The 55,748-nt window shown below is 49.7% G+C and carries 65 protein-coding genes, 1 tRNA gene and 2 pseudogenes (1 of these 68 running past the window's edge); 57 read left to right on the forward strand and 11 right to left on the reverse strand.

Translation table 11 applies throughout. The features are described from left to right. From HNQ81_RS10020 to HNQ81_RS10245, 46 genes and pseudogenes are all read left to right on the forward strand, one after another. Window positions 1-795 (forward strand): elongation factor Tu (locus tag HNQ81_RS10020; protein WP_183350939.1); only part of this gene is annotated, 795 nt, incomplete at its 5' end. Window positions 796-810: 15 nt separating this feature from the next. Next, on the forward strand, window positions 811-1,122 hold the full coding sequence (gene rpsJ, locus HNQ81_RS10025; RefSeq protein ID WP_183351164.1) for a 30S ribosomal protein S10: 312 nt from the start codon (window positions 811-813) through the stop codon (window positions 1,120-1,122). A gap of 39 nt (window positions 1,123-1,161) precedes the next feature. Beyond that, window positions 1,162-1,791: a 50S ribosomal protein L3 gene (rplC, locus tag HNQ81_RS10030; RefSeq protein ID WP_183350941.1), complete on the forward strand. Its 630-nt coding sequence runs from the start codon at window positions 1,162-1,164 to the stop codon at window positions 1,789-1,791. Window positions 1,792-1,826: 35 nt separating this feature from the next. Continuing rightward, window positions 1,827-2,450 carry a 50S ribosomal protein L4 gene (gene rplD, locus HNQ81_RS10035; protein ID WP_183350943.1) on the forward strand — a complete coding sequence of 208 codons (624 nt, stop codon included), beginning with the start codon at window positions 1,827-1,829 and terminating at the stop codon, window positions 2,448-2,450. After that, window positions 2,447-2,734, forward strand: a complete 288-nt coding sequence (rplW, locus tag HNQ81_RS10040) for a 50S ribosomal protein L23 (RefSeq protein ID WP_183350945.1) — start codon at window positions 2,447-2,449, stop codon at window positions 2,732-2,734. Before rplD ends, rplW begins: the two co-directional genes overlap by 4 nt. Before the next feature lie 79 nt (window positions 2,735-2,813). Next, the gene (gene rplB, locus HNQ81_RS10045; RefSeq protein WP_183350947.1) at window positions 2,814-3,635 is read left to right on the forward strand and encodes a 50S ribosomal protein L2; all 822 of its coding nucleotides are present in this window, start codon (window positions 2,814-2,816) and stop codon (window positions 3,633-3,635) included. A 17-nt stretch (window positions 3,636-3,652) separates the two neighbouring features. Continuing rightward, window positions 3,653-3,928, forward strand: coding sequence for a 30S ribosomal protein S19 (gene rpsS / locus HNQ81_RS10050; protein WP_183350949.1), 276 nt, complete (start codon window positions 3,653-3,655; stop codon window positions 3,926-3,928). Between the two features lie 45 nt (window positions 3,929-3,973). Beyond that, window positions 3,974-4,306 carry a 50S ribosomal protein L22 gene (gene rplV, locus HNQ81_RS10055; RefSeq protein WP_035234791.1) on the forward strand — a complete coding sequence of 111 codons (333 nt, stop codon included), beginning with the start codon at window positions 3,974-3,976 and terminating at the stop codon, window positions 4,304-4,306. A gap of 71 nt (window positions 4,307-4,377) precedes the next feature. Then, window positions 4,378-5,031 (forward strand): 30S ribosomal protein S3, encoded by a 654-nt coding sequence (gene rpsC / locus HNQ81_RS10060; protein ID WP_183350952.1) that lies wholly within the window; start codon window positions 4,378-4,380, stop codon window positions 5,029-5,031. 48 nt (window positions 5,032-5,079) lie between these two features. Beyond that, window positions 5,080-5,496, forward strand: a complete 417-nt coding sequence (gene rplP / locus HNQ81_RS10065) for a 50S ribosomal protein L16 (RefSeq protein WP_183350954.1) — start codon at window positions 5,080-5,082, stop codon at window positions 5,494-5,496. Beyond that, window positions 5,493-5,687 carry a 50S ribosomal protein L29 gene (rpmC, locus tag HNQ81_RS10070; protein WP_183350956.1) on the forward strand — a complete coding sequence of 65 codons (195 nt, stop codon included), beginning with the start codon at window positions 5,493-5,495 and terminating at the stop codon, window positions 5,685-5,687. Before rplP ends, rpmC begins: the two co-directional genes overlap by 4 nt. A gap of 67 nt (window positions 5,688-5,754) precedes the next feature. Continuing rightward, window positions 5,755-6,015 carry a 30S ribosomal protein S17 gene (gene rpsQ, locus HNQ81_RS10075; protein WP_183350958.1) on the forward strand — a complete coding sequence of 87 codons (261 nt, stop codon included), beginning with the start codon at window positions 5,755-5,757 and terminating at the stop codon, window positions 6,013-6,015. Between the two features lie 64 nt (window positions 6,016-6,079). Next, window positions 6,080-6,448 (forward strand): 50S ribosomal protein L14, encoded by a 369-nt coding sequence (rplN, locus tag HNQ81_RS10080; RefSeq protein WP_035234781.1) that lies wholly within the window; start codon window positions 6,080-6,082, stop codon window positions 6,446-6,448. Window positions 6,449-6,498: 50 nt separating this feature from the next. Continuing rightward, window positions 6,499-6,834, forward strand: a complete 336-nt coding sequence (gene rplX, locus HNQ81_RS10085) for a 50S ribosomal protein L24 (RefSeq protein ID WP_183350960.1) — start codon at window positions 6,499-6,501, stop codon at window positions 6,832-6,834. A 32-nt stretch (window positions 6,835-6,866) separates the two neighbouring features. Next, entirely contained in the window at window positions 6,867-7,406 is a 540-nt protein-coding gene (rplE, locus tag HNQ81_RS10090) for a 50S ribosomal protein L5 (protein WP_183350962.1), read from the forward strand. A gap of 46 nt (window positions 7,407-7,452) precedes the next feature. Next, window positions 7,453-7,638 carry a type Z 30S ribosomal protein S14 gene (locus HNQ81_RS10095; protein WP_183350964.1) on the forward strand — a complete coding sequence of 62 codons (186 nt, stop codon included), beginning with the start codon at window positions 7,453-7,455 and terminating at the stop codon, window positions 7,636-7,638. Window positions 7,639-7,693: 55 nt separating this feature from the next. Continuing rightward, complete coding sequence (gene rpsH, locus HNQ81_RS10100; RefSeq protein WP_183350966.1) at window positions 7,694-8,092, forward strand: 30S ribosomal protein S8; 399 nt, start codon at window positions 7,694-7,696, stop codon at window positions 8,090-8,092. A 28-nt stretch (window positions 8,093-8,120) separates the two neighbouring features. Next, on the forward strand, window positions 8,121-8,663 hold the full coding sequence (rplF, locus tag HNQ81_RS10105) for a 50S ribosomal protein L6 (RefSeq protein WP_183350968.1): 543 nt from the start codon (window positions 8,121-8,123) through the stop codon (window positions 8,661-8,663). Between the two features lie 43 nt (window positions 8,664-8,706). Then, the gene (gene rplR / locus HNQ81_RS10110) at window positions 8,707-9,075 is read left to right on the forward strand and encodes a 50S ribosomal protein L18 (protein WP_183350970.1); all 369 of its coding nucleotides are present in this window, start codon (window positions 8,707-8,709) and stop codon (window positions 9,073-9,075) included. Between the two features lie 27 nt (window positions 9,076-9,102). Then, entirely contained in the window at window positions 9,103-9,615 is a 513-nt protein-coding gene (gene rpsE, locus HNQ81_RS10115) for a 30S ribosomal protein S5 (protein WP_183350972.1), read from the forward strand. 79 nt (window positions 9,616-9,694) lie between these two features. Next, entirely contained in the window at window positions 9,695-9,877 is a 183-nt protein-coding gene (gene rpmD, locus HNQ81_RS10120; protein WP_183350974.1) for a 50S ribosomal protein L30, read from the forward strand. 1 nt (window position 9,878) lies between these two features. Further along, complete coding sequence (gene rplO / locus HNQ81_RS10125; protein WP_221270857.1) at window positions 9,879-10,325, forward strand: 50S ribosomal protein L15; 447 nt, start codon at window positions 9,879-9,881, stop codon at window positions 10,323-10,325. A gap of 92 nt (window positions 10,326-10,417) precedes the next feature. Further along, window positions 10,418-11,722, forward strand: a complete 1,305-nt coding sequence (secY, locus tag HNQ81_RS10130; RefSeq protein WP_183350976.1) for a preprotein translocase subunit SecY — start codon at window positions 10,418-10,420, stop codon at window positions 11,720-11,722. Window positions 11,723-11,730: 8 nt separating this feature from the next. Beyond that, window positions 11,731-12,510 carry a type I methionyl aminopeptidase gene (gene map / locus HNQ81_RS10135; protein WP_183350977.1) on the forward strand — a complete coding sequence of 260 codons (780 nt, stop codon included), beginning with the start codon at window positions 11,731-11,733 and terminating at the stop codon, window positions 12,508-12,510. Window positions 12,511-12,590: 80 nt separating this feature from the next. After that, window positions 12,591-12,827: a translation initiation factor IF-1 gene (gene infA, locus HNQ81_RS10140; protein WP_035234762.1), complete on the forward strand. Its 237-nt coding sequence runs from the start codon at window positions 12,591-12,593 to the stop codon at window positions 12,825-12,827. A gap of 14 nt (window positions 12,828-12,841) precedes the next feature. After that, window positions 12,842-12,955, forward strand: a complete 114-nt coding sequence (rpmJ, locus tag HNQ81_RS10145) for a 50S ribosomal protein L36 (RefSeq protein WP_183350979.1) — start codon at window positions 12,842-12,844, stop codon at window positions 12,953-12,955. Between the two features lie 47 nt (window positions 12,956-13,002). Continuing rightward, window positions 13,003-13,371, forward strand: a complete 369-nt coding sequence (gene rpsM, locus HNQ81_RS10150) for a 30S ribosomal protein S13 (RefSeq protein ID WP_183350981.1) — start codon at window positions 13,003-13,005, stop codon at window positions 13,369-13,371. Between the two features lie 21 nt (window positions 13,372-13,392). Further along, window positions 13,393-13,791 carry a 30S ribosomal protein S11 gene (gene rpsK, locus HNQ81_RS10155; RefSeq protein ID WP_183350983.1) on the forward strand — a complete coding sequence of 133 codons (399 nt, stop codon included), beginning with the start codon at window positions 13,393-13,395 and terminating at the stop codon, window positions 13,789-13,791. 45 nt (window positions 13,792-13,836) lie between these two features. Continuing rightward, entirely contained in the window at window positions 13,837-14,466 is a 630-nt protein-coding gene (gene rpsD / locus HNQ81_RS10160; RefSeq protein ID WP_183350985.1) for a 30S ribosomal protein S4, read from the forward strand. A 140-nt stretch (window positions 14,467-14,606) separates the two neighbouring features. After that, window positions 14,607-15,650: a DNA-directed RNA polymerase subunit alpha gene (locus HNQ81_RS10165; protein ID WP_183351167.1), complete on the forward strand. Its 1,044-nt coding sequence runs from the start codon at window positions 14,607-14,609 to the stop codon at window positions 15,648-15,650. Window positions 15,651-15,729: 79 nt separating this feature from the next. Beyond that, a pseudogene (gene rplQ / locus HNQ81_RS10170) lies at window positions 15,730-16,116 on the forward strand (50S ribosomal protein L17); the annotation flags it as partial. Window positions 16,117-16,208: 92 nt separating this feature from the next. After that, complete coding sequence (locus HNQ81_RS10175) at window positions 16,209-16,973, forward strand: YkgJ family cysteine cluster protein (RefSeq protein ID WP_183350989.1); 765 nt, start codon at window positions 16,209-16,211, stop codon at window positions 16,971-16,973. A 217-nt stretch (window positions 16,974-17,190) separates the two neighbouring features. After that, on the forward strand, window positions 17,191-17,970 hold the full coding sequence (rpsB, locus tag HNQ81_RS10180; protein ID WP_183350991.1) for a 30S ribosomal protein S2: 780 nt from the start codon (window positions 17,191-17,193) through the stop codon (window positions 17,968-17,970). Between the two features lie 180 nt (window positions 17,971-18,150). Further along, the gene (gene tsf, locus HNQ81_RS10185) at window positions 18,151-18,747 is read left to right on the forward strand and encodes a translation elongation factor Ts (protein ID WP_183350993.1); all 597 of its coding nucleotides are present in this window, start codon (window positions 18,151-18,153) and stop codon (window positions 18,745-18,747) included. A gap of 87 nt (window positions 18,748-18,834) precedes the next feature. Then, on the forward strand, window positions 18,835-19,572 hold the full coding sequence (pyrH, locus tag HNQ81_RS10190; protein WP_183350995.1) for a UMP kinase: 738 nt from the start codon (window positions 18,835-18,837) through the stop codon (window positions 19,570-19,572). Between the two features lie 12 nt (window positions 19,573-19,584). Beyond that, complete coding sequence (frr, locus tag HNQ81_RS10195) at window positions 19,585-20,139, forward strand: ribosome recycling factor (protein WP_183350997.1); 555 nt, start codon at window positions 19,585-19,587, stop codon at window positions 20,137-20,139. A gap of 67 nt (window positions 20,140-20,206) precedes the next feature. Then, complete coding sequence (gene uppS / locus HNQ81_RS10200; RefSeq protein WP_183351000.1) at window positions 20,207-20,956, forward strand: undecaprenyl pyrophosphate synthase; 750 nt, start codon at window positions 20,207-20,209, stop codon at window positions 20,954-20,956. Further along, window positions 20,956-21,756 carry a phosphatidate cytidylyltransferase gene (locus HNQ81_RS10205; protein WP_183351002.1) on the forward strand — a complete coding sequence of 267 codons (801 nt, stop codon included), beginning with the start codon at window positions 20,956-20,958 and terminating at the stop codon, window positions 21,754-21,756. The genes uppS and HNQ81_RS10205 overlap by 1 nt, the downstream gene beginning before the upstream one ends. Then, window positions 21,753-22,922 carry a 1-deoxy-D-xylulose-5-phosphate reductoisomerase gene (locus tag HNQ81_RS10210; RefSeq protein WP_183351004.1) on the forward strand — a complete coding sequence of 390 codons (1,170 nt, stop codon included), beginning with the start codon at window positions 21,753-21,755 and terminating at the stop codon, window positions 22,920-22,922. Before HNQ81_RS10205 ends, HNQ81_RS10210 begins: the two co-directional genes overlap by 4 nt. Before the next feature lie 60 nt (window positions 22,923-22,982). Beyond that, complete coding sequence (rseP, locus tag HNQ81_RS10215; RefSeq protein WP_183351006.1) at window positions 22,983-24,056, forward strand: RIP metalloprotease RseP; 1,074 nt, start codon at window positions 22,983-22,985, stop codon at window positions 24,054-24,056. Then, window positions 24,053-24,808: a tRNA (adenosine(37)-N6)-threonylcarbamoyltransferase complex dimerization subunit type 1 TsaB gene (tsaB, locus tag HNQ81_RS10220; protein WP_183351008.1), complete on the forward strand. Its 756-nt coding sequence runs from the start codon at window positions 24,053-24,055 to the stop codon at window positions 24,806-24,808. Before rseP ends, tsaB begins: the two co-directional genes overlap by 4 nt. Continuing rightward, window positions 24,805-25,887 carry a flavodoxin-dependent (E)-4-hydroxy-3-methylbut-2-enyl-diphosphate synthase gene (gene ispG, locus HNQ81_RS10225; RefSeq protein ID WP_183351010.1) on the forward strand — a complete coding sequence of 361 codons (1,083 nt, stop codon included), beginning with the start codon at window positions 24,805-24,807 and terminating at the stop codon, window positions 25,885-25,887. The genes tsaB and ispG overlap by 4 nt, the downstream gene beginning before the upstream one ends. A gap of 90 nt (window positions 25,888-25,977) precedes the next feature. Beyond that, a complete protein-coding gene (locus HNQ81_RS10230; RefSeq protein ID WP_183351012.1) occupies window positions 25,978-27,690 on the forward strand; it encodes a proline--tRNA ligase in 1,713 nt (570 codons plus the stop codon). A 20-nt stretch (window positions 27,691-27,710) separates the two neighbouring features. Then, entirely contained in the window at window positions 27,711-29,891 is a 2,181-nt protein-coding gene (locus tag HNQ81_RS10235) for a RelA/SpoT family protein (RefSeq protein ID WP_183351014.1), read from the forward strand. A 115-nt stretch (window positions 29,892-30,006) separates the two neighbouring features. Then, window positions 30,007-30,342 carry a Smr/MutS family protein gene (locus tag HNQ81_RS10240; protein ID WP_183351016.1) on the forward strand — a complete coding sequence of 112 codons (336 nt, stop codon included), beginning with the start codon at window positions 30,007-30,009 and terminating at the stop codon, window positions 30,340-30,342. Between the two features lie 232 nt (window positions 30,343-30,574). Next, window positions 30,575-31,300 (forward strand): FKBP-type peptidyl-prolyl cis-trans isomerase, encoded by a 726-nt coding sequence (locus HNQ81_RS10245; protein WP_183351018.1) that lies wholly within the window; start codon window positions 30,575-30,577, stop codon window positions 31,298-31,300. Window positions 31,301-31,403: 103 nt separating this feature from the next. Here the strand turns inward: HNQ81_RS10245 and HNQ81_RS10250 are convergent, their stop codons facing one another. From HNQ81_RS10250 to HNQ81_RS10260, 3 genes are read right to left on the reverse strand one after another with little or no spacing between them, the layout of a single operon-like run. Then, the gene (locus HNQ81_RS10250; RefSeq protein WP_183351020.1) at window positions 31,404-32,069 is read right to left on the reverse strand and encodes an ATPase; all 666 of its coding nucleotides are present in this window, start codon (window positions 32,067-32,069) and stop codon (window positions 31,404-31,406) included. Continuing rightward, the gene (locus tag HNQ81_RS10255) at window positions 32,056-32,823 is read right to left on the reverse strand and encodes a hypothetical protein (RefSeq protein ID WP_183351022.1); all 768 of its coding nucleotides are present in this window, start codon (window positions 32,821-32,823) and stop codon (window positions 32,056-32,058) included. Before HNQ81_RS10255 ends, HNQ81_RS10250 begins: the two co-directional genes overlap by 14 nt. Next, window positions 32,823-33,911 (reverse strand): LptF/LptG family permease, encoded by a 1,089-nt coding sequence (locus HNQ81_RS10260; protein WP_183351024.1) that lies wholly within the window; start codon window positions 33,909-33,911, stop codon window positions 32,823-32,825. The genes HNQ81_RS10255 and HNQ81_RS10260 overlap by 1 nt, the downstream gene beginning before the upstream one ends. Before the next feature lie 711 nt (window positions 33,912-34,622). Here HNQ81_RS10260 and HNQ81_RS10265 point away from each other — a divergent pair. From HNQ81_RS10265 to HNQ81_RS10290, 6 genes are all read left to right on the forward strand, one after another. Next, window positions 34,623-35,645 (forward strand): DHH family phosphoesterase, encoded by a 1,023-nt coding sequence (locus HNQ81_RS10265; RefSeq protein WP_183351027.1) that lies wholly within the window; start codon window positions 34,623-34,625, stop codon window positions 35,643-35,645. 138 nt (window positions 35,646-35,783) lie between these two features. After that, on the forward strand, window positions 35,784-37,013 hold the full coding sequence (locus HNQ81_RS10270; protein WP_244960477.1) for a glucose-1-phosphate adenylyltransferase family protein: 1,230 nt from the start codon (window positions 35,784-35,786) through the stop codon (window positions 37,011-37,013). Then, entirely contained in the window at window positions 37,010-38,296 is a 1,287-nt protein-coding gene (locus tag HNQ81_RS10275; RefSeq protein ID WP_183351031.1) for a glucose-1-phosphate adenylyltransferase family protein, read from the forward strand. Before HNQ81_RS10270 ends, HNQ81_RS10275 begins: the two co-directional genes overlap by 4 nt. Window positions 38,297-38,372: 76 nt before the next feature. After that, a tRNA-Arg gene (locus tag HNQ81_RS10280) sits at window positions 38,373-38,448 on the forward strand. Window positions 38,449-38,627: 179 nt separating this feature from the next. Further along, window positions 38,628-39,689: a tyrosine-type recombinase/integrase gene (locus HNQ81_RS10285; protein ID WP_183351033.1), complete on the forward strand. Its 1,062-nt coding sequence runs from the start codon at window positions 38,628-38,630 to the stop codon at window positions 39,687-39,689. A gap of 521 nt (window positions 39,690-40,210) precedes the next feature. Further along, window positions 40,211-43,834, forward strand: a complete 3,624-nt coding sequence (locus HNQ81_RS10290; protein WP_205240125.1) for a hypothetical protein — start codon at window positions 40,211-40,213, stop codon at window positions 43,832-43,834. Window positions 43,835-44,087: 253 nt separating this feature from the next. On the opposite strand, the pseudogene HNQ81_RS10295 reads toward HNQ81_RS10290, so the two are convergent. Further along, a pseudogene (locus HNQ81_RS10295) lies at window positions 44,088-44,366 on the reverse strand (HU family DNA-binding protein); the annotation flags it as partial. An 82-nt stretch (window positions 44,367-44,448) separates the two neighbouring features. Further along, complete coding sequence (locus HNQ81_RS10300) at window positions 44,449-44,805, reverse strand: recombinase (protein ID WP_183351038.1); 357 nt, start codon at window positions 44,803-44,805, stop codon at window positions 44,449-44,451. 147 nt (window positions 44,806-44,952) lie between these two features. Between HNQ81_RS10300 and HNQ81_RS10305 the strand changes: the two genes are divergently transcribed. After that, on the forward strand, window positions 44,953-45,549 hold the full coding sequence (locus HNQ81_RS10305; RefSeq protein ID WP_183351040.1) for a hypothetical protein: 597 nt from the start codon (window positions 44,953-44,955) through the stop codon (window positions 45,547-45,549). Here HNQ81_RS10305 and HNQ81_RS10310 read toward each other — a convergent pair. Genes HNQ81_RS10310 through HNQ81_RS10320 form a run of 3 tightly spaced genes read right to left on the reverse strand, consistent with a single transcriptional unit; the run spans window position 45,537 to window position 49,077 of the window. After that, window positions 45,537-46,979, reverse strand: a complete 1,443-nt coding sequence (locus HNQ81_RS10310) for an HD domain-containing protein (protein ID WP_240191568.1) — start codon at window positions 46,977-46,979, stop codon at window positions 45,537-45,539. The two genes, HNQ81_RS10305 and HNQ81_RS10310, sit on opposite strands and share 13 nt — an antisense overlap. Beyond that, window positions 46,976-48,343, reverse strand: a complete 1,368-nt coding sequence (locus HNQ81_RS10315; protein WP_183351042.1) for a type IV secretory system conjugative DNA transfer family protein — start codon at window positions 48,341-48,343, stop codon at window positions 46,976-46,978. Before HNQ81_RS10315 ends, HNQ81_RS10310 begins: the two co-directional genes overlap by 4 nt. Beyond that, window positions 48,340-49,077, reverse strand: coding sequence for a hypothetical protein (locus HNQ81_RS10320; protein ID WP_183351045.1), 738 nt, complete (start codon window positions 49,075-49,077; stop codon window positions 48,340-48,342). Before HNQ81_RS10320 ends, HNQ81_RS10315 begins: the two co-directional genes overlap by 4 nt. A gap of 109 nt (window positions 49,078-49,186) precedes the next feature. Between HNQ81_RS10320 and HNQ81_RS10325 the strand changes: the two genes are divergently transcribed. Continuing rightward, complete coding sequence (locus tag HNQ81_RS10325) at window positions 49,187-50,179, forward strand: YecA family protein (protein WP_183351048.1); 993 nt, start codon at window positions 49,187-49,189, stop codon at window positions 50,177-50,179. 427 nt (window positions 50,180-50,606) lie between these two features. Here the strand turns inward: HNQ81_RS10325 and HNQ81_RS10330 are convergent, their stop codons facing one another. The 3 genes from HNQ81_RS10330 to HNQ81_RS10340 are packed head-to-tail and all read right to left on the reverse strand — an operon-like array spanning window position 50,607 to window position 51,883. Next, window positions 50,607-51,050 (reverse strand): hypothetical protein, encoded by a 444-nt coding sequence (locus HNQ81_RS10330; protein WP_183351049.1) that lies wholly within the window; start codon window positions 51,048-51,050, stop codon window positions 50,607-50,609. A gap of 19 nt (window positions 51,051-51,069) precedes the next feature. Next, window positions 51,070-51,330: a DUF4258 domain-containing protein gene (locus HNQ81_RS10335; protein WP_183351051.1), complete on the reverse strand. Its 261-nt coding sequence runs from the start codon at window positions 51,328-51,330 to the stop codon at window positions 51,070-51,072. Between the two features lies 1 nt (window position 51,331). Next, the gene (locus tag HNQ81_RS10340; RefSeq protein WP_183351053.1) at window positions 51,332-51,883 is read right to left on the reverse strand and encodes a hypothetical protein; all 552 of its coding nucleotides are present in this window, start codon (window positions 51,881-51,883) and stop codon (window positions 51,332-51,334) included. Between the two features lie 405 nt (window positions 51,884-52,288). On the opposite strand from HNQ81_RS10340, the gene HNQ81_RS10345 reads away from it, so the two are divergent. The 3 genes from HNQ81_RS10345 to HNQ81_RS10355 all read left to right on the forward strand — a co-directional run. Further along, entirely contained in the window at window positions 52,289-53,530 is a 1,242-nt protein-coding gene (locus HNQ81_RS10345) for a HEPN domain-containing protein (RefSeq protein ID WP_183351055.1), read from the forward strand. 752 nt (window positions 53,531-54,282) lie between these two features. After that, on the forward strand, window positions 54,283-54,969 hold the full coding sequence (locus HNQ81_RS10350; RefSeq protein WP_183351057.1) for a hypothetical protein: 687 nt from the start codon (window positions 54,283-54,285) through the stop codon (window positions 54,967-54,969). 102 nt (window positions 54,970-55,071) lie between these two features. Further along, on the forward strand, window positions 55,072-55,748 hold the 5' portion of the coding sequence (locus HNQ81_RS10355; RefSeq protein WP_183351059.1) for a hypothetical protein. The gene runs 298 nt beyond the window's last position; 677 of the gene's 975 nt are visible here — the first part of the coding sequence; it begins with the start codon at window positions 55,072-55,074; the stop codon falls past the right edge of the window.

A 55,748-nucleotide genomic window follows, 5' to 3' on the forward strand; every position in this document is an offset into this window, starting at 1 on the left:
GTGTTCCTGAACAAGTGTGACATGGTCGATGATGAGGAACTGATCGAGTTGGTCGAAATGGAACTGCGTGAGTTGCTTGACAAGTATGAATTTCCTGGAGACGACGTACCATTTGTCAAGGGTTCGGCGTTGAAGGCGCTGGAGAATCCTGAGGACGAGGCAGCGACGAAGTGCATCTGGGAGTTGATGGATGCAATTGATACGTATATTCCTGAGCCGGTACGTGATGTTGCCAAACCCTTCCTGATGCCGATTGAGGATGTATTTTCGATTTCCGGTCGTGGAACGGTTGCAACCGGAAGGATCGAGCGAGGTGTGATCAAGGTCGGCGAGGAGGTTGAGATTGTCGGAATCAAGCCGACGGTGAAGACGACGGTTACCGGTGTCGAGATGTTCCGCAAGTTGCTTGATGAAGGTCAGGCGGGGGATAACATTGGTGCGTTGCTGCGAGGAGTGAAACGGGATGAGATAGAACGCGGTCAGGTACTGGCTGCGCCGAAATCGATCACGCCGCATACCAAATTCAAGGCCGAGTGCTATATTCTCGGCAAGGATGAGGGTGGACGTCACACGCCGTTTTTCAATGGATATCGGCCGCAGTTCTATTTCCGGACGACGGATGTTACTGGAGTCGTGACATTGCCCGAAGGAGTGGAGATGGTGATGCCTGGTGACAATATATCGGTTGAGGCCGAGCTGATCACCCCTATCGCGATGGATGCCGGATTACGATTTGCGATCCGCGAGGGTGGTCGGACGGTCGGTGCTGGCGTTATCAGTGAAATAATAGCCTAAATAGGGTAAATGATGATACCTACGGAAAAAATCAGGATACGCTTGAAGGCGTACGATCATAAACTTCTTGATCAGTCTACCTCAGAAATAGTTGAAACAGCGAGACGGACAGGATCTGCGGTAGCAGGACCAATTCCTTTGCCGACTTCTATTAATAAGTTCTGTGTCTTACGGTCGCCTCATGTCGATAAAAAATCGCGAGAGCAATTTGAGATGAGGACTCACCGGAGGTTGCTGGATATTCTTGAGCCAACACAGCAAACCATTGACCTGCTGATGAAATTAGAGTTATCCGCTGGCGTCGATGTCGAAATTAAGCTGCCCTAGTTGATAAAAAAATAAGCAAAAGAAGCGTCAGGATATATTATGCCAAAGACTATCGGTATTTTGGGTAAAAAAATTGGAATGACCCGGATCTTTGACGAACTGGGTAATGTTGTACCTGTGACGGTTATTGAGGCCGGTCCCTGCAAGGTACTGCAAGTTAAGAATGAAGTGACGGACGGCTACAATGCTATCCAGGTAGGATTTGAAGAGAAGAAAGCTTCTCGTGTCAACAAACCTTCTGCTGGACATGCGGCCAAAGCGGGTGCAGTCGGCTTCTACCATATCCGTGAGTTCAGGGTGGTAGATACTGCGCAGTATAAAGCTGGGCAGGAAATCGCTCTCGATACCATTCTTCAGATAGGAATGAATGTTGACGTTCAGGGAACCAGTAAAGGTCATGGATTCCAAGGTGTAATGAAGCGACACGGTTTCAAGGGCGGTGGAGCTGGACATGGTTCAACATTTCATCGAGCTCCTGGATCGATTGGTTGCAGTGCCTGGCCGAGTCGAGTCGTCAAGGGAAAGAAACTTCCCGGTCGGATGGGCAACAATACAGTCTTGAGGAAAAATGTTGTTGTTGTTGATGTGCGCTCCGAAGAAAATATCGTGTTATTGAAAGGACCAGTTCCGGGGGCTAAAAACGGCCTGTTGAAAATATTTTCAAAGTAATTGATCACGGAACTTGAAGGTTCGAGGAGATAAGAATGTCAACTGTAAATATAGTGAACACCAAAAACGAAAGGGTCGGCGAGATAGAGTTAAATGAAAGTATTTTTAATCTCGAAGTGAAAGAATACCTTTTGCATGATGTTGTACGAATGCAGCTTGCAGCACGCAGGGCAGGAACTGCATGTACAAAAACTCGCGTTGAGGTCAGTGGGGGTGGGGCCAAACCTTGGCGGCAGAAAGGTACTGGCCGAGCCAGAGCTGGAAGTCGAAGGTCTCCCTTGTGGAGAGGCGGTGGTGTTATCTTTGGCCCGAAACCGCGTGACTATAGTTTCAAACTTAATAAGAAGGTCAAAAAACAGGCTCTTGCTATGGCAATGAGTGCTCGATTTCAGGAAGGTAATCTTATTGTTCTTGATGATTTTTCGATGGATGTCATCAAAACCAAGGATTTCGTGGCTGTGATGAAAATACTGAATATCGAGAACGGTCTGATCATTGCTGATGGAGCTAGTGACAATCTTAATAAATCAGCACACAATGTTAATGGTTTCAAAGTGTTGCCAACTGAAGGGCTGAATGTATACGATATATTGTTGCATAAGAAACTTGTACTCGTGCAACCAGTGATAGAAAACCTTGAAAAGAGGTTGATGGCATGAAAAATATTTACGGCGTATTGATGGGCCCCAGGTTAACTGAGAAAGCTAATTTGTTGCAGGAATCGAATGGAAAAATCGTTTTCAGAGTTCGACCTGAAGCTAATAAAATTGAGATCAAGAACGCAGTCGAAGAAATGTTTAAAGTCAAAGTAAAGAGCATAACGACTGCCAATATGCACGGAAAGCGAAAGCGGGTCGGTAAATTCATAGGTAAAACGAATGATTGGAAAAAAGCCTATGTTACCTTGTCGGAAGGAAAGATCAATTTTGCCGATGAACTGTAATTTAAAAAATACAGTTTGTGTGCTTAGAAGTTCTTTTGAGATTCTATCAAATAATTGATGATGGAGCGATTGGGAAATCATGGCTATCAAAACATATAAACCTACGTCGGCCGGAAAAAGGCATCACGTTTCGACAATGAGTCCAGAACTGTCGCAATGTCGTCCAGAAAAGACTCTTGTTGTCAGCCTGTCAAAATCCGGTGGAAGAAATAATTATGGGCGGATTACTGCAAGACACATAGGTGGTGGACATAAACGCAAGTATAGAATTATAGACTTCAAGAGAAATAAAATTGACATTGCTGCCAAGGTTATCTCCATTGAATATGATCCGAACAGGTCCGCAAATATTGCCTTGTTGAGTTATCTCGACGGAGAGAAAACGTATATTCTTTCTCCTGATGGTATAGCTGTTGGTGATCAGGTCGTTGCCGGAGAAAATGTCGATATTCAGCCAGGCAATTGTTTACCTATGGCAAACATACCGCTGGGCACGATTATTCATAATATCGAAATGAAAATCGGCAAAGGAGCTCAGCTTGTTCGTAGTGCAGGATCTGCAGCCCAGCTTATGGCCAAAGAAGGACAGTATGTTCTCGTTCGTTTGCCTTCAGGTGAGGTGAGGAAATTCAATCGACTTTGCCGGGCATGCATTGGTCAGGTCGGAAATCGTGAGCATGAAAGTAAAAAACTCGGAAAAGCAGGTCGCACCCGATGGGTTGGAAAGAGACCGCATGTACGTGGTGTTGCCATGAATCCCGTTGATCATCCGATGGGTGGTGGTGAAGGCAAGAGTTCCGGTGGCCGCCATCCGTGCACTCCATGGGGATATCCGACCAAGGGTTACAAGACCAGGAAGAATACGTCTTCTGATAAGTTCATAGTCAAGAAGAGATCTTAATACGAAAGGAGTGAATAATGTCACGCTCAGTTAGAAAAGGACCTTTTATTGACGAGCATGTAATGAAAAAGGTCGAGCAGGCAATAGACAGCGGATCTCGGAAGGTTATAAAAACCTGGTCGAGGCGTTCAGATATTATCCCAGAAATGGTAGGTCTGACATTTGCTGTCCATAATGGAAAAAAATTTATACCGGTGTTTATATCTGAAAACATGGTAGGCCATAAATTAGGAGAGTTCTCTCCGACGCGAACCTATTATGGGCATTCTGCCGATAAGAAAGGTAAAAAATAATATTCCATTTCTGTTCTCAGGCAGAACTCATCAGGAGTAAATACTATGGAAGCAAAAGCCGTAGGAAAATATATTAGGATATCACCCCAGAAAGCACGGTTAGTAGCTGATGTGGTAAGGGGAATGGCCGTCGATAAAGCAATAACGACGCTTCGGTTTATGCCGAAAAAAGGAGCTGGTATATTGCGTAAGGTTATTGAATCCGCTGTAGCTAATGCCACTCAGAATGATCAAGTTGACGTGGACGATCTGTTCGTTAAGAAGATCCTGATTGACGGAGGACCATCCCTGAAGCGTATTACACCAAGGGCCATGGGAAGGGCTACCGGTATTATCAAAAGGTCAAGTCACATTACGGTCGTGCTGGGAGAAAATTGATAATCTCTGTAGAGATAAATCAATTTTTTTCAGCTAATCAATTTGAATAATGAATAATCTGGAGGATTGTTTTGGGGCAGAAGGTTAATCCATTAGGACTGAGACTGAATATCACCCGGACTTGGGATTCAATTTGGTACGCATCGAAAGATTACTCTGCTTACCTTATTGAAGATCAGAAAATTAAGAAATTCCTTAAGGAAAAGCTTCAGCATGCCGGATTGTCAAAGGTGATAATTGAAAGGACGGGCGATAAGGTCCGGACGAAATTATTCACAGCCCGGCCTGGGATTGTAATAGGCAAAAAGGGTGCGGAGATCGAAATCCTGAAAAAAGATCTCGAAAAGCTTGTGCAACGTAAAGTTACTTTGGATATTCAAGAGGTACGGCGGCCTGAAGCCGATGCACAACTGGTTGCTGAAAGCATCGCTTCCCAATTGGTGCGCCGGGTTGCCTTTAGACGCGCAATGAAGAAAGCGGTAAATTCAGCGTTGCGTTTCGGTGTCCAAGGCATTAAGATTTCCTGTTCCGGACGCTTGGGGGGGGCCGAAATGTCACGGTGCGAGTGGGTCAGAGAAGGAAGGGTTCCGCTTCACACTCTCAGGGCTGACGTGGATTATGCACTTGCTGAAGCGAATACAACATACGGTATTATTGGTGTAAAAGTATGGATATTCAAAGGTGAAGTGCTTGGTGATAAGGACTCAGGCAGCGTTCAGCAGTGACGAGGCGGAGAGTCTTCGGGATAAGTAGTATTGACAGTGGAGTAGAGAATGTTAAGTCCTAAAAAGGTAAAGCATAGGAAGGTCTTCAAAGGAAGAATGAAAGGGGTTGCCATGCGTGGCTCCTCTATATCGTTTGGCGAATACGCCTTGAAGGCCTTGGATTGCGGTAAGATGACGGCGCAACAGATAGAAGCTGCTCGAATTGCAATCAACAGGAAGATAAAGCGCGGGGGAAAAGTATGGATAAGGGTTTTCCCTGCAAAACCGATTACCAAAAAACCTGCGGAAACTCGGATGGGTAAGGGCAAAGGCAGTCCGGAATACTGGGTGGCTCCAATTCAGCCTGGGAAAATACTTTATGAACTGGCTGGAGTTGATGAAGAACTAGCTGTACGGGCCTTGACTCTTGCAGGGAACAAACTGCCGTTTGCCACCAAGGTCGTCGCCAAGAGGAACATATTATGAAAGCTGAAGAATTGAGAAAAATGTCCGAAGAGGAATTGGAGAAAAAGTTAACTGAATTGCAGAAAGAACTCGGAAATCTCTCCTTTCATCATCGTATACGACCCTTGGAAGATACTTCACGATTAAGAAAAATTAGAAAAGATATTGCTAGGATTAATACCGTCGTCAATCAGAAGGGCAATATAGCCTAACCACAAGTGAAAAATACCTGTGATTGCGGGTTGTCCATGCACTAAATCACCTTGAATCGAATATATTATGAGTGAAAATACTAAATCGAAAAAAACTCGAACTGGTTCTGTTGTCAGCAACAGGATGGAAAAAAGCGTTGTCGTTCTGGTTGAACGCAAGGTTCGTCATAAACTGTACGGTAAGTATGTGAAGACAAGCGTTAAATACCTTGCAGATGACCCAGAGAACCGCTGCAACATCGGCGATACAGTACTCATTGAGGAATGTCGTCCACTAAGTAAAAAGAAACGATGGCGTGTAAGAACCATACTTGAGCAGGCTGTGTAATACCTCTTTTTTTATCTGATCGAGGGGATATTAATTTGCAGCTGATGAAATACCGGGTGAAATTATGATACAAACAGAAACAGTCCTCAATGTGGCCGATAATTCAGGTGCTAAAAAAGTACTTTGTATTCGTGTTCTTGGCGGGACAAGGAAACGGTATGCGCGTATTGGCGATGTTATCGTTGTCACAGTAAAAGAGGCTATACCACATGCCAAGGTAAAAAAAGGCGATGTTATGAAGGCTGTAATAGTTCGTACAGTCAAAGAAATTAAGCGTCCTGACGATACCTGGGTAAAATTTGACGAAAATGCAGCAGTTATTCTGGCATCATCAGGTGAACCGGTGGGTACTCGAATTTTTGGACCGGTAGCGAGAGAATTGAGAAATCAGGGATTCATGAAAATCATCTCCCTTGCTCCGGAAGTACTGTAACCGTCCCCGACCCCGCATGGGTGAGATCCATTGATTGGAGAATATACGCAATGAGACAGGGTAGAACATACCTGAAAAAAAATGATCAGGTTGAAGTAATTGCTGGCAAGGATAAGGGAAGAGTCGGCAAGGTTCTGAAGGTGTTGCCTGATGAGAACAAGGCCGTAGTGGAAAGAGTGAATATGGTCAAAAGGCATACCAAGGCAAGAGAGATGAATCAACAGGGTCAGATTGTTGAAAAGGAACTACCGATTCATGTGTCGAATCTGCAGTTGATTTGTCCTGAATGCACCAAGACCGGCCGCATAGGCAAAAAGATCCTTGATGATGGTGCAAAGATCCGCTTTTGCAAAAGCTGCGGTGAATCCATCGAAAAGAAAGCATAAAACTGTAAAGACACTAACACCAGGAGTTATTCATGGGTGCGTTGAAGGATTACTATAATAATGAATGTGTACCTGCATTAAAACAGGAGTTTGGTTACACCAATCCGATGCAGATTCCCAAAATTGAGAAAGTCGTTCTCAATATGGGTCTTGGCGAAGCGGTGCAGAATCCAAAGATTGTCGAGGGCGCGGTCGAAGAACTGACCAAAATTGCAGGTCAGCGTGCGGTAGTCACTAAGGCGAAGAAGTCTATTGCAACATTTAAACTCCGCGAGGGTATGCCGATCGGTTGCTGTGTTACTCTTCGTGGTGAAAAAATGTATGCCTTCATTAGCAAACTGGTCAATATTGCTCTGCCACGCGTACGTGACTTCAGAGGCCTTTCTCCAAAATGGTTTGATGGTCGGGGAAATTATTCAATGGGTGTTAAGGAGCAGATTATTTTTCCAGAGATAGATTACGACAAGATTGACAAGATCAAAGGTTTAAATATCACATTTGTAACGACGGCAAAAACAGATGAAGAGGGGCGTTTCCTGCTGAAATTGATAGGGATGCCGTTCCGTAAGTAATCGATAAATTAATTAAAGATTTTATAGAAATATTCTGGAGGTCAGTTTGGCTAAAAAATCCATTATTGCAAAGGCCCAGCGCAAACAGAAATTTGACGTGCGGCAATATAACAGATGCCCATTGTGTGGTCGGCCCCGTTCATTTATCCGGAAGTTCGGGATATGCAGAATCTGCTTTCGGAAGTTGGCGTCAAGCGGAGAAGTCACTGGTGTGACAAAGTCCAGCTGGTAGGAAGTGGTCTCCGGTTTTCAGTCGATAATTCAGAAAAAATGAAGGAGTGTTCGCTATGTCCATGAGCGACCCCCTGGCAGATATGCTGACCAGGATACGCAATGCAACGATGGTAAAGTTTGATCATGTGGAAATACCCAAATCAAATGTCAAAGTTGATATTGCACGAGTATTGAAAGAAGAAGGCTTCATTCGTGATTATCGTATTTCAGAGTCAGGTCCTCAGGGAACTTTGACTATAGATCTGAAATATGGTCCGAACCGAGAGTCTGTTATTACGGGAATTAAACGTATCAGCAAGCCCGGGCTGAGGCGATATGCCAAGGCGAAAGAAGTGCCGACCGTATTGAACGGACTTGGTATTTCCATCATCAGTACATCGAAAGGCATAGTTACCGATAAAGCCGCAAGGACTTTGAACACTGGCGGAGAGATACTCTGTGAAGTGTGGTAATCTTCGCAGAAAATGGAGGAATTGACGAATGTCTCGGATAGGGAAACAACCAATTACAGTACCTGCTGGTGTTAAGGTCGATATCAGTGGCCAGCTGATCACAGTGACCGGGAAGAAAGGCAAACTGGTGAGAACTATTCAGCCAGAGATTGAAGTAGTCTATGAGGGTAATGTCATAAATATCATTAACAAAACTGAAGGAAAAACCGTTAACGCTTTCCGTGGATTAACCAGAAGCCTTGTCAATAACATGGTAGTCGGCGTTGAAGAAGGGTTTAAAAAAGTTTTGGTAATTGAGGGTGTTGGCTACAAGGCTAATGTCGTTGGCAATAATCTCACCCTAAATGTCGGTTATTCAAGTCCGGTTGAATTTACCGTTCCGAGTGCTGTCACTGCATCGATAGAAGGGAACAACAAAGTTGTATTGGAATCTATCGACAAGGAACTGCTGGGACTCATTGCAGCCAAAATTAGACAGGTGAGAAAACCGGAACCTTACAAGGGAAAGGGCATTCGCTATGAAGGCGAGCATATTGTCAGAAAAGTCGGAAAATCAGGTTCTAAGAAATAAGGTTGTCGGTTTTCAACCACTTACTTTTTGATGGAATAATATTATGGCGAAGACGAATTTAAAAATCACGGCCAGGGCAAAGAGGATCAGTCGGATTCGTAAAAAAATTACAGGAACGATTGAGAGACCACGCCTGAGAGTCTTCAAAAGCAATAAGCATATTTATGCGCAGATTATTAATGATGCGACAGGGAAGACATTGATTACCATGTCAACAGTTGATAAAGGGTACTTGCCTGGTGATGACGTGAAAGGGAAATCCGCGGCAGCTAAGATTGTAGGCTATATTCTTGCAGAACGTGCAAGGGCAGCAGGCATTGAAAAGGTTGTCTTTGATCGTGGTGGATATATATATCACGGTCGCGTTAAATCCCTCTCCGAGGGAGCTCGGGAAGGTGGGCTAATTTTTTAATGTTTTTTCTACATATGGGGGTGTCCCTTGTCTGAGTTTAAGCGTTCCAAAAGTGAAAATACCGAGGAACTGATAGAAAAGATAGTGTTCATCAATCGGGTAGCCAAAGTGGTAAAGGGTGGCCGACGTTTCAGCTTCAGCGCAATTGTCGTCGTTGGTGATGGAAAAGGAAAGGTCGGATACGGTCTGGGTAAGGCCAATCAGGTCCCCGAAGCCATTAGAAAGGGAGTTGAAAAAGCGAGAAAGGATATGTCTGCCGTATCGTTGACAACATCATCAATTCCCCATGAGATTGTTGGTACATATGGCGCAGGAAAAGTAATGCTCAAGCCCGCCTCCGATGGCACCGGACTGATCGCCGGTGGCCCAGTGCGGGCTGTTCTTGAGGCGGCAGGAGTTTCAAATATACTGACAAAATGTCTCGGCTCACACAATCCTCATAACATGGTAAAAGCTACCTTAGATGGATTGCGGTCATTACGCTCTGTCAAGGCCATCGCTGCTCTGCGTGGTAAAAGTGTCGAAGAGTTTCAGGTCTAGCAAAGCACATATGGTTGAATGCCCTGATGAGCTGTATTGGATAAAGATTTCTGTGAATTAATATTCATAAGGTAACGAAATGGCAGAGACAATTACTTTTACCATGGTCAAAAGCAGCATTGGCAGTACTGAAAAAATACGCGCTACTTTGATTGGCTTAGGTTTGACCAAACTCAATAAAAGAGTGACGAGAAAAAATACACCTGAGTTGAGGGGAATGCTCGCTAAGGTCAATCATCTCGTTCGGATCGAAGAGGTATAGGATGATTACGCTTTCTAATTTATCACCGCAGGATGGTTCAACAAAACAAAAAAAGCGGGTAGGTCGTGGACCGGGATCGGGTCACGGGAAAACAGCTGGTCGAGGACATAAGGGATTCAAAGCTCGTTCTGGTTCGGGTATAAAACCTGGTTTCGAAGGCGGTCAGATGCCCTTGTATCGCCGACTCCCGAAGCGTGGCTTCACCAACGTTCATGCCAAATTATGTGAAATCGTTTCATTGAGCCAATTGGATAAGTTCGAGGCAAATAGCGAGATTGACTCCGCAAAACTTGTCGAGGCCGGCATCGTTTCAAAAGGAAGTATTGTCAAGGTCCTGGCAAATGGTGAGATCACAAAGGCAGTAATCGTCAAGGTGGAAAAGGTCAGTTCTCAGGCGAAGGCTCAGATAGAAAATGCTGGGGGTAAGGTCATCTTTGAAGAGGCGTAATAAATACGGGAAAAGATGATGATGTCCTCGATACTGATCTCCCTGAAAAGTATGGGCATACAAATTTCTGAGTTTTTTTACAGGAAAGACGAATGAGTGGATTGCAAAGGGCTGCCAATATACCCGAGTTACGTAAGCGGATTCTCTTTACCCTGATCATGCTTGCCGTTTACAGGGTTGGGGTTGAGATTCCAACTCCCGGGATTAACGGTGATGCACTGGCAGCCTTTTTCGAAAAGAATGGCGGGACGCTTTTCGGGATGTTCAACATGTTTTCCGGTGGTGCCTTGGAAAATTTTTCCATATTCGCACTGGGAATCATGCCCTATATCAGTGCATCGATTATTATTCAGCTTTTGACTGTTGTTGTTCCTCAGCTTGAAGCGTTGAAAAAAGAAGGTGAGTCAGGGCGTCGGAAAATCACCCAGTACACCCGTTACGGTACAGTACTGTTAAGTATAATACAGGGTATGTTCATAGCCGTCGGCCTTGAAGGCATGGCAGGCCCTGGAGGTGAGGCGATTGTTCTGCAGCCGGGTATTGAGTTTAAACTCATGACAATGCTGACTCTGACCTCAGGGACCGCTTTCATCATGTGGCTCGGGGAACAGATGACTGAGAGGGGAATTGGTAACGGCATTTCGCTGATCATTTTTGCTGGGATAGTGGCACGTGGACCGGCGGCTATTGTCAACTCTATCCAGCTTATCAAAGCTGGGGAGATCACCGTCTTCTTTGTGCCATTTCTGCTTGCATTCATGTTCATTATAATGGCGTTGGTAGTATTTTTCGAAACATCGCAGCGAAGGATCCCGATCCAGTATGCCAAAAGAGTTGTCGGGAAAAAAGTATATGGCGGTCAAAGTACGCACTTGCCGCTGAAAATTAATGTGTCTGGTGTAATACCTCCGATATTTGCATCTTCGATCATGATGTTTCCTGGCACAATAGGCCAGTTTGTTCAGGTTGAGTGGGTACAGAGAGCCTCGGCGATGATGAGCCCAGGTCACCCGATATACTATCTGCTTTATATTGTAATGATAGTATTTTTCTGCTTCTTCTATACTGCGGTGACCTTCAAGCCTGATGACGTTGCTGAAAACCTCAAGAAGAACGGTGGGTTTGTGCCTGGTATCAGGCCAGGTAAAAAGACTGCAGAATTCATAGACAGAATCCTTACCCGTATCACCGTGGTTGGTGCTATCTATCTGAGTACAATTTGTGTGCTTCCTACTGTGCTGATTTCAAAATTTAACATTCCATTTTATTTCGGCGGCACGGCATTGCTCATTATTGTCGGGGTTGCAATTGATACTATTTCTCAGATTGAATCTCATCTTGTGATGAGAAATTACGAAGGATTCATGAAACAAGGTCGAATCCGTGGTAGGAAGTAACTGTGTTTATGACAGACCATAACAGCGGCAAGTCCATCATTCTTAAAAATCATGATGAAATCATGATCATGCTCGATGCGAACCGAATTGTTGCAGAGACTTTGACGTTAGTGCAAGGGATGATTGCGCCAGGAGTGACAACCCTTGAACTTGATCGAGTTGCTGAAGATTTTTGTAAAAGTAAGAATGCCTCTCCAGCTTTCAAGGGGTATCGAGGTTTTCCAGGCAGCTTGTGTACATCTATAAATGAAGAGGTCGTGCATGGCATTCCTTCACGAAGGCGTAAGCTAAAAAAAGGTGATATCATCTCTGTAGATTTTGGTGTCAAGTACAAAGGTTACTATGGTGATTCGGCAATAACAGTGGCTGTTGGCAAAATTGCCGAAAATGAAGAGAAACTCCTTCAAGCTACTGAAGAGTCGTTGGAGCGGGCCATCGAAAAGGCTGTCGTCGGAAACAGGGTTGCTGATATCTCAATTGCCGTTCAGGAATATGTCGAAAAGCGTGGATTCTCTGTTGTCCGTCAGTTTGTTGGGCATGGTATCGGCACTGCCCTGCATGAAGGACCCGAAATACCCAATTTTCTTCAAGGAGAGCAATCACCAAGATTGGTGCCTGGAATGGTTATGGCGATCGAACCGATGGTTAACCTCGGAACATCAAAAGTGAAGGTTTTGCGCGATGGATGGACGGTTGTAACGGCAGATGGTAAACCGTCCGCACATTTTGAACATTCAGTGGCTGTGACTGAAGATGGGCCTATCGTGTTGAGTCGCAGGAATGACTAGAATAAAAAACGCTTCTCTTTTGCAAGAAAATAGATTAATATCTCCTGTTTTCGAGAAAAAATTTATTTCCAGGAGAGTCCATGGCTAAAGAAGAGGCTATAGAGGTCGAAGGTACTATTATTGAGCCACTGCCGAATGCGATGTTTCGTGTCGAATTGGACAATGGTCATAAAGTTCTTGCTCATATTTCTGGAAAGATGCGGATGCATTTTATTAAGATCCTGCCGGGTGACAGGGTTACTATCGAGCTCTCTCCTTATGATCTTACGAGAGGCAGGGTTACGTTCAGGGCAAAAAATGCCAAAAAGAAAAAATAGAGAGTCTGAATGTTATGAAAGTACGTTCATCTGTTAAAAAAATTTGTAGTGACTGTAAAATATTCAAACGAAACGGTATAGTTCGTGTTTCCTGTAAGGTTAAGAAACATAAACAGAAGCAGGGATAATCGGAATTTGCTATATAGTTTTTCTGCATCTTTTAAGGAGATAGACATTGGCTCGTATAGCTGGAATTGACCTTCCAAAAAACAAACACATTGATCGTGCATTGACGTACATCCATGGTATTGGTTTAGCCTCTGCGAGGACTATTCTCGATAAAGTTGACCTTCCCTACTCGATGAACAGTGATGATCTGGATGCAGAAGATGTCAATCGCATCCGTAAGGTCATCGAGGACGAGTTTGTTGTCGAAGGTGACCTTCGTCGAGAAGTTTCGATGGATATAAAGAGGCTCACTGATCTTGGTTGCTACAGAGGGCGAAGACACAGGGCTGGGTTGCCGTGCCGTGGACAAAGAACTAAAACCAATGCCAGGACCAGAAAAGGTCCCCGCCGCGGTGCTGCAGCTCGCCGAAAATAATAACAATCGGATGGTATAACAATGGCAGGAGCAAAACGTGCTGAGGCACGAGTGAAAAAAAAGGTAAAGAAAAATATCCCTGAGGGCGTAGTGTTCATCTACTCTACGTTCAATAATACAATCGTTACAATATCAGATAAACTTGGTAACGTTATATCTTGGTGCAGCGCAGGAGTGCTTGGGTTTAAAGGGTCAAGAAAGAGTACCCCTTTTGCTGCACAGAACGCCGTTGCGGATGCTGCAAAAAAAGCGTCTGATTTCGGAATGCGAAAAGTTGAAGTAAAAGTGAAAGGTCCCGGGCCAGGAAGAGAAGCAGCACTTCGCGCACTTGTCAATACTGGATTTGAAGTAAGTCGTATTTACGACGTGACTCCAGTTCCGCACAACGGATGCAAACCTCCCAAGCGCCGACGTGTTTGATCGGGACTTAGTTCATACGGAATATTACATTAATGGAGGCCAAAATTGGCTAGAAATATAGGCCCAGCATGCCGGATTTGCAGGCGTGAAAATTTGAAACTGTACCTTAAAGGTGACAGGTGCTACTCAGACAAATGTGCCTTTGAGAGGAGAGCATTTGGACCAGGGCAGCATGGTCAGTCAAAATTCAAGAAGCTTTCCGATTATGCTGTGCAGTTGCGTGAAAAACAGAAGGTAAAAAGCATGTACGGCATGGTCGAAGGCCAATTTCGCCTGACCTTTGATCGTGCTGAACGCCAGAAAGGCGTTACCGGTGAAAACCTTCTGGTGTTGCTAGAAAGAAGACTTGATAGCGCAATTTTCAGACTTGGTATGGCATCATCAAGGAATCAGGCCAGGCAGCTGGTACGACATAAGCATGTTCTCGTCAACGGCAGAAAAGTCAATATTCCTTCATTTTTAGTTTCAGTAGGTGACGAAATAACTTTAAAGGAAAAAAGCAGGACTAACAGCCTTATTGTCGAAAATCTTGAGGCTGTAGCGAGGAGAGGGGTGCCTAGCTGGCTCGAGCTTGATAAAGATAATGTCAAGGCCAAGGTCAAAACTCTTCCTAATCGTGAAGAGTTGACACTGCCTATACAGGAACATCTGATCGTCGAACTGTATTCTAAATAACAAAGTGACAGGGGCTTTTTCTAAGCCTGAAAATGCTCGCTGAAACTTTTTCTCCTCGACCACGAGAAACAGGTGTACTTACTGTTTCTCGTGATTTTTACATTTTATTCTTCGGAAATACAGCGCAAGAAGGGAAATATATGACCCAGGCCACCGACGAAAAACTTCCATTTTACCGGAATTGGCATGAGCTGATAAAGCCTGAAAAGCTTGAGGTTGACAAGTCTAAACATTCTGAGACGTATGGAAAATTTATATGTCAACCACTCGAAAGAGGATTTGCATCCACCATCGGTAACTCTCTGAGAAGAATTCTGCTTTCATCTATCCAGGGCGCGGCGATAACAACGGTGAAAATCGAAGGCGCGCTGCACGAGTTTACCTCCATGAAGGATGTGATGGAGGATGTTAGTGAGATAATACTGAATATCAAACAGATACGAATCAAGTTGAATACACTTGAGTCGCTGAAGGTACACATCGAAAAGACCGGCCCGGGAAAAGTGGTTGCTGGAGATATAACGGGATCCAGTGCTGTCGAAATAATGAACCCTGATCAGATTATATGTACTGTCACTGGGGATACCACCTTCCAGGCCGAATTGACTGTTGAATGGGGGAAGGGGTATCAGCCCGCTGAAAAACAGGAAAAAGAGAATCTGGCAGTTGGGCAGATTCCAATTGATGCCATATTCACCCCTGTAAAAAAGATCCAGTACGTCGTTTCTCAGGCAAGGGTCGGTCATCAGACCGATTACGACAAATTGACTCTTGAGGTAGAAACTGATGGCAGCGTTCGTCCTGAGAATGCGCTGGCTTATGCGGCGAAGATCCTTAAAGACCAGTTGACCATATTTATCAACTTTGATGAAGACAAGGCGGAACCCGATGTCAATGTCATTGCTGGCCCGCCGGTGCCGTTAAATCCTTATCTTGATAAACCGGTTGAAGACCTTGAGCTTTCTGTACGATCGGCAAATTGCCTGAAAAATGCTGAAATTAATTTTATCGGTGATCTGGCTCAGAAAACTGATCAGGAAATGCTCAAAACGAAGAATTTTGGAAGAAAGTCCCTTAATGAGATCAAGGCCTTACTTGCAGAAATGGACTTGACTCTGGGGATGAAATTCGAGAACTGGTCTCCACCTCCAGTGCGTGAAAAGAAAGAGGATCAGGGGCAATAAGTCTCCTATCTCAGAATATTTCATTTAATTAGTCAATTACTCCTGGTTAAATCCTGGAAAGTAACCGAAGGAAAGAAAAATGAGACATAATAACTCGGGAAGAAAACTCGGACGGACCAGTTCGCATCGAGAGGCCATGTTTAGAAATATGGTCACCTCGCTGTTTGAGCATGAGCGCATCACGACCACCAAAGAAAAAGCCAAAGAATTGCGCCCCATAGCTGAAAAGATGATCACCCTTGCCAAACGTGGAGATCAACATGCGCGAAGGCAGGCCCTTGGGTTCATTCGCAGTAAAGGTGTTGTGGAAAAGCTTTTCACAACTATCCAGTCGCAATTCGCCGATCGTGCAGGTGGCTATACACGGATTCTCTTGACCGGAGTGCGACAAGGTGACGCTGCGCAAATGGCGATTATCGAACTTGTTGGTTATCAGGAAAAAACTGAGAAGGTTGATAAAGAAAATTAGTTTATTTAATCTCTCTCAGAGAGACAAGGCTGCCTGAATACTCGTTCAGTCAGCCTTTTTTTTATTGATTTCCCCTGTTGTGGACTCAAATGGCCGACCCGAAATTGTTTCCTGATGGAATGCAGCCTCTTTGCGAAAACCGATTTACATTTTCCTGTTTTCCCGGCATTCAGTGTTTTACGAAATGCTGCAAGAATGTCGATATGATACTATATCCATATGATATAATTCGATTAAAAACCGTACTGCAGATTGAATCATCAGGTTTTCTACAAAAGTATACTCGGGTGGTTCAAGGCGATAATCATTATTTTCCCACTGTTATGCTTCAGGTCAATGATGATCCTGATAGAGCTTGTCCATTTTTGTCATCCAGTGGTTGTACCGTGTATCATGATCGGCCTTCGGCATGCCGTATGTATCCACTTGAACGCGCGGTGGACAGGAGGCCTGACAAGCGAGGCGTCAAGGAATACTACTTTCTCGTTAAACATCCTTATTGTCTCGGACATCGAGAGGATAAAACCTTTTCAGTTCTGGAGTGGATTCGAGATCAGCGCCTTCACGATTATAATGTCATGAATGAGCTTTGGACCGAGATCGATACAATCTTTTTTAGCAATCCATGGCAGGGTGAAGATATTGCCGGAATGAGACAGCAACTCGCGTTCATGGTTTGCTATGACATCGATCGTTTTCGTAAAATGGTCGAGGAAAAAAAAGTAGTCGAGCAGTTTATGATCTCCAAGGAAACCAGGAAAAATATTGCTGGAAATGATGTTGAACTGATGAAATTCGGATTCGAATGGTTGAAGCATTTCCTTACAGGCCGATCGTCTCTCATTAAACGGTAGAATTTATTATATAATAAACTGAAATTGAGGAGTTGCCATCCACTGCACCGTATGGTATAAAACGGGGTTGTTTTTTGGATGGTTTTTTGATCGTTTGTTTTTTTAACACACATCTTCGTGACAAGTACTGGTGTCATCGCGGTAAGAGCAAAATCGATACGGTCTTTCTGCGCTGATCATGAGAAGATGGAGGCCAAACCAGGAAAATGGAGGAATAATGGCTAGTGCGACAGTAAGAGACATGCTGCAGGCAGGACTTCACTTCGGGCATCAGACCAGACGCTGGAATCCGAAGATGAAGCCCTATATTTATGGGCCACGAAACGGCATCTATATCATCAACCTTGATCTGACAAAAAAGCTTTTTGATAAAGCCTGCAATTTTGTATCTCAGGAAGTCAAAAAAGGTGGAACAATCCTTTTTGTCGGTACCAAGCGCCAAGCACAGTCGATTATCAGTGAAGAAGCGCAACGGTGCGGAATGTTTTATGTGGATCATCGTTGGCTTGGTGGAATGTTGACCAACTTCCAAACAATCAAACGCAGTGTCGAGCGTTTAAAAGCCATCGAGTCAATGCAGGCGGATGGCTCTATCAATAGATTTCCCAAAAAAGAGATTCTGCTCATGGAGAAGGAGCGGATCAAGTTGGAACGTAACGTTGGCGGGATCAAAGACATGAGGAATCTGCCGAGCGTTATCTTCGTAATTGATCCACGGAAAGAATCAATTGCCATTACAGAGGCAAAAAAACTGAATATTCCGGTTGTTGCAGTTGCAGACACAAACTGCGATCCGGATGGGATCGATTATCTCATCCCCGGAAATGACGATGCCATACGCTCAATCAAGCTTGTCAGTTCGTATGTCGCTGAGGCAATCCTTCGCGGCCAGGCCGAGCGCGAAGGAGATAATGCCTCAGAGGAGGCTCTGGCGGCAGCCGTCAATGCTAGTGGGGTTGATTTCATCGAAGAGAACGCCGCCTCGGATGAACAGTGATCAACAATCTCTCCTCAACGGGAGAACCGCTGAAGTTCTGATATAAATAAAAAGGGGCGTCCTGTGACAGCCCCTTTTTATTGTCTGGTAGAAAGGATTTTTCTACTCATACTCGTTTCTACAGTGAAAAAGAATCGAAAACGTTAAGACGCAAATGCGTTGCTATTGAGGAGGTTTGCAATGAACATAACAAGCCAGATGGTGAAGGATCTGCGCGATAAGACCGCGGCAGGTATGATGGATTGCAAGAAGGCGCTGACCGAGACGAATGGCGATATGGAGAAGGCTGTCGACCTGCTCCGCCAGAAAGGACTTGCTGTGGCTGCGAAAAGGGCGGGTCGAGCGACGAGCGAGGGCGTCATTGAGACGTATATTCATGCGGGAGGGAAACTCGGTGTCATGGTAGAGCTTGGCTGTGAGACCGATTTCGTCGCCAAGACTGATGCATTCCGAGAATTTGCCCGTGATGTGGCCATGCATATTGCGGCCACCAATCCGGTTTCGATTTCCCGCGATGAGGTGCCTGAATCGGTCCTGACCCGGGAAAAGGATATCTATATTCAACAGGCTATGGATTCAGGAAAGCCAGCTAATATTGCAGAGAAAATGGTAGAAGGCAAGATTGAAAAATTCCTGGCCGAAGTCTGTCTCCTTGAGCAGAAGTATGTCAAGAATCCTGATCTCAGTATTCAGGATCTGCTCAATGAAGTTGTCGGCAAGATGGGAGAGAATATTTCGATCAAGCGCTTTGCTCGTTTTCAGGTAGGTGTCGAGTAATCTCCTTCGTCCGTCGTTTGATGTACATTTCTCGAAGCACTCTCTGATTGTTCTGGGAGAAGATGCACAACAGCCAAGGAGCTCCGCATGCCGTTACAGTATAAAAGGATTATGCTGAAGTTGAGCGGTGAGGCCTTGATGGGTGATGATGCTTTCGGCATTAACACCTCGGTCCTTGAATTCGTCGCGGCTGAAGTTAAAGAGATCGTCAGGATGGGGGTTGAGCCTGGGCTTGTCATCGGCGCCGGTAACATCTTTCGAGGTGTTGCCGGGGCCAGTAAAGGCATGGACAGAACAACTGCCGACAATATGGGAATGCTCGCCACTGTCATGAACAGTCTGGCGATGCAGGACGCTCTTGAACGTATGGATGTTATCACCCGGGTCATGTCGGCGATCCCCATGCAATCCGTTTGTGAGCCGTACATCCGGAGAAGGGCTACCCGGCATCTTGAAAAAGGCAGGGTTGTCATCTTTGCAGCTGGTACCGGAAACCCATATTTCACTACCGATTCTGCCGGTGTGCTGCGAGCCCTCGAGATCGATGCCGATATCATCATCAAGGCGACGAAGGTGGATGGAGTTTATGACAAAGATCCCGTCCGTGAGCCTGATGCGATCAAATATGACCATCTCACCTATTCAGAGGTCCTCGGAAGAGGTCTTACGGTCATGGATGCCGCTGGAATCGCGCTGGCGATGGACGACGATAAACCCATCATGGTCCTGAACATGAATGTCCCTGGAAATATTCGGAAGGCCGTTTGCGGCGAAATGGTCGGGACCTTGATCAGTTCACGAAAATCTCCGAATATCCCGAGGTAAGAGGAGGGCGGTATGCACGAAGTAATTTTTGAAATGTCCGAGAAGATGGAAAAGAGTGTCGAGGCCCTCAAGTCCGAGTTGTCCAAGGTTCGTACCGGACGCGCCTCTCTTGGACTTCTCGACGGTATCACCGTAGCGGTCTATGGCAGTCATATGCCCTTGAATCAAGTTGGTTCCTTGACGATTCCGGAAAGCAGGAGCATTGCCATTCAACCATGGGATCCGCAGACCCTCCCGGCGATCGAAAAGGCGATTCTCAAATCGGATATCGGTCTCACCCCCGCAAGTGACGGCAAAGTCATCCGGCTGAATATTCCACAGTTGACTGAAGAGCGTCGCAAGGAGATCGTCAAGCAGGTCAAAAAGGTAGCCGAAGAATACCGTGTCGCCGTGCGCAATATTCGCCGGGATACTCTCGATACCCTGAAGAAGTTAAAGAAGGACAAGGAAATCTCAGAGGACGACTTTTTCAAACTGCAGGACGAGGCTCAGCACGAAACGGATAGCACCATCAAGAAGATCGACGAGGTCACCGCCTCAAAAGAAAAGGAAGTTATGGAGGTCTGATTGTTCAGACGATTCCAGCCTTTGGAACCTGTCCGGTTCCACTACCTGGCGGGGTACGAACATTTCTATGCCCAAGGATTCAGCTGTCGATCTCAAGCGCCTGCCCAGGCATGTTGCGATCATCATGGATGGCAATGGCAGGTGGGCGGAAAAGAGACACGAACCCCGCCTTTTCGGTCATAAGGCCGGGGCAGAGTCGGTCCGTGATATTGTCGAGGCAGCACGGGAACTTGGTATTCAGGTGCTGACCCTCTACGCTTTTTCGTCCGAAAACTGGAACAGGCCTGTGCAGGAAGTTTCCGGACTGATGACGATTCTTAAGAAATTTCTTGTTTCTGAGCTATCGCGGATGCAGAAAAACGGCATACGCCTGACATGCATCGGTGAGATGGAAAAACTCCCACAAGGGGTCAGAGAGACCTTGCTGGACTCCATTGCCAAAACTTTCTCCAACACCGAGATGGTACTCAACCTGGCCTTGAGTTATGGGGCCAGGGACGAGATCACCAGGGCAGTCCGCCTGCTGGCTGAGGAATGTGCCGCCGGGCGGGTCAAGCCTTCCGACATCACCATCGAGCAGGTCAATTCCTGTCTGTATACCGCTGATTTACCCGATCCCGACCTGTTGATACGGACCGGAGGCGAGGCCAGATTGTCGAATTTTCTGCTGTGGCAGCTTTCGTATGCCGAGATATATTTCACCGATGTGATGTGGCCCGATTTCCGGAGGGATATCTTCCTGAAGGCGATTGCCGATTTCCAGAAACGAGAAAGAAGGTATGGGCGCACAGGAGCACAACTCAAAAAGAGTCCCTAATGAAACGAGTCGTTCCCGGAATTCTGCTTGCTCTCTGTTGGTTTTTTCTCCTCTTCAAAGGTTCGATCACCCTGTTTGCGGCCGTTATCGCCGTCGTTGCGATCTGGGCCACCGATGAATATGTGCGGATGGCCGGCGGCCAGCGATTTTCCACCCTGCAGCGAATCCTCCTTGACATCATCCTTCCCCTGCCTCTTTTTGCGACCATGATGACAGGGGATGCAGGTACGGGGGCCCTCTATGGACTGCTTTTTGCGTTCGGTCTTCTGGCGATTTTCACTTTCGCCACCTATGCGGATTTTTCCGACAGTTATGATCTCTTCTGTCGGCTGGCCTTTGGAACGATGTATCTCGGGGTGCTGAGCGCCTTTATCCTCGGTCTGCGCCTCCTCCCCGAAGGCGGCGGCTGGCTCCTGGTTGTGACTGCCATCACAGCGGGATCGGATACCGGTGCCTATTACATCGGTCGAGCTTACGGCAAGAGCAAGCTCTGTCCAGTCATCAGTCCCAACAAGACCTGGGCGGGAGCTGTCGGCGGATTTGCCTTTGGTGTACCGGCAGCTGTCCTCTTCGCCGGAATGTTCCTGGTCGATCCTCCGTGGCTCTTCATCACCATCGCGGCCATACTTCTCACCGGAGCCGGGATCGCCGGCGACCTCACCGAGTCGATCATCAAACGGGGTACCGGGGTCAAGGATTCCGGCCATTGTCTTGGTGGTCACGGCGGCATCCTCGATCGTATCGATTCACTCCTTTTTTGTGGTCCGCTCCTTTACTTTCTGCTGGTTGTTGTCCGATGAGGCGGCGAATATCCCTGCTGGGATCGACCGGTTCAATCGGTGTCAATGTCCTCGACATCGTTCGCCGTTTTCCTGATCGATTCAAGATTGTCGGTCTCGCGGCTGGCTGTAATGTCGAGTCCCTCGCTGCACAGATCCTTGAGTTTTCTCCTGAATCCATCTCCATCTGCGATGAGCGGCACGCAAAACTTCTCCAAGACAGACTGCCCTCCGTCTGGCATAACCGGATTTTCTGGGGCGACGAGGGCAACCAGATAGTTGCCGCCCATGAAACGGCTGACATGACTGTCTCGGCGATTGTCGGTGCGGCCGGACTGAAACCGACCCTGGCGGCGATCATGGCCGGTAAGGATGTCGGTCTGGCCAACAAGGAGACCCTGGTCATGGCCGGCAGGATCGTCATGGACGCGGTTGCGGCGCAGGGAGTGCGGATGCTGCCGGTGGATTCCGAACACAGCGCCATATTTCAGGCCCTTCAGGCTGGGCGGCGAGAGGATGTGAAAAAAATCATTCTGACCGCATCCGGCGGACCATTCCGAGGGAAAACGCCTGAGCAATTGCAGCGGGTAACTATGGAGGACGCCCTCAATCACCCGAAATGGAAAATGGGGCGGAAGATATCGATTGATTCGGCGACATTGATGAACAAGGGGCTTGAGGTCATCGAGGCGAAATGGCTGTTCGGAACACCGGTCGACGACATCGAGGTCCTGGTCCATCCCCAGTCGATCGTCCATTCCCTGGTGGAGTTCCAGGATGGATCCGTGATCGCCCAACTCGGCATTCCCGATATGCGCATCCCGATAACTTACGCCCTGTCTTACCCTGAACGCCTGGCTTTGCCCCTACCTTCGTTGAATTTAGCCGAATGCGCCAGATTGGACTTTTACCAGCCTGACCGCCGTTCCTTCCCGGCCCTGGATCTGGCCTTCGACGCCCTCCGCTCCGGAGGAGTCCAGCCTGCGGTCCTCAATGCCGCAAATGAGATTGCTGTCGAGGCATTTCTGCAGGACCGCATTGATTTTACCTCCATCGTCGATATAGTATCCTCCACTATGGACCGGATGCAGGGTGGCAGTGAAGAAAATCTCGAAGATATCCTTGAGGCCGATGTTGAGGCACGCCGCCGGGCATCAGTCCTCTCCGGTCTGGCCGTACGCCGCTGACCTTCCTCTTTCCCTGTTACTGCAGCCATGAAATAATCCCTCTGCAGGGGCCGAATATTTATGAATACAATAGCTTCTTTTATCCTGGTTCTGGGTGTCCTCATCTTCGTTCATGAACTGGGCCACTTTATCTTTGCCAAGCTCTTTGGGGTGCGGGTCCTCAAATTCTCCCTCGGGTTCGGTCCCAGACTTGTCGGCAAGGTGGTCGGCGAAACGGAGTATGTCATTTCGGCCTTTCCTCTCGGCGGCTTTGTCAAGATGTTCGGCGAAAACCCTGATGAGCAGGAGATCAGTGAGGCTGACCGGAGGGTTTCCTTCTCGCACAAGTCGGTGGCGGCGAGATTCTGCATCGTTCTCGCCGGGCCGCTGTTCAACCTGTTGTTTGCCGTTGTGCTGTTCTTCGGTCTGTTCATTGCCATTGGTGTTCCGCAGCCGGTCGACACCACCCTGGTCGGGAAAGTCAACGAAGAATCGCCGGCCTATACCGCCGGTCTCAAGACCGGTGACGAAATCCTCAGTATCGACGGCAGATCGACCGTTCATTGGGAAGACGTTCTCGAAGGTGTCAAACGAAGCGAGGGGCGGCAGCTGACGATGGTCATCCGGCGGGGCCAGGAGGAGATCACGCTGTCGGTCGTGCCGCAGCGTGACAGCGTCAAGAACGTCTTCGGCGAGGAGGTCGAGCAGCGGTACATGATCGGCATCGTCAAGGATGACAAGGTCGAGTACCAACGGGTCGGTCCGGTCCAGGCCTTTATCGATGCCTGCCGCCAGACCTGGATGTATGTTTGGCTGACGGCCATGGGGTTCGTCAAGATCCTGCAACGGGTGGTGCCGGCGTCGGAACTCGGCGGGCCGATCCTTATCGCCCAGATCGCCGGCGAGCAGATGAAGGCCGGATGGATAAATCTGGTCTATTTCATGGGACTGCTCAGCGTCAATCTCGGCATCCTCAATCTCCTGCCGATCCCTGTGCTCGATGGCGGCCACCTGGTCTTCCTCTCCATCGAGGGGGTTCTGCGCCGGCCGGTGCATGAGCGGGCCCAGATCATCGCCCAGCAGGTCGGCATCGCCCTCCTCGGCGCCCTGATGATCTTTGTCTTCTACAACGATATCATCAGGATCCTGCAGTGAGCCAATCGGGTTACCCTCTGATACTGGCCATCGAGACGGCCACGCCGTGCTGCTCGGTGGCGATCACCGAAGGCGGTCAGCAAGGCGGCCGGGTCCTCGCCGCCTTGACCCTGTGCGGCACCGTGACCCACTCGCAGCGGCTTCTGACCAGGATCGGGCAACTGCTCGAGGAGACGGCCGTGACCTGGTCGATGCTCGACGGGGTTGCGGTCAGTATCGGCCCGGGCAGTTTCACCGGGCTGCGGATCGGCATGGCGACGGCAAAGGGGCTGGCCTTCGCCGGCAACCGGCCGCTCCTTGGTGTCTCGACCCTTACCAGCCTGGCCTCGTCCTGCAGCTCCGCCAAGAAGATCTGTGCGGCTCTCGATGCCCGCAAAAAGCAGGTGTATGCCGCCTTTTTTCGCCGCTCGCCCTCCGGGAGGCTGGAGCAGAACACGGCAACGGTCGTGGTCGCCCCCGAACAGCTGGCCGCAGGCATCGGCGAGCCGGTCTACATGGTCGGCGATGCCGTCGCCGTCTATGGAGAATATTGGCGCGAGGTCCTCGGGGATCGCTACGAAGCGGCTCCCGCTCAGCTGCATCTGCCATCGGCGGCGTCCCTCGGCCTGATTGCCGCCGAACAGCTGCAGCGCGGCGAACTGCTTCATCCCGGATCGGCCGTCCCCCTGTATGTCCGGGCCTCGGAGGCGGAGCTTAACCTGGCGGCGACGGGAACCGGTCGTCTGCCGCAGCGTGCAACGATACAGCCATGATCAGACGACGGCAGACGCGAGAGATCGCCATCGGCGCGGTCAAAATCGGCAATGGTCACCCGGTGTCGGTCCAGTCGATGACCAATACCTATACGACCGATGTCGAGGCCACGGTGGCCCAGATTCACCGCCTTCAGGCCGCCGGCTGCGACCTGATCCGGGTGGCGGTGCCGGATATGGCGGCGGCGGCGGCGCTGCGCCCGATCCGTGATGCCATCGCCATTCCGCTTATCGCCGACATCCATTTCGATTCCCGCCTGGCCGTGGCGGCGATGGAGCACGGCGCCCAGGGCATCCGCATCAACCCCGGCAACCTCGGCGGCAGCGATAAGCTCGCCCGGGTCGTGGCGGCGGCGAAACAGCATCATGTGCCGATCCGGGTCGGGGTCAACAGCGGGTCGATTGAAAAGGATCTGCTCAAGGCCCACGGCTATCCGACGGCGGACAACCCGAAGGCCCTGATCGCCAGCGCCCTCCGCAATGTCCGGCTGATCGAGGACCTCGGCTATGACGCGCTGAAGATCTCCATCAAGTCCTCCGATGTGTTGACGACGATCAACGGCTATCAGCAGCTGTCGCAGGAGACCGATTATCCGCTGCATCTCGGGGTGACCGAGGCCGGCGGCCTGATCGCCGGCACCGTCAAATCGAGTGTCGCCCTCGGCATCCTGCTCAGCCAGGGGATTGGCGACACCTTCCGGGTGTCGCTGACCCGCGACCCGGTCGAGGAGGTCCGGGTCGGCTTTGAACTGCTGCGGTCGCTGAAGATCCGGGAGCGTGGGCCGGAGCTGATCTCCTGCCCGACCTGCGGCCGGACCCGGATCGATCTTTTCGGTCTGGCGGAACAGGTCGAGCAGTATGTCCAGACGATGACCGTCCCGCTCAAGGTGGCGGTGATGGGATGCGTGGTCAACGGCCCGGGGGAGGCGCGCGAGGCCGACATCGGCGTCGCCGGCGGCCACGGTGTCGGCATTATCTTCAAAAAGGGTGAGATATTCAGGAAGGTTGCCGAACACGATCTGCTTCAGGTCTTCCTTGCCGAACTGAAAAAGATGGAAGATGAAGGGCAAAAAACCTGAAAATCTGGTACATTCCTTTCGTCTTTGATGCGTTGCCGGGCGGTCGGCAGCGGCCGAGTAATAGAACTTTCAACCACTATCCGATTGCATATGCGCTATTCACAGCTGTTTTTGCCGACATTGAAGGAAACTCCGGCCGAGGCCGAAGTCGTCAGCCATCGCCTGATGCTGCGGGCAGGATTCATCCGCAAGCTCAGCGCCGGAGTCTATACCTATCTGCCCTATGGACTTGCGGCATTGCGCCGCGTCGAGCAGATCGTCCGCGAGGAGATGAACCGCGCCGGGGCCCAGGAACTGCTGATGCCGATGGTACAGCCGGCGGACCTGTGGAAGGAGACCGGCCGTTACGACAAATATGGTCCGGAACTGCTGCGGTTTGTCGATCGGCACGAGCGGGAATCCTGCCTGGGGCCGACCCATGAGGAGGTTATCACCGATATCGTCCGGCGGGAACTCCATTCTTATCGTGACCTGCCGGTCAACTTCTATCAGATTCAGAGCAAGTTCAGGGACGAGATCCGGCCACGGTTCGGTTTGATGCGAGGCCGGGAGTTCGTGATGAAGGACGCCTATTCCTTCGATGTCAGCGACGAGCAGGCCGAGGCCAGCTATATGAAGATGTTCGAGGCCTACCGGCGGATCTTCACCCGCTGCGGACTCAACTTCCGCGCCGTACAGGCCGATTCGGGGGCGATAGGCGGTAATTTTTCGCATGAATTCATGGTATTGGCTAAGACAGGCGAGGATACGATCGTTGTCTGCACGGCCTGTGAATACGCCGCCAATATGGAAAAGGCCGAGGTCCGGATGCCGGCCACGATCGAGGTGGAACCCATGCTCGATACCGAAAAGGTCGAGACCCCGGGCAAGCGCAAGGTCGAATCGGTCTGCGAGTCTCTCGGTATCCCGCCGTCGCGGCTGATCAAGACGATGATCTACCTCGCCGACGGCCTGCCGGTGGCGGTGCTGGTCCGGGGCGATAGGGAGGTCGAGGAGGTCAAGCTGAAGAACCTGCTCCAGGTCGCCGATGTCGAACTGGCCGACGACAAGCAGGCCTTCGACGCCACCGGCGTGCCGACCGGCTATATCGGTCCGGTCGGTCTCGGCCTCCGGGTCGTGGCCGACCAGGAAGTAGCTCTGATGCGCAATGCCGTCACCGGCGCCAACCAGAAGAACTATCACCTCAAAAACGTCAATCCCGGCCGCGATTTCCAGGCCGAGGCCTTCACCGATCTGCGCCAGATCACCACCGACGACCCCTGCCCGGTCTGCGGCGGGTGTCTGGAACTGACCGAGGGCATCGAAGTTGGCCATATTTTCAAATTGGGGACTTCCTATTCGGAAAAGATGCAGGCGATGTTCCAGGACAGTGACGGCAGCGAGAAGCCGTTTGTCATGGGATGCTACGGCATCGGCGTCAGTCGGGTTGTCGCCGCTGCGATCGAACAGAACCATGACGACAACGGCATCATCTTTCCCGTGCCGCTGGCACCGTTCAAGGCGATCATCCTCGATCTCGATCCCCGGGACGAAAGAATTGACGGCGCTGCTCAGGATCTGTACAGGGGACTGACTGCAAAAGGGATCGAGGTGCTGCTCGACGACCGGGATGAGCGACCCGGCGCCAAGTTCAAGGATGCCGATCTCCTCGGCATCCCTTACCGGATCACGGTCGGCAAGAAATATCTGCAGGACGGGTTCGTCGAGCTGCGCGAGCGGAAGGGCGGAGAGGTCGAAGAACTGTCTCCGGAGCAACTGCTGACGGTGCTGCCGCCCAGGATTGCCGAAGCGATCAACCGATAACCTCGAAAATGGCCGTTTGCATGCCAGAGGCAACGTTCAATCCCCAGGGTCTAAAGATCCTGGCCGCCAACTATCTGCAGGATGTCGATCTGTCATTGATCGATAAGGCTTGGGATGTCGTGGTCAAGGTCCATGACGGCCAGAATCATTTTTCTGGCGAGCCGTACCTGATGCACGCCCTCAACGTCGCGTCGATGCTGGCTTCCATGCACCTCGATCTCGATACGATCCTGGCCGGACTGCTGCACGGGGTGTTGAAGGAAGGGGTGATTGTCGAGGAACTGGAGGAAAAATTCGGTCACGATGTCGCCGCCATCGTCAACGGCTCGACCCGCATCACCGAGGTCCAGTACGACAGCAAGCTGGCGAGCCAGGCCGAGAACGTCCGCAAGCTGCTCCTCGCCATTGCCGCTGACATCCGGGTCCTCCTGGTGAAGCTGGTCGATCGCCTGCAGGATATGTTCCTGCTCGATTCCGTCGATCGGGAAACCCAGATGGATAAGGCCCGGGAGACGATGGACCTGTATGCGCCCCTGGCCAGTCGTATCGGCATCGACTGGATGAAAAGGGAATTGGAGGACCTCTCCTTCAAGTACCTGCATCCGCAGGAGTATGCCGACCTTGCCGGGAGACTCGAGAACTCCCTGGACGAGCGGCAGCGGTATGTCGACGAGGTCATCGGCATCCTCCACGACAAGCTGGCTGAGAGCGATATCACGGCGGTCAGAATCATCGGCCGGCCGAAGCACCTCTATTCGATCTACAAGAAGCTGGTGGTCCAGAACATACCCCTGGAAAGAGTCTACGACAAGGTGGCCTTCCGCATCATCGTCGAAACGGTCAGCCAGTGCTATGAGGCCCTGGGGGTCATTCATGCCAACTGGGCGCCGGTTCCGGGGAGGATCAAGGATTTCATCTCCTCGCCCAAGGCCAACAACTACCAGTCGATGCACACTACGGTTGTCGGGCCGAGCGGCCATTTCATCGAGATCCAGATCCGTACCGAAGAGATGGATCGGGTGGCCCAGGAAGGGGTTGCCGCCCATTGGGCCTACAAGGAAGGGCAGAAGGTCAGCACCAGCGATGCCCGGCTCTTCCGCGAATTGAAGAAGCTGGTCAAGTCGCTGCACGAGGTCGAAGATCCGCGCGAATTCCTCGACAGCGTCAGGGGCGAACTGTACGAGCCGGATATCTTCGCCCTCACCCCCGGCGGCCAGGTCAAGGAACTGTCGATCGGCAGCTGCCCCATCGATTTCGCCTACGCCGTCCACACCGAGGTCGGCGATCACTGCGTCGGCGCCAAGGTCAATGGCCGTCTGGTCCCACTCAAGCATCATCTGCAGACCGGAGATATCGTCGAGATCATCACTTCGCCGAACCAGCGGCCGCGTCGCGGCTGGCTCGACCTCGTCAAGACCAGCCGGGCCAGATCGCGGATCCGCAACTGGCTGCGGAAGGAGGAGAAGGAAAAGGCTCTCAAACTCGGTCGCGAAATCTGCGAGCGGGAGTTGCGGAACAACAACACGACCTTCCGCAAGATCGTCAAGAGCGGTCATATCCGGCTTCTTTTGAAGACACTGCACTGCAATACGCTTGATGATATGCTGATCAAGGTCGGCAGCGGTGCAATTACCCTGGGGACCCTGGTGAAGGCTCTGCAGCCGCCGGAACTCCAGCAGGAGAAAGAAAAGACGGCGGCCGAACTGCCGCCGGCGGCGCTGGCGGCCCAGATGGTCAGCCAGCAGCCATCGGACAAGGGGCCGGGGAAACCGGGGATCAGCATCGACGGCATCGACGGCATGCTGGTCAAGATCAGCCAGTGCTGCAGCCCGGTGCCGGGAGATCCGATCGTCGGCTTTATCACCACCGGACGGGGTGTCTCGGTCCATAAGGCCGATTGCGGCAATCTCCTGAGCACCGATCCGCTGCGCTGGATCAAGGTTTCCTGGGACGGCATCGAGGATAAGCATTACAAGGTCGGTATTCACGTCAGCGCCGAGAATACCCGCGGGATCTTCGCTGCAGTCAGCTCGGCGATCAGCGCCGACAATGCCAATATCCTCGAGGTGGCGGCCCATGTGACTCCGGCCGATATTGCCGATCTTACCATCACCATCGAGGTCGCCAACCTCGATCACCTCCACTCCTTGATGCAGCATCTGCGGCAGATGGAGCATGTGATTACCGTGCGGAGGCTCTAGGCGGCAGGTGACGGTCTGTCAAGTCTGCGGCAACGAGATTGGGCGAGGCAGCCTGTCCTGCAGATTCTGCGGCAGCAGACAGGAAGGGGAATCTCAACCGGGCAGGAAACCGTTTATGAAAAAGGCGGTCAACCTGAAGCGCGGTCGCCCTACTGTCGAAATCGCCCTTGGTCGATTGGCGGTGGAGATCGAAAATGCCAGGAGTGAGGGCGTCAGTGTGCTGATCCTGGTCCATGGATACGGGTCGAGCGGCAAAGGAGGGATCATCCGTGAGGAATGCCGGAAGCTCCTGGAGCATTTGCGCCGGCACAAAGAGATCAATGATTTTGTCCCCGGCGATGGCGGCGGCAAATCGGGACCGGTCAAGGCACTGTTCCGCCGCTACCCCATCCTTCGCCATGATCGCGAGCTTGCTGCCCCCAATCCCGGTATCACTACGGTGGTCCTGTAGCCGCGCCGCAACCGCCTTGCCTTTCTCAGTAACATGTGGCTGTAGAGAGAATAATGCAGGCGGAAACATTGACAGATGTATTTTTACTGTAGATACAGTATAGGGAAGAATTCGTTTCTGGATGATGGTTTTTCCGGTTATTTTGCCGGGGAACCGTCGTCGAATGGCAGCAAAAAAGAGAGGCGCCGGACGCGACGCCTGCATATCTGTCCAAGGACAAAAGGAGTAAGGAATGAAAAGAATCATACTACTGATCGCCGTCAGTCTGCTATGTGGTGGCCCGATGGCCGTCGTCGCCGCAGAGCAGGCCAAGGAAGCAGGGAAGCTTTCTACATTTCAGGAAAAATTGAGCTACAGCATGGGGCTGGATGTAGGCACCTATTTCAAGGGCATGGGTGACGATATCGCCATCGATACCCTGATGAAGGGGATTCAGGATGCCTATGGCGGTTCGGAGAAACTCCTGACCGAGGAGGAGATAGCCGCCGTACAGAAGGAGTATGCCGAGAAGATGCAGGCCCGTCAGGCCCAGAAGATGAAAGAGCTGCAGGAAAAGAACAAGAAGGCCGGTCTTGCCTTTCTGGAAGAGAACAAGAAGAAAAAAGGAGTTGTCGTCACCAAAAGCGGTCTGCAGTATGAGGTGCTGAAGCAGGGCGACGGTCCCAAGCCGAAGGCGACCGACACCGTCAAGGTCGATTATGTCGGTACCCTGGTCGACGGCAAGGAATTCGACAATTCGATCAAGCGGGGAGAGCCGGCCGTGTTCTCGGTGGGCCAGGTCATCCCCGGTTGGAGCGAGGCCCTGCAGTTGATGAACGTCGGGTCGAAGTACAAGATAGTCATCCCCTCCGACCTGGCGTATGGCGACAACGGCGCCCCTCCTGTCATCGAACCTGGGGCTGTTCTAGTCTTCGAGGTTGATCTGCGCTCCATCGAACAACCGGCGGCAAAGAAATAAAAGCCTCTTTTTCGTACGATAATGGCAAAAGGCCTGCAGGATATTCCTGCAGGCCTTTTTTTATCCCTGTCTGCCGACTCGGGAGGGGGCGAACACCCGGTTTTCAGCCGGGTTGCTCGCCGATGAGGGCGAGTGAACCCTTGAGTCCTTCGAGCAGGACGAATCGGCCGAGCGGCACCAGGTTGCAGGGGAAGGAGCGGATGAAGAGGGGATTGGAGCAGAGACCGCCGGAAAGATAGAGTCGGTCGGGTTTGCCGGCGAAATCGTAGGCATTGAGGGCAATCCCCTTGACGAACCTGGCCACCGCCTCGGATTCGCTCTGGCCGTTGATCACCGCATCGAAGATGTGGCTCATCCCAAGGACGCCGCAGGTCACCGAGAACGACGAGGCCGGTACGGCGAGTGAGGAGAAGTCGAGGTCGTAGTATTTCTCCAGCAGTTCGATGGTAAAGCCCATCGAGGCGCCGCACTCGGCGTTCCATCCCATGTCCTTGACCTGTCCATGCTCGTAACGGACGAACTTGATGTCCCGGCTGCCGCAATCGAGCAGAGTATAACAGTCTTCGCGGATCAGCCGTTCGCCTCCTCGGGCCAGAGCGGTCAACTCGTTGACGTAGTAGTCGGCATATTTTCTGCCGTTATGGCCGGTGGCAATGTCCACCCGCCAATCGCGGTTGAATTCCCGGGTGGGGATGACCCGTGGGCCGGCTCCTTCCTGCGAGGTGTCGAGGAGCTTGATATAGGAAGTGCCGAAATCAGCGAGGAGCACAGCCGACCCCCGACAGTTCGAGAAACGCCTGGATCTTGGACTTGGCGCTGTTGCCGACGGTCACGTCGCAGTCGAGGTACAGCCCGCGGGGATGCCGTCGCGCCAGATGCTGGGCCAGGGCCGTCTTGGCACAGAAGGATTGGGCGAAGAAGACGGTCGGCACATCTGGGTTGTAATGCTCCTCCAGCGCCTTGTTGTCAGGGGTCTTGTTTTCCATGCAGCGTGCCCAGCCGTAAACATGGGTGGTGTCGGGAAAGAGGGCGAGCAGGGAAAAGTCCCGTGGCGGCACTCCCCAGAAACCGGCAGAGGGAAGACAGGGAGGGGCGTCGACAGCCGGCTTCGTTTTCCGCACTGCCGCGGTGATGGCCGACATCTTGTCGACAAGCGGCATCCTCGTCCGGCACAGGGGGGTGCCGAAATCGACGCGGTCCCGGTTCCTGGTCGGGATGACGGTGGTGCCGGGCAGAAGATCGGCCAGGATGGTGGCGGTATGGAGGGCGCTGTCGCATTTGCCGGGACCGACATCGATGTAGATCCGGTCCAGTTCGAGGGTCATGGCATTGATCACCACGGTCCGCAGGATAGCACAGTACACCCGGGGCAGATGCGGCGACGCCGCGTCAATATCCTTCCTGATGATGGGCTCGTCGAGATCGAAGACCTGCGCGCCGCTCTCTTCGAGCATGCCGATGATCGCCAGGGGAGGAATGCCGACGATCCCGGCTCGCATTGTGTCGTTGATGATTTCCTTCATTACTGGTCCTGCATTCTCAGGAGATAGATGCCGATGCCGGCGAAGATCAGGTGGATGATGGCGGCGGCGAACAGCGGCGGGATATAGGCCGCCCTGGCCAGGGACTGGAGGGCGCCCCACGCCCCCCAGGCGAAGAAGGCGAGGCCGCAGCTGGCGGGGATGGCGATGGAGAGATCGCGGCCCCATTTCTGGTAGGAAATGAGCAGGATCGGGAGTCCCAGCAGGAGCAGCGGGAAACCGAGAAAAATATAGGAGATCCGGCTCAGGAATTCCGCCCAGGCACGATGTTTTTCGTGGTTGGTTTCCTTTTTGAATATGTCGAGAAAGAGCCCGGTCAGAGATAACTCGGCCGACTGGTACTCGGGGACGAGAAAGTTTTCCGGATGTTCGGGGAGCGTGGTTTGCCAGTACTCGAAATTCCTGACCTTGTAGGTCGCATCTTCGTTGGCCACCTGGATCTGTCCTTCCTTCAGTATCCATTCGCCCCGTTGTTCACTCCAGTCCGCCCAGTTGGCGCTGATCAGGGTCCGGATATTGTAGTTTTCGTCCCAGCGGGAATAGGAAAAGTTCTTGAAGACATACGTGCCGGTGTGCGGCCATTCGAAGGAATAGAAACCTTCGCTGCCCTTGTAATAAAACCGGCCGTTCCGGTGGATGCCGAGGGGCACCTTGCCCTTGACCTGTTCGTACCAGATGTTGTTGGTCGCCGAGATGGTCTTGGGCAACAGGAACTGGGCCGCTGCCAGAAAAAGCAGAGTAAGGCAGAAACCGCCGATGAGCAGGGGCTTGACGATCAGTTTGAGGGGGATGCCGCCGGCTTTCATGGCGTTGAGTTCCCGGGTGTGATTGAGGATGCCGAGAGTGATGACGCCGGAGAGGAGAACGAGGATCGGCCCGATCTGGTCGATGATGAAGGGGATGTTGAGGAGAAAGAATTTCATCGCCAGCACAAAGGATTTTCCGGCCCTCGAAAAGTTGTCGATCTTCTCGAAAAAATCGATCAGCAGGTAAATGGCGACGAAGGCGACATTGACGGTGAAAAAATATTTAATGAATTGACCAAGAAGGTAGCGGTCGAGCAATTTCAAGGCGATATGGCTCCGTTGAGGGTAATGGCGTCGTGCTGGGACTGTCTTCGGTGCAGGGGGCGGCGTATGGGAGGAAGGCGAAACTGCGTGGCACCCTTTCGGTACGAATGTGGTCCCGGCGTGAGGAAGAAAACAATCCGGCGGTTGAACGATGTTGACATGTTTCGGCAGCGACCCCGGTAACGGCCAGGAGATCGTCAAGACGGGAAGAGGATTTCCCGCCAATCCAGTCTAGGTACCATTGTCGGCACCGTGCGTCAAGGACCTTCCACAGTGGTCCGAAAGGCCGCTCCGGCGGAGGGCGCGTTGTCTGGCGGAAGGGGAGGGCGGCGGCTAAACCTTGCTTTTTTAAAAATCCGTGTGCTATATTAAACCCCTGTGGCGATGCTTGCGAGCCGGCTGGGATCAACGGCCGGAAACACCAGGCATCAGGCTGACCCGCTCCATTCATACCAGGTGTGACGGCGGGGCTGAAACTTCAAGGAGGTGGCTGGCAATTCCGGCTATTGCAGCATCGGCGCCACAATGCGAACCTCGGGGACAACTCGGGGGGATCTGTTGCGTCGGTGGCGGGCTGTATCGGCGGTGATGATCCGGGCTGCTCCTAATTGTTTGCGTTGAGCCCTGTTTGTGCGCCTGTTTCCCCCGCAAGGACGGTCAGCAGGTTTGTGCTGCGCGATCCTTCTATACCGGATGCCAATGCTGTAGCATATGGCAAAAAATCATAAAAACGTTGTCTCATCCCTCGGCACGATTGCTTCGAAACAGACCGCGAAAGAACGCCTTCAGGCATTCTGGAATGTCTTCGACAAGGATGACGACGTCCTTGTGGTGATCAATGCCGATCCGGACGCTCTGGCCGGTGCCATGGCCGTCAAGAGACTGCTCCGTTACCGGGTCAAGAACGTCGTCATCGCCCACCCCAACGAAATTCGCCGCCTCAACAACGTCGCGATGGTCGAACGGCTGAAGATCCCGATCGAACGGCTGAACACTATCAAGATCAATGATTACAGCAAAAAGGTCATGGTCGACTCTCAGCCCGATCATCTGCCCTGTTTCGAAAAAATCTATTTCGATGTCATTATCGATCATCATCCGCCGACCAGCAAATGGGAGGGCGTTCGGTTTGTCGACATCCGCGCCGATTACGGCTCGACGTCGACCATGATGGTCGAGTACCTCCGGGCTGCCGAACTGAAACCCTCGGTCTCTCTGGCAACAGCGCTGTTTTACGGCATCAAGGTCGATACTGAGAATTTTGAGAAGAAATCGTTGCTGGCCGACGGCATCGCCTTTCGCTACCTCTTCAATATTGCCAACCGGGACCTGGTTCGCAAATTTGAACTGACGGACCTGAGGCGCTCCGAACTCCGCTATTTCACTCTCGCCCTGCAGGAATTGAAATACTCCAAGCGGCGCTATTATACCCATCTCGGCAAGGTTCGCAGTCCTGACGTCTTGGTGATCATTGCCGACTTTCTCAATCATGTGGGCGAGATCGACTGGGTGTTCGTCTCCGGAATCCATGGCGAGAGGCTGATTGTGATCTTCCGTTGCGACGGCTATCGCAAGAGTGCCGGCAAACTCGCCACAAGGATATTCAGTTCGGTCGGGTCCGCGGGAGGACATAAGGAGGCGGCACGGGCCGAAGTGCCGTTGAAAAACCTTGCCCTGGGGGACCGGCCATTCAATTCAGACAGCCTGAAACGACTGATCGGCAGCCATATCTGAGTTGATCCGGTGGTGGCAGGGTTGAAAGCGGCGGTTGCCTGAAGATGGGTATTGCGCTGGGTTCATCCTCGCTCAACAACGTTACCTGTATGCATCTGATTAATGGGGGAATGAATGCTGAAGCCGACGACACTCGCAATGATTCTGGCGGGAGGCCGGGTCGACGAGCTCAACGTGTTGACCTATTACAGGCCGAAATCGGCCTTGCCATTTGGTGGTTTCGGCAGGGTTATCGATTTCGCCCTCAGCAACCTGATGAACTCCGGTATCGAACGGGTTGCGATCCTCAGCCAGTACCGCAGTTATTCATTGATCAACCACATCGGCACCGGCGCAGCCTGGGACATGCTTGGCCGCAACCGCGGCATCTCGATCCTCCCTCCCTATATCGGTTCGGACCAGACTAACTGGTACCGCGGATCCGCCGATGCGGTCTACAGGAATATCGATTTCGTCCAGTATTATGAACCGGAGCAGATTCTCATCCTTTCCGGCGACCACATCTACAAGATGGACTACCAGCATCTGATCGCCTATCATCGCGAAAAGGATGCCGACCTGACCATGGGGGTCATCCGGGTGAGGCCGGATCAAGCCCACAGATTCGGGATCGCCGCGCTCGATGACGAGGATGGGGAGCGGGGCGGCAGGGTTACATCCTATTGGGAAAAACCGAAAGAGCCCGAATCGGATTGGGCCTCGTTGACGGTGCTCTGTTTCAAGCCCGAGGTGATGTACCGGCTGCTGAACGAGAATCAGAACGATGCTTCATTCGAGTTCGGGCGGGATATCATCCCCAGGCTGATGAAGGCCGGGGGACGAGTCTATGCCTACAAGTTCTGCGGTTACTGGGGATATACCCGGACCATCGAGGAATACTGGCAGTCCAACATGGATCTGCTGGGCCGGGATCCGTGCATAGACATGGAGAAATGGGGCTTTCGAACCAACCTCGATCATCGCGGCATCCGCGATTTCCAGCCGGTGGTGATCGGCGACGACGCCACGGTGCATGACAGTCTGGTGTACAACGGCAGTGTGATCGACGGCACGGTGCGGCGATCGATCATCTTCCCCGGCGTCAGCGTCGAAAAAGGGGCGGTGGTCGAGGATTCGGTCCTCTTCTTCAACAACCACATCGGTCGCAATTGCCGACTGAGCAAGGTGGTCGCGGATGTCAACAACACCTTCGGCGAGGGAGTTGTGGTCGGCGCCGAGGCCGGACGGCAGGCGGAGGCGGTGACGGTCGTCGGTTGGAACAACATCGTTCCCAATCAGGTCGTCATCGGCGAAGGGGCCACGGTCTATCCGCTTCTGGGGAGCGGGCGGTGGAAGAAGGTGATAGCAGCGGGGGAGGTGCTCAGATGATTGCAGCGAAAGAAGCTCTGGTTCTCCTTCTTGCGGGCGGTGTCGGCAGTCGGCTCAACATCCTGGTGCAGAATCGGGCCAAGCCGGCCGTGCCCTTCGGCGGCATCTACCGGATCATCGATTTCAGCATGAGCAACGTGGTCAACTCCGGTCTGAAAAAAGTCGGGGTGCTGACCCAGTACAAACCCTTGTCGCTGATGAGTCATCTCGGCGCCGGCGAGGCCTGGGACCTGACCGGCCGGACCCGCGGTGTCAAGATCCTGCCTCCCCGCACCGGATCGAAGGACTCCGACTGGTACAAGGGGACGGCCGATGCTATCCGCCGCAATATCGACTTCATAGAATCGAATCCAACCGATGAGGTGGTGATCCTGTCCGGTGATCATATCTATCATATGGATTTCGATGCGATGATCGAATACCATCGCTCGAAGAAGGCCGACGTCACGGTGGCGATGATGGTGGTGCCGAAAAGCCAGATCCATCAGTTCGGGGCGGGCATCACCGATAACCGCAACCGGATTGTCGAATGGGAAGAGAAGCCGAAGGTGCCGCGGACCAACCTGGCCTCGATGGGGATTTACGTCTTCGATCGCCGGTATCTTCTCGATTCCCTGGCCCGGGACAAGAAGGATGTGGATTTCGGCATGCATATCCTGCCCCATGCCATTGCCAATGACAACACCTTTGCCTATCCTTTCTACGGTTATTGGCGTGATGTCGGAACGATCCAGGCCTACTGGGAAGCCAATATGGACATCATCAGGAAGGAGAGCGGTATTTCCCCGGAAAAATGGCGGATACGAACCAATTTCGAGGCCGAGGGGCGGGCGGCGGATCGTCCGCCTGTCCGCTTCGGGGCCGAGGCGCAGGTGCAGACCTCGCTGATCTCTTCGGGGTGCGCCATCCACGGCACCGTGATCAACTCGGTGCTGTCGCCGGGGGTGGTGGTGGAAAAGGGTGCGGTCGTCCGCAACTCCATCCTCTTTTCGGACTGTATCGTCAGGAAGAAGGCGATCGTCGACCTGGCGATCTTCGACAAAAATGTGGAGACCGGGGAGGGGGCGCAGATCGGGGTCGGCGACGACCACGACACCCCCAACCGCCAGCATCCGAAGCATCTCTACACCGGGATCACCCTGGTGGGAAAGGGCGTCGGCATGCCGGCCGGTGTCAAGGTCGGCCGCAACTGCGTCGTCGATTCCTACTGTCGCCGAGAAGCGTTCAGCCACAAGAAAATCGCCACCGGCGCAAGCCTGTCGAAGGACGGTGCAATCAGCTGAAACCAGGCGCTGGAGCGGAAAATTATTGCGGTTTTGCAAAATGAAGGTAATATTCCGCACGTTCTGAAGAACATACGCCCCCGTAGCTCAGTGGATAGAGCACAGGATTCCTAATCCTGGTGTCGCGCGTTCGATTCGCGCCGAGGGCACCAATGCCAAGAAGGGGTTAGCCAGGGATAATAACTGGTTAACCCCTTTTTTGTTGCCGAAAGCCACCCCTTGTTTTTGCTGTTTTTTGCTTTATATTGCTCTATTATGATAATCAAATGGAACAAAAGTGGAACAAAAATGGAACAATAATCCATGAAAAAATGGGTGAGGATTCAATATTATGGCACGTATTCAACCTCGAAATGGGAAAACTCGAACAACATATACAGCCACTGTTAGAGTAAAAGGGCAACCTTCCATATCACGAACCTTCGATACCAAAGGAGAGGCGAAAAGCTGGGCGGCCGAGGTAGAAAGGCAAATACGGATGGGGCGCTACCAAGATGTGCGGCCAGCAGAAAACCTCACTTTCGCGGATGCTTTGAGCCAATATCTGGCTCGTGTGTCAACCACCAAACGGCCAAATTCCGAGAGCCGTGATAAAATATCGGCAAAAGCACTGATTGCAGGGTTCGGTTCGGACATTTCCCTGGCGGCCATAAATCCTCAGCGTCTGGCAGAATACCGTGACAAGCGTATACAAACTGTTTCTCCGTCGACTTTCCAAAAAGAATTCGCCCTTGTCTCTCATCTGTTTAATGTAGCACGGCGTGAGTGGGGCCTACCGGTGGACAATCCGGTGCCACAAGTACGACGTCCAAAAGTAGATAATAACCGCACACGCTTTCTTACGAAGGAAGAAGCACAGAGATTGTTGGATGTAGCCAAAACCAGCCGAAATACAAAGCTCTATCCGTACCTACTTCTACTCATGCATACAGGCATGCGGCCAAGTGAAGCAGCAGGTTTGCAGTGGGGGGATGTCGATTTGGATGGACGCCTTGTAAAACTTCAAGTCACCAAAACCGATATGCGGTATGTTCCGCTTACTGAAATGGCGGAAAACGTTCTTCGATCAATCAGACCGAAAGAAGCACAGATGGAGACCTATGTTTTTCTTCCTCATAGCAGTAAAGAGGCTCGGAAAGTTCTCGATATTCCCTGTAACCATTTCAAACGTTCATTTGGAACAGCAAGAAAAAAAGCAGGACTTGATGACCTCCACCTCCATGATCTAAGGCATACCGCTGCCAGTCATCTCCTTATGGCCGGTGTAGATATCAGAACACTCGCGGAAATTCTTGGACACAAGACAATGCAAATGGTGCAGCGGTATACCCATCTCCTTAATGATCACAAGTTGAAAGCGGTTGATCGGATTAATTCTTTGGGGTTGGAATAGGAGAACATCTATTGTCGTTGAAGGCTTCATATACGTATCCTCAGTAACAACTTAACCTGACGATATTTGACATTGGTTTTGATTGCCATAAGAAAGTTAAATACATTTGATTTAATGTGTTAATAATATCCAGTGAAATCGATTCAATGGAAATTTTTTGTAATATCAAATTTTATTCTATTCTTAGATATCAAGAAACCATAGATTTACCTCTTCCTGGTGACACTTGACCGGGAATCGTGCCCCTGATCAGAATACATATTGGAACCACAACCATAGATATGAGTAATCCCGGAAAGTCATCTGGCGAATTGAGCAGCTCCGATAAGTTTACATCTTCGCATGTGAAAACAGGCGAAATAGTTGATCACGTCCGGAAGATACTCGCATTTATCGTCAAGAATCCAAACATATTTGGGGCTGGGGACATTTACAATGTTCGTTTTCAGAGTCCGCTAAAGTTGGCCGGGATTCTGACTGCAGTGTTGACGGGATTGGTTGACACCGACCGGGGGCCGGTCGTGGAAAAATTTGTAGTGATAGGCCCTCCTGGATTGAACGCCGAATATTGTGAAGGAGAGATCTGGAACGGAATTGCCAATACTTTTCAACTGCTTGATCAAGGCGCGATGGAGCCAAGCGAAGAGGCTCGGCTGAAGAGGCGCTTTCAGCTAGTCGTCGCATCTGATCGACGAATCAGTTCTGCATTAGACATAATTAGGATACAGCCTGAATATACGGTTATCATAGTCGCAGATGCGGCAATCTACAGGGATGACAGCATTGAGCCGTACATCCCAGCCGGCGCATCATCTCCGCTTCAACCAGAAGACGTATGGGTGCCCCAATTGCACGCTTTGGCAACCGAAGCGATCAAGCTTGTACAGGAGTACAATCTCTATGTTGCAATCGACGCAAATCAATTCAGCCCAAGCAGAAAAGATCTTTCCGACCTCCTGCTTTCGATCGAGGGGTGCGGCGTGATGGGTTCAAGCAGCGTGAACTCTCCAGACAGTATTCTAGCAACTCGGGTAGATCAATGGGATGCATGGATTCGCGAAGGGCGTCTTGGCCAAGTTTTTCTTGACATCGAGCGACTCCCGGCCAATCTAGATAGCAACAAGCCGGGCCTGCGCATCCAGGCACTATACAAAGCCGGCCACTTACTTGAGGCCCTGAAAGCAATCCGCCAGGAAATCGCGCTTGGTCCTGAGTTGGATGCACCGACGAGAGTGAAGTTCGCTAGAATTGCGCAAGATGCAAATGCTTCAAGGTTTGCAGTAGAAATCCTATCACCAGCCATCGCCGAACTTCAGAGTCAAGAGGACCTTGAGAGCGCGCTCGCAACAGCGCAAGACGCTGGCTCGACTGAACTGGAAAAAGAAGTTGTAGAACGCCTCGCTGAGTTATTTCCTGGAAGTCCAGGTCTTCGACGACGCCTCCTTCGTACTCTTCTTGCTAACCGTGATTATGCGGGTGTAGCTGCCATATTGGCCAAGGAATCGGACGGTAAATCTGAATTCTACAGCACTCTCGCATGCTTCCTCTCAGGAAACGATATACCCGACTACAGGAGCCTTATTGCTCTAGCTGGCGGCGATACATCACAGGCCGATACCTATCGAATGGCGTGCGTCAGCGATGCGCTATCACGCAAGCTTATTTCTCACGCATTTGAACTCGCGATGCCGCTCCCAAGCACGCCAGATAAAATAGAGCGTGGCGAAAAGCTCCTGGTACGGATTCTCGAGCACATTCTGCTCTTTAATGACAGGGATGGAGTACTGCCCGTGCAGAGGGAAGATTTTCAGGCGGCCGTCCAATCCTTAATTGAGCGACTGGCCGCCAATCCGGAAAACCAAGGGCTTAGAGCTAGCCTCGCCCACCTCATCCAACCAACCGTCGCAGGAACAATGGGCTTGGGCCTAATGGCTTTCATAGTGCTTAACTTGGCCTCCCGGCCCGTTCGTTTAGTAAAGAGAAAATTCCTCGGTAAGGCTGACGCTAACTGGTTCGATGAACACAAGTCCTTCCTAAGTGCAGCGTTTGAGTGGATGGGGAATGAAGGGATGATAGTGATCGGGAGATCTACCTTTCCTGAGCCTCTGTTGACCGAACCGGCAGATGAAGTTGTGTCCGCTGTTACCAATTTGCTAACTCATGCGCCTCTTAAATCGGAGGAAGATGTCAATACTCATTTGTCCTTGCTCGCGCTGGGAACCTCGGTGACTCCGCATTGTTCGGATCCTGACTATGACCTGCAAATGATGAGGTTGGTGGCGAGTAGGTTTGCCATTTCTGGCCGCACTCAGGCAGCCCGAGATCTCGTCGAGCAAATACTTTTAAACAGTACGGCCACACCAAGCCGAAGACGTCTGGGCTGGTTCGCAATGGCAGATGTCTACCATCATTGCCACAATCATTTAGAGGCATTCCTCGCCATGGCATGTACTCTTGTCGCGAACGATGCAGGAGACGAGGATCAGGTGTGGTATGAAATAACCGGTATGGCCAGGCTTTTTCGAGATTCCGGGCTTCACAGTCAAGCGCGAATAGTGATCCAAAAAGGGCGCGATATCCTTCAACGCATGAGTCTCTTGGACGATTACTCCCACAGGCTAGATACGCTTGACCTTCAAATTCGCCAGATGAAATTGCAGATCGGCAGTTCTGCAAGAGCTGACCTTGAGGTTCTCCTCGAGGACGTTGTGCGAAACAGTGCAACAGTACTAAATAATAACGATTTTACAGCACCGGCGGCAGCCCTGCTGGGTCAACTTATCCGTCAAGCGATAGAAATAGATGCGGTGATCCCGGCAGAAGCAAATGAGGTGTACGCTAAACTGCTTAAGCATACAAAGGGAGGCCTATACTCCATGATCAGCACGATGTCGGCGGATGCCCCCTCAGCTGAAGAGTTACTTGCAATAACAAAAACAAGTACTTCTGCTCGATATTCAGATGACGTCGGCTACGACATACGCAACGCTGTGATTGTCGCGAGCCGTGCACTCAGTAAGGACCATTATATATCCGATGCGGTTAACACCTCCTTCGCTTTAGAAGTTCTTGCAGATCGAGGAGTCGGGGTGCCAGGCTGGGACGAAGTTTCTGCTCCCCCCCCTTCCCTCCAAAATATCGATGAAGCCGCGGAAATCGCTCGCTCGATTTCGCGTGAGGGTATCAGTGTCGTTCAAGCCGGGTTCGACGCCTCCGGGCGTCTCGTAAGGGTCAGTACTGTCGATGGACACATAGAAACCCCTGTGCGAGAATCTGACAACGTAATACTCGCGGAGCGTTTTAAAATCTGGTCGAAAAGATACCCGTATACTTATGGCATCGACGGGGAATCGCTAAACCTGTTCTACACGACCACTGCTGACCTCCGATTATCGAGCCTGCCTCCAGGGCCAGTTCTTATTGTAGCGGACGTTAGATTCCAGCCTTTCCCACCGAACCTTCTCTATGTAGATGAAGAATTCGCTGGCCGCACAAGAGCAATGGCGATGGCGCCATCTCTGTCATGGTTGCGGGCCGCACGTTTAAAAGGAATGATAGGAGATGGACGACTCTGCTCTTGGATTTCCAGCGCAATCGGTACGTCTGAGAGCCACACTCTTTCAATGATTGCACAACGCCTTGAGGCGACGTTTAACCAATACGGCTTTATAGTCGATACCGGTCCGACACTTCCTGCCGCCTTTGCAGATGCGAGTCTTGCTGTGATCACTGCACATGGCGGGGTTCATCCAGAAGGGCGCTACTTTCAAGTCGTATCAGACGAAGGTATCCTAAGGGTGACTTCGAGGGATCTGGCCAACTCGCTCCGAAACGTCGGCATCGTGATCCTTTTTGTGTGTAGTGGTGGCCGTGCTGACCAACACCCAGGAGCACACACTACGCTTGGATTAGCCAAGGATATACTGGATCGAGGCTGTGCCGCAGTCATCGCATCGCCATGGCCACTCGATGCGCGAATTCCCTCCCATTGGTTGCCAATATTTCTAAAACACTGGTCACAAGGTGCTCGATTGATCGAGGCAAATTTCTACGCCAACAAAACAGTAGACCAATATTTCTCGCAGGACCCAGCACGAGGGTTAGCGATGACCATCTTTGGTAATCCTGCGCTACGAAGGACTTGATAAAAGTTTTTCATGACTATTAAACCCATAAAATTTATATACTATTTTGTGAGAAGAGGACGCATACATTGTTCTATTGGTGGGGGTGAAATTGCCAATACTAGATATTAATTCTTAGATTCCCTTTAACTTTAGTATAACTGCTGGATGCTTTGTGGAGTCCTCTCTTTTTGGCTTGTAGCTGAAAAAACTACATTTCAAAAACGCTAGTTATCGGCATTTGGACCTCGCCGCTAATATCGCTTCAGCGATTTTATTTATTTGCAGCATCGATTAACTTGGTACCGGCTTTGAACTTCACAACCTTCCTGGCCGCTATCTGGATACTATCTCCGGTCTGCGGATTACGGCCTTGACGAGCGGCCCGATCGCTCACCGAAAAGGTGCCGAAACCAATCAGGGTAGCTTTGTCACCGGCTGCGACAGCTTCAGTGATAGCATTTAGTATGCAATTCAATACCTTTTCCGTATCTGCTTTGCTCAAGTCGGAATCTTTTGCTACTTTTTCTATCAGCTCGCCTTTGTTCATATTTTTACCTTGTTGTTTGCTCTCATGATTGAATTATAAGATGATGTCCTGATTGACATAGCAAAGCACTTTCAGTCTTGCAAGATTATTCCGATTCTTCGACCTGATGATCTGTTTTCATAAACGCATCAATTTCACGGGGAGTGTAGTAGCGAAAGCGGATTCTTTTGCTCAATCTCGCCGTATAGTCTGAGAAAGCCATAACAATTTCTCGTCCCTCAGTCATTAGCTCTTCCCCTTCTTCGTGAGAAATTCCATTCATTTCACCAAGTCTTGCCTTGAAGTGTGCATACGCCATGTCAAATTGTCGTAGAATATCGAACATGGTTGAACCAAGTGGGGAGTTCACTTTCAATACCCGTGAGCCACGCTCCTTGGCCATATTGATTTTTTTCTCCTGAATGTCCTGCCAGGATGGTTTCGCATCACTTTTTTCGACCATATATGCCTCCTGCGGTTAAGCTGAAATTGTTCTTTTGTTTTTTCTGACTTGGTATCTATGCCATAAATCCAGAAAGTACACTGACCCATACGGAAAGATTGCGGCCACCAACATGAGGCCGGCAGTCTCCGTCGCGACGGGTAGTAGATGGGGTTTGACTTCAAAGAATCCCGTATAGATGCTCTGAGCTTTGGTTCCAAACTGCTGGGCGAGTTTCCAGACATTTTCAGGTGTGCTTATCCGGTAGAGCACAAGGTAGATAACGTATACAAGGAACGCCTTGAGCAACAGGGACATTGCCCTTCCCATGAGCAGGGAGTTGATAGCCTTCCTGGTGATGTTTCCGACATAATAGCGGCTGATATAACAGCACATGCCTGTGTTTACCAGCAACACGAGGTAAGGGATGCTGCCGAAAATGAAGTGGCTGAACCAATCCAACTGTTTGAAGACAAACGGGAAAAGGTAAAAATGAAATACCGGAAAGAGCAACACCAGTACAAACCCCTCGTGAAAGCCACTTTTCAATCCTATTTTGAAAAAGTCGAGGGTCCGTTCCAACGTAAGGAATTCAGCCGGTATGTTCTGGCCTTTGCTTTCAATGACGAAAAATTGCTGGACTTCGGAAATGGCATTGAGGAGATTCCTGGGCCTGTATATCCTGCCGCTATCGGTCGTGATAATCTGGGCATTGGTATCATTTTGCCCCTTATTCTCCCATTCCCTGCCCATCAGTTTTCGTGATCCGAATTATCACTGTCGAGATAGGAGCTGACTTTAATGATATCCCGCAACATCTGTGGCTTGGCGTGTTCCATCTCGGCAATAGATCCGAACGGCTCAGCATGAAACGGTGTGTAGTAACCTTTGATTGGTTTACCGATTTTCCGGGTCACGTTAAAGTATCCCCCGAAAAAGGTGTCTTTTATCAGCCCACGGTCAATAACATCATGCTCGGCTCGGAGCTGATGAACGATAGTGAATAAGACACCTCGCATGGATGCGTCCTTGTGTGCCATGGTGGCGATATCCATACATCCTGCCTTTTCCGCCATTTTGCGTGCTACCTCTTCAAGTACCTTGGCCTGGAAATAGACATGGCCATCGGGCATGGAAAACGCCAGAAACCTGCGGCCAAACATTCTGTTTATATAGGGTCTTAGATTATCCAAGAACTGTGAAGCCTCGAACCATGAGGAAATGTCGACCAGTTGCGGTGCGGTCTTCGGCTTTTTGGGGTTGGTATCATGTCCTTCGTTATAGATGTCAGCTTGAGCTTGCCATGCTGCATCGTTTTTCGTGTTTTGATCAGCCGTGTTAACTGATGGTGGTGCGTGTGCTTTGGTATCCGCAAAATCTTTTTGTAGGGTGGTACTCTCAAGTTCCTTTTGTCTTGCCTTCTGGTCGGCTTTTTTCAGTGTTTTGCCGAGCAATCCTTTTGGCATCTTGTGGTGGAGTTTTATGGCCTGAAGAATCTCATCCTTTTTGGGAAGTTTTTCGAACTCGCTGATTCCGGTAAATGCGCGTCCGGCGGCCAGAGGATGTTCTCCCACGGAATAGAGAAATCCTCGCATGGATTCAAGTTTGCCCATATCGTGGGCCAGGGCTGCGATCATTGTGTCGGGGATAACATGCCAGGCCTTGTTTTCAGAGAGCAGTTGGATAACCTCTTCGGCGACGTTAAGAGAATGATCCAGCAGGCTTATTCTTGCCAGAAGCTGGTACGTGTTTTCATCCCATCCTCCTTCTACATCCCCACGAATGTCAACCACTGAAGGGCACTGACCTTGCTGATCGAGTAACGACAATAACCGAACGCAAACAGCCTTTTGCTGCGGAAACTTTTTAAACCAAACACTATTAAGATTGTTTTCCATGAATGCCGCCGCCCGGGGGTTTCGAAGTTGGCTGGTTTTGTTGTACTCAGAGAGAGACTGCTCGTCTCGCCATAAAGGGGAAAGCTCAGAAATATGGACTTCTCCGGAACCATCCTCTGTCCAGAGTTTAGACAAATCACGCAAATGAATAATTTCCTGAACAACGGTTTCCTTCTTTCTGCTAAAGGCTAAAACTGCAAAAATAGTAAAAATGAGCCCAACAGCGAGCATCAGAAAGCCACCATTCCAGCCTATTGCCCTGAGCCAATCGATGATGCACGGTACTGCCTCCTTCATCTCTCACGGTTTGCTGACACCATCGTCGTTCCAGTCAGATCGGGAAAAGTAACTTTGAGTTTGCTATCATGAACTGTTGCCGTCTTTCCTTTATATGTGCCGGAATAGGTGTTCAGAAATATCTCCCGGGCGGCCATGTTCAGGACCTCGGTATGCTTGATACGAACCTCCTCGGTCTCCCGAATCGATAGACCGCCGCCGACAGAAATAATCGGTGAAAACCGTTTTTCTTCACCAAGGTGCCTGGAAACATAGCTGGCGGTGTTTGCATCCGGTACCCGCATAAACAGTTTGGTATTGCAGTTATCCAGGATAGTATTGGCACGGTCTTCCCCTACCTCGGCATAGAGCTGGCTGATCGATTGGCAATAGCCGTGAATAAAGACGCCTGCACCACCCGCTTTGGCAAAAAGGTCCTCGATACCGTTGTAGAGTACAGACTGGGCCTCATCTATATGGAGGACAAGGGGAGGGGTGACGCTTTTGCCGCTGGAGTAAACCCGGCCGACAAAGGCCTGTATCATGGAGATGATCACCTTGCCGGCGGTGTATGCCGCTCTTTTGGTCAGGAGTGACCCCAGCTGCACGACTAGAATGATTCCTTTGTTCTGTTCCAGTCGCTTGATGAAACGATTCTCATCCGCCTTGCCGATGATCTGACCCACATTTCCGGACGTCAATTCGGTCAAAGCTACACGGAGAGAACTTGCGACTTTGGAATAGTAGTCTGCAGGAGTCGAGAGAATTTTCTGCATATCCCTGGATAGCTGCTCTGCTTCTTGGGTGTTAATATAATCAAGTTGCTCTTTCAGCCGTTCCAGGTCTTGGTGGCTGATATGGTTTTTGATGTCGTTTAGATTAAACGAAGGAGCGGCACCATTCACTTCGGCAAGCATGATCAGTGCCTGTACGACTACCAGGCTTACCTCATAAGCAACTCCAAAAAAATATGGTTCGCGGCCAACCGCGACGCCAGCGGTGATATGAGCGACTAATTCTTCCGGCATGTAATACGAGGAAAGGGGATCAAGGATGGCGCTGTATTGGGGGAATATCGGAGTAATCAACATCAGGTCATGGAGACGACCGGTGGCATCAGCAAGCTGCGTGATTTTTGAAAAAAGGTCGATATCCCCCTTCGGGTCAATCGCCACCACTGAATAACCCTTGCTGATGTCCTGCTCGATGATATGTTCCATCAACCTTGTTTTTCCTACCCGGGTTGTACCAAAACACCAGAAATGCCCTTTGCGGAAATGATCTGGAAAGCCCAATTCGACAATAGTCTCTGGGCGATCAAGGTGAACTCCTGTCCCGATATGCGTCCATAAACTTTCTTTGTTCTTCGATTTCAGGAGTTTCATTGCTCTCGGATAAACCTGACCTGTAGTGGCTCGCCAAGTTCCTCGGCCACAGCGACAATTGCTGCTTTGGGGATCCGTCTGGAGGTCACGACAAAACTCTTTTGTCCCACATATCGCTTTGTGCAGTGAATTGTAGTGTTCTCCCTAGCACCACCAAGCTGCTCTCTCAAGAGGGCTTCGACGAGATTTTTGGATACCCGGTCGACCATTACTTTGAGTCTCGGGATGCCGCCCAGCACAACAGGGTCGACTCGGCGAACATGAAAGGCCCGTTTCATTCCAACCGAAAAGGATGGAGAATTCTGATCGTGGAGACCAACGCGATTGAGGGGACAGAAAGCTGTGATCGTTTTTCCCGGGACGATTTCTATCTCAACGTGATAGTTTTTTTCACGATCAATGATGGCGATATTGCCCCAACGAATTTCTCGTTCATAATATTTATACTGCCTGGTTTGCTTGAGCACTGCAGCCAAGGACAGGCTGTTCTCCAAACGTCTGACAATCGAGTTCGTGCCTCCCATTTTTTTAAGATCGATATCCTTCTGTAGAACTACGCCACCGACCTTATTGTATGCCACGGCTTCGAGTTTGAGATCATGCCGGAAAATGGCCATCACCTCGACCCGGTACCATTGTGAGAGAATTGCAGAGAATACCTTCTCCATCTCAGCCATGACTTCATTGATGGTAAGCCCATATTTCTCGGCAAATAGGATCATGATTTCATGCATCTATTTTCCATTCTTTTATATTTGGATGTGAGTCCCTGTTTGTTGTATCCTACAAACTCTTTTCCTGTGCATGGACCAAATCTCTATGAATTGATGACAGTGGACCACAATGAAAACACGAAGAAATGACCCCTGTTTTTGCGGCAGCGGCAAGAAATACAAAAAATGCTGTATGGGCAGGGCGGAAGGCAATCCGCTTCAGGATGTAAAGGATGAAGTCCATGATCTGCTTGAAGGCAGGACCTTTGGCTCAATGGAAGAACTGCAATCTCTACTTGATCAGCATAACCAGCAAAAAAACAGCGCTTCTGTTGAAGAATTTCATGGGCTCTCTCCCGATCAGATGCATCGTTTTCTCCATATGCCGTTTGAATCGCCTGAGTTGGTTACTTTTCCACGCATATTGCCAACTCAACCGCAGAGTAAAGCTGCCTTTCTTCTCAATATGCTTGTCGCGGAGATCGGGGAAGAGGGGATAAAGCTGACCGCCAAGGGCAATCTGGGACAGAAATTCTGTCAAAAGGCAAGTAAGGCCTACTTCGACTTTTTTCCGGAACCTTTAATGTCACGTCTTTCGGTACACACAGAAACTAATTTCGAATCCCTGCACACCATCCGCCTTACGGCTCAGCTTGCCGGGCTGACGCGAAAATACAAAGGCCGCCTGCTGCTAACGAAAAAGTGTTTGAAATCGTTTGAACGTGGCGGGGTGATGGAACTATATCCACTCCTGATGCAAGCCTATATCCAGAAATTCAATTGGGCATACCGAGATGGATACGGTGAAGTTTACTTTATACAGCAATCGTTTCTATTCACTCTGTATCTACTTCACAAATACGGCAAGAGTTGGAGACCTGCCAGTTTTTACAGCGATAATTTTCTACGGGCATTTCCAATGCTACTGAGGGAAATTGAACCCAAACTGTACGAACCACCGGAGGATACCCTTCGAAAAGTGTATTTCCTACGAGCTCTGCAGCGATTTGCCGGTTTCTTTGGCTTGGTGGATATCGAGCAGGTTTCTGAAGATCCAAGAAACCGAGAGTATCGTGTTCGTGCTACAGGTTTGCTCGATGAGGTGGTGGAATGGAATTTGTGAAATATGGAATGGCCTGGCAGGATCAATGGCTTCGAATTGTTTATCAATTATGAAGATGCTTTTGATATAGAACGGCACGGAGATAGTGGAAATATACGGTAGTAAGCTTAACTTTGAGCGAATTGTAAAATTTTTGAGGTTCGAACTGGCAAGGTCAATGTGATATTCTCTTATAACTTGAACAAAAAAAGCCGTAACCAAGATGGGGCAATACCAGGAATCGAACCAGGGACACACGAGTATTCTGTGGGGTGTGGGAGCGATTGCAGATGTCTGGTTTACGCTCGTGTATGCCCGCAGTGATTTCCAGGCATATTGTTGTCTCGGTATCGTTTTTCATCGTCCTTTGTTGAACCTCAGAAGTGTTGTAGGTTAAGGGTTGATGCTGGCGGGTCTGCCCTTTTTTTGTTTTTATTGAGAGATAGTATTAGGACGCCGATTCTTTGAAATTTTTGATAATATCTGCTCTGATTTCAGGCTTCAAATTTTGAAGTGCCTGAAACGCTAGTTGGTACTTTCCTATAGGCTTCTCATTATTTTTTTCATATTTGTCCCGTATTTCACATAATCGGCTAAACCCTGAATCAGTCAACGAGCATTCTCCATACAGGCAGTGCAGATAACCTTTTTGTTCGGTCCTTGTTACAGCGCTACTAATAGAATTACTTAAAGTCTTATTAACCACATACCCTAAAGGGCCGAGCAAATTTTCAATGAAATATAAAGCGCTTGTAGTTGAGTGCAGATCTGTTCTGGAAAATGTGATCTTAGGATTTTCAGAGCTTATTTTGAAAAGATGATCAATTAATAAGAATACAGCAACTTCCCAATTATTTGTCTCGCCAGGAATGAGTTCATAATTTTTAGCCATTGTATATGATCTCCTTATTTTATCGATTTCTTTTATTGTAGCCTGTAATAATAGTGTTTTCGTTAAGAATCAGTGTTTTGTTAGCTCGTGAAATATTTTCAAGGTCCTGAATTTTTCTTTTATACTCAGAGATTAAGTTCCAAATAATTTTTTTAGGAATATAACATTCATACGCACCACTTTTAGATTTTAATGTGCCATGTTCCAGTATCAGATCAACCTGTTGATTCTTAATTCCCCTTTGCTGGCATCTAGTTACAGCGTGGTTGGATATTATCATGTCAATCCTCCTGTTGTTGATCTGAAGCGAGAATTAATGGTATTAATTTGTTTTTTAATCTGTCCCACACAGTTGAAGCCCCTTGTGAAAAGGCAACTGCAACCTCAACAATATCCACGTCGTTATAATCAACCGGATAGTCAACTAATTCTTTGGAAATAAATTCATTTGTGAAAATAAAGTCATAACCATTTGAATAGCCCAACATTTTTTTCCTAATTGCTGTGTTATTTTCTTCTAAAAGATCAATAGTTTGTTGCGCAATAGGATCATTAGAAACCCATTCATAAGTCCAGTTACATACTATCGCCAAATCTAACAGGTCCGCTTCATACCCTGCCCAGTGCATGCCGTTTTCATACAACAACTTGAATTTTTCGTTCGACGATAGGACTCCAAATCGCTTTTTTCCCTCTAAGATCAATGAATCCAGTTTATCAATTTCTCTTTTTAGGGCTTCTGAGCAAACGTTTGAAATATTAATTATGTTCCGGTACTCGGCTAATTCTTCGTGCAACTTATCAGAAATACTAAGTGTAAGCTTTTTTGTCATTTGCGCCCCCTGTGTTTGATTTAATGACAATATAGCACGCCCTCAACACCCTGTCAAGCGTTGGCACGTCTTTTTTGCCTTATAATTCTTACGACACGTATCTAGTACGTATTTATTTTTGTACTTGTGACAGCACAGGGTATGACTCGTCAGTTCTTTTTCAGTCTTTCTCGGTGGTCTTTGTTGAGCTTATCCTCAAAGTCACAGATTGCTCGTTTGCAGCTTGAAGATCAGCAGGTATCATGTTCAGGGAAGGGTTGATCCTGGCGGGTCAGCCCTTCTTTGTTTATGTTTATTCTTTTTGTTGTTTCAAAAAAGCAAAGGTACCTGTATCCTATCTCAATATTGAACTAAATAACCAGAATTCCGATTTAATATACTGATTGCTTTTACATTTTGAAATCAATGAACAAACAACAAATATCGGCAATCTCCAATGCATTGAGAAAAATTGCTGAAGATGTCACACCTGTAAAATCTTTTCCTTTTCAGCTTCACGATGGGGTTGCTTATAACATCTCCAACGAATCTGCTGTGCTATTCAATGAGCAAATCAACAGGATACTGAAACATTCTGATTTTACAGCAAAATTCTCTTCACAGTTTCTTGAGAAGAAACTGAAAACCATTTTATCCGAATTACTTCAGAATACTCAAACGTATGCTTTAGAAGAAGAGCTTGGCAAGTTAGTTTCTGATCTTAGTGAGTATAGGGATCAGACTGAGGTATTTCTCAAAATCGAAGGACTCCAAATTGATTTTTGTTTCACCCTTGGCAAAGCACGATTAAGTCCTGGTGACGATGACTTGCTTTACTATATTGAGATGAGGACATGGAAGATTGTTAAAGAGACAAGGCATACTGATGAAGAGAAAGTTGCTATCATGAACGAATTAAAAGATAGCATAAAAAAGGAGTTTAGTGGGGATTGCATTGCGATTGTAAATGTTGATGCTGAGCCTATTAGGGCTAGAGAAATTGCAAAAGAAGAGGTGGGAAGATCTATTGATCTATTAAGGTATGCAAGTAAAGCTTTATATCCTCTTCGTGATGATATGAGAGTTGGATTGAAAGGAGATTATCCAAAATCTAGAAGACAGATTTACGCAATTTCTCAGAATTCCTTTAATCCGGGACAAGACAACCTTGGTTCTCCAAGGCGATTTAGAATTGACGAGAACGCACTCAACAGAATGGAAAAAATTGGTGTTTTCATTATTTCCGATGCACTTGCAAAGAATAGTGTGACTAAATATGAAGAAGTGCTGATTAGAGGTATACACTGGTTTTCTGTGTCCTTGACTCAAACAGAAACCAGTAATGCTTTCCTGTTTTTGATTGTGGCGCTCGAATCTCTATTCTCACCTTATAGTGGTCAGTCTATTGCAGGAACGGTTTCAGAGTCTGTCGCCTTTCTTATATCTGCCAACCTCAAGGGAAGAAAGCAACTTATTGAATTTATACGCAAATCATACAATAAACGTAGTAAGGTGGCACACGGAGGAAACAAAGAGGTTTCAGAAAGCGATTACTACACTCTTTTGAGCCTAGTTGGTGAGGTTCTTCTCGTCTGTATTCAGAGAAATGAAGATTTTATAAACCAAAAAGAACTGATGAGCTGGATTGAAGACATGAAACTGTCTTAACTTAAGGGAACCTTGAAAAATTAGTTTTTGAAAATGTGATCCTGTAACGATACCGCGGAGTATTAGTTGAGCTAATTCCTAGCTCAACTTTGCCCTCCCTGAAACCAAGATGCATCTTGGCAACCTAAAAACACTTCCCTGTAGGTGCGATCAAAGCTTATTCCTGAGAAGGTTGCAGATCAGTATACGTACTAAACTCAAACTGCCAAAAGTCAACACATTTCCGATTCTTGAGAATTAGGATAGAAGGCTGGTCCAATAACCCATTCGCTTACCTGTGGTCGGAGGCGCAAGGGCTATTGAATATTTCTTCTTGATTTTTTCACACCTGAATGTAACTATATAATCAATATTCCACTTGTTTTACACAAGTAATCCCTCTTTGCAGGGAAATAGCTGGGCGCTCTTGTTTCCTGTCACTCGCAGAAACGGTGCATTTCAAAAGATCGCCCTTGGAACACCCCAAACGCCTTGTCTATCTGTAAAAGACAGTTTCATCGCACAGGCGAACTTCTCTGTTTACGATTTGACATGGCGTACCACTACAGCAGATTTCTTATTAGAATAACTGCTCCTTTTTTGATCCCCGATTCGATGTCCGGTAACTGAACTGCAGTAAGCTTTTCGTGCGTGATTTTCTTGGTCGTTGCCCGGCATGCAGTTTGTCATTCACCACACCCTATCAACGGGAGAGCACACAGACTCCCGACAGGGGACGTGTTGTCTCTCTCACATCACAGGAGGAAACAACAATGTCCGAAGGAAAAAATCTTACAAAACAGGTTGAAGAGATCAATGCAGAGCTTCGCGGTTTTGGCCGAGCGGCTGTGCAGGAGATCAAGATGATGAAGGATGGGAAGGTTGTTGGCCAGGTTCGATATGGCTACAAGCCGCAGTATGTCTTTGATGCCGTAAATAAAATCCTATTGCCGGAAAACTGGCGATACGAGGTAGTTAGCAAGGAGATTTTTGATAGTCAGGTGGTTGCTGAGGTCCGGCTCTTTATCCGCGTGAATGATACAGAGTGGATCTGCAAAGGATCCCAGACGGGGCAGATGCAAATCGTGAAAGGTAATGTCGGGGACTCTTATAAGGGGGCAACCACGGATGCTATTCAGAAATGTCTGTCTTTGCTCTCCATTGGGACCGATGCATACAGAGGATTGCTTCGCGATGTTTATCTTGGAAGTAATCGTCCAGCTGCTCCGCCGCCTAAGCAAAAAACAGAGCAACCCATCGCAGCATCCACGAAGTCCGACGCCGATCAGGCCAAAAACAACTCCGATTTGCCCAAAATCGCCGGTATCAATTATCAGCACAGGGATGGAATTGTTGTAGCTGTCGGTAACTCGTTTGATAAAAAAGACCTGCTGAAATCAGCCGGTTTCAAATGGGATAAGGCTGATAAGAACTGGTACAAAGAGGTTGTGCTTCATTAGCGCGTAACCCATCTCACTTTTTATCTCACCCAATGAGGGAGGACATTGTTTCCCCTCGTGGGATCCGTGTGTTCTCCCTTTACCTTAGGGAGGAAATGACACATGGATATCAAAACCACACTGCTGACAAGCCTGCGCAAGCTGGCAAAACAGCATACCGAAGAGACTCTGGGAGATCGCAGCAATTACCTTGGTGCATCCGATATCGGATATTGCCCAAGAAAAGTGATCCTGGAGAAAATCAATCCAACGGAACATGATTTGGCCACCCTTCTTCGTTTCGAGCGGGGGCACATGGCCGAGGAGATCGTTGCCAATGCTTTTGCCGCTGCAGGATACACAAATTTCGAGCGGCAGGTTGAAGTCGCAGTCGATGGCAATGTACCAATCACGGCTCATATAGACTTCGTTTTCACTTCGGAAATTCATAAGATCAAATCCGTTCTGGAGACAAAGAGCACGAGCAATATCCCTGATGATCCGTATGGCTCCTGGGAATCTCAGCTTTACATCCAGATGGGTGCATTGGCCAAAAAATTCCCTGATTACACAATCAGAGGTGCGTTTATAGCACTCGATCTCGCAAATGGTGAAGCTGAGTTTTTCAATGGCTATTCCCCGCAGAAAACCATCTTTGCTGGACTGCTCAAAAAGGCCGAAGCACTCTGGGCTGACTATCAGGCAATACTTTGTGGAAAAGAGGTTGAGCTTGATACCGATCCAGGACCCCTTTGTGGTTTTTGCAACCATTTGACAAGCTGCCCCAGGTTCGAGGCCGA

This window comes from Desulfoprunum benzoelyticum (assembly GCF_014201505.1).
GTDB lineage: Bacteria > Desulfobacterota > Desulfobulbia > Desulfobulbales > Desulfocapsaceae > Desulfoprunum > Desulfoprunum benzoelyticum.

Coding starts and splice junctions, on each gene's coding strand:
- rplC (WP_183350941.1), top strand. CDS start 1,162: ATGCCAAAGACTATCGGTATTTTGGGTAAAAAAATTGGAATGACCCGG.
- rplD (WP_183350943.1), top strand. CDS start 1,827: ATGTCAACTGTAAATATAGTGAACACCAAAAACGAAAGGGTCGGCGAG.
- rplW (WP_183350945.1), top strand. CDS start 2,447: ATGAAAAATATTTACGGCGTATTGATGGGCCCCAGGTTAACTGAGAAA.
- rplB (WP_183350947.1), top strand. CDS start 2,814: ATGGCTATCAAAACATATAAACCTACGTCGGCCGGAAAAAGGCATCAC.
- rpsS (WP_183350949.1), top strand. CDS start 3,653: ATGTCACGCTCAGTTAGAAAAGGACCTTTTATTGACGAGCATGTAATG.
- rplV (WP_035234791.1), top strand. CDS start 3,974: ATGGAAGCAAAAGCCGTAGGAAAATATATTAGGATATCACCCCAGAAA.
- rplP (WP_183350954.1), top strand. CDS start 5,080: ATGTTAAGTCCTAAAAAGGTAAAGCATAGGAAGGTCTTCAAAGGAAGA.
- rpmC (WP_183350956.1), top strand. CDS start 5,493: ATGAAAGCTGAAGAATTGAGAAAAATGTCCGAAGAGGAATTGGAGAAA.
- rpsQ (WP_183350958.1), top strand. CDS start 5,755: ATGAGTGAAAATACTAAATCGAAAAAAACTCGAACTGGTTCTGTTGTC.
- rplN (WP_035234781.1), top strand. CDS start 6,080: ATGATACAAACAGAAACAGTCCTCAATGTGGCCGATAATTCAGGTGCT.
- rplX (WP_183350960.1), top strand. CDS start 6,499: ATGAGACAGGGTAGAACATACCTGAAAAAAAATGATCAGGTTGAAGTA.
- rplE (WP_183350962.1), top strand. CDS start 6,867: ATGGGTGCGTTGAAGGATTACTATAATAATGAATGTGTACCTGCATTA.
- rpsH (WP_183350966.1), top strand. CDS start 7,694: ATGTCCATGAGCGACCCCCTGGCAGATATGCTGACCAGGATACGCAAT.
- rplF (WP_183350968.1), top strand. CDS start 8,121: ATGTCTCGGATAGGGAAACAACCAATTACAGTACCTGCTGGTGTTAAG.
- rplR (WP_183350970.1), top strand. CDS start 8,707: ATGGCGAAGACGAATTTAAAAATCACGGCCAGGGCAAAGAGGATCAGT.
- rpmD (WP_183350974.1), top strand. CDS start 9,695: ATGGCAGAGACAATTACTTTTACCATGGTCAAAAGCAGCATTGGCAGT.
- rplO (WP_221270857.1), top strand. CDS start 9,879: ATGATTACGCTTTCTAATTTATCACCGCAGGATGGTTCAACAAAACAA.
- secY (WP_183350976.1), top strand. CDS start 10,418: ATGAGTGGATTGCAAAGGGCTGCCAATATACCCGAGTTACGTAAGCGG.
- map (WP_183350977.1), top strand. CDS start 11,731: ATGACAGACCATAACAGCGGCAAGTCCATCATTCTTAAAAATCATGAT.
- infA (WP_035234762.1), top strand. CDS start 12,591: ATGGCTAAAGAAGAGGCTATAGAGGTCGAAGGTACTATTATTGAGCCA.
- rpmJ (WP_183350979.1), top strand. CDS start 12,842: ATGAAAGTACGTTCATCTGTTAAAAAAATTTGTAGTGACTGTAAAATA.
- rpsK (WP_183350983.1), top strand. CDS start 13,393: ATGGCAGGAGCAAAACGTGCTGAGGCACGAGTGAAAAAAAAGGTAAAG.
- HNQ81_RS10165 (WP_183351167.1), top strand. CDS start 14,607: ATGACCCAGGCCACCGACGAAAAACTTCCATTTTACCGGAATTGGCAT.
- HNQ81_RS10175 (WP_183350989.1), top strand. CDS start 16,209: ATGGCCGACCCGAAATTGTTTCCTGATGGAATGCAGCCTCTTTGCGAA.
- rpsB (WP_183350991.1), top strand. CDS start 17,191: ATGGCTAGTGCGACAGTAAGAGACATGCTGCAGGCAGGACTTCACTTC.
- tsf (WP_183350993.1), top strand. CDS start 18,151: ATGAACATAACAAGCCAGATGGTGAAGGATCTGCGCGATAAGACCGCG.
- pyrH (WP_183350995.1), top strand. CDS start 18,835: ATGCCGTTACAGTATAAAAGGATTATGCTGAAGTTGAGCGGTGAGGCC.
- frr (WP_183350997.1), top strand. CDS start 19,585: ATGCACGAAGTAATTTTTGAAATGTCCGAGAAGATGGAAAAGAGTGTC.
- uppS (WP_183351000.1), top strand. CDS start 20,207: ATGCCCAAGGATTCAGCTGTCGATCTCAAGCGCCTGCCCAGGCATGTT.
- HNQ81_RS10205 (WP_183351002.1), top strand. CDS start 20,956: ATGAAACGAGTCGTTCCCGGAATTCTGCTTGCTCTCTGTTGGTTTTTT.
- HNQ81_RS10210 (WP_183351004.1), top strand. CDS start 21,753: ATGAGGCGGCGAATATCCCTGCTGGGATCGACCGGTTCAATCGGTGTC.
- rseP (WP_183351006.1), top strand. CDS start 22,983: ATGAATACAATAGCTTCTTTTATCCTGGTTCTGGGTGTCCTCATCTTC.
- ispG (WP_183351010.1), top strand. CDS start 24,805: ATGATCAGACGACGGCAGACGCGAGAGATCGCCATCGGCGCGGTCAAA.
- HNQ81_RS10230 (WP_183351012.1), top strand. CDS start 25,978: ATGCGCTATTCACAGCTGTTTTTGCCGACATTGAAGGAAACTCCGGCC.
- HNQ81_RS10235 (WP_183351014.1), top strand. CDS start 27,711: ATGCCAGAGGCAACGTTCAATCCCCAGGGTCTAAAGATCCTGGCCGCC.
- HNQ81_RS10240 (WP_183351016.1), top strand. CDS start 30,007: ATGAAAAAGGCGGTCAACCTGAAGCGCGGTCGCCCTACTGTCGAAATC.
- HNQ81_RS10245 (WP_183351018.1), top strand. CDS start 30,575: ATGAAAAGAATCATACTACTGATCGCCGTCAGTCTGCTATGTGGTGGC.
- HNQ81_RS10255 (WP_183351022.1), bottom strand. CDS start 32,823: ATGAAGGAAATCATCAACGACACAATGCGAGCCGGGATCGTCGGCATT.
- HNQ81_RS10265 (WP_183351027.1), top strand. CDS start 34,623: ATGGCAAAAAATCATAAAAACGTTGTCTCATCCCTCGGCACGATTGCT.
- HNQ81_RS10270 (WP_244960477.1), top strand. CDS start 35,784: ATGATTCTGGCGGGAGGCCGGGTCGACGAGCTCAACGTGTTGACCTAT.
- HNQ81_RS10275 (WP_183351031.1), top strand. CDS start 37,010: ATGATTGCAGCGAAAGAAGCTCTGGTTCTCCTTCTTGCGGGCGGTGTC.
- HNQ81_RS10285 (WP_183351033.1), top strand. CDS start 38,628: ATGGCACGTATTCAACCTCGAAATGGGAAAACTCGAACAACATATACA.
- HNQ81_RS10300 (WP_183351038.1), bottom strand. CDS start 44,805: ATGGTCGAAAAAAGTGATGCGAAACCATCCTGGCAGGACATTCAGGAG.
- HNQ81_RS10305 (WP_183351040.1), top strand. CDS start 44,953: ATGGGGTTTGACTTCAAAGAATCCCGTATAGATGCTCTGAGCTTTGGT.
- HNQ81_RS10310 (WP_240191568.1), bottom strand. CDS start 46,979: ATGAAGGAGGCAGTACCGTGCATCATCGATTGGCTCAGGGCAATAGGC.
- HNQ81_RS10315 (WP_183351042.1), bottom strand. CDS start 48,343: ATGAAACTCCTGAAATCGAAGAACAAAGAAAGTTTATGGACGCATATC.
- HNQ81_RS10320 (WP_183351045.1), bottom strand. CDS start 49,077: ATGCATGAAATCATGATCCTATTTGCCGAGAAATATGGGCTTACCATC.
- HNQ81_RS10325 (WP_183351048.1), top strand. CDS start 49,187: ATGAAAACACGAAGAAATGACCCCTGTTTTTGCGGCAGCGGCAAGAAA.
- HNQ81_RS10330 (WP_183351049.1), bottom strand. CDS start 51,050: ATGGCTAAAAATTATGAACTCATTCCTGGCGAGACAAATAATTGGGAA.
- HNQ81_RS10335 (WP_183351051.1), bottom strand. CDS start 51,330: ATGATAATATCCAACCACGCTGTAACTAGATGCCAGCAAAGGGGAATT.
- HNQ81_RS10340 (WP_183351053.1), bottom strand. CDS start 51,883: ATGACAAAAAAGCTTACACTTAGTATTTCTGATAAGTTGCACGAAGAA.
- HNQ81_RS10345 (WP_183351055.1), top strand. CDS start 52,289: ATGAACAAACAACAAATATCGGCAATCTCCAATGCATTGAGAAAAATT.
- HNQ81_RS10350 (WP_183351057.1), top strand. CDS start 54,283: ATGTCCGAAGGAAAAAATCTTACAAAACAGGTTGAAGAGATCAATGCA.